This is a genomic window from Pseudonocardia nigra, assembly GCF_019396355.1.
Taxonomy (GTDB): domain Bacteria; phylum Actinomycetota; class Actinomycetes; order Mycobacteriales; family Pseudonocardiaceae; genus Pseudonocardia; species Pseudonocardia nigra.
The window spans coordinates 1-44,412 of the sequence record NZ_JAHKRK010000045.1; the positions used below are offsets into that span (position 1 = coordinate 1).

General features: G+C 73.2%; 42 protein-coding genes, 2 tRNA genes, 1 other RNA gene, 3 pseudogenes and 1 riboswitch. Of the genes and pseudogenes, 21 read left to right on the forward strand and 27 right to left on the reverse strand.

The window, feature by feature from the left end:
• Positions 1-189: 189 nt before the first annotated feature.
• Complete coding sequence (locus tag KME75_RS14060; RefSeq protein ID WP_219415082.1) at positions 190-444, forward strand: hypothetical protein; 255 nt, start codon at positions 190-192, stop codon at positions 442-444.
• 400 nt (positions 445-844) lie between these two features.
• Here the strand turns inward: KME75_RS14060 and KME75_RS14065 are convergent, their stop codons facing one another.
• The 13 genes from KME75_RS14065 to KME75_RS14125 all read right to left on the reverse strand — a co-directional run bounded on the left by KME75_RS14065 (position 845) and on the right by KME75_RS14125 (position 14,351).
• A complete protein-coding gene (locus KME75_RS14065) occupies positions 845-1,618 on the reverse strand; it encodes an SDR family oxidoreductase (RefSeq protein ID WP_219415083.1) in 774 nt (257 codons plus the stop codon).
• Positions 1,618-2,508: a dihydrodipicolinate synthase family protein gene (locus KME75_RS14070; protein WP_219415084.1), complete on the reverse strand. Its 891-nt coding sequence runs from the start codon at positions 2,506-2,508 to the stop codon at positions 1,618-1,620. Before KME75_RS14070 ends, KME75_RS14065 begins: the two co-directional genes overlap by 1 nt.
• Entirely contained in the window at positions 2,508-4,589 is a 2,082-nt protein-coding gene (locus tag KME75_RS14075) for a TRAP transporter permease (protein ID WP_219415085.1), read from the reverse strand. The genes KME75_RS14070 and KME75_RS14075 overlap by 1 nt, the downstream gene beginning before the upstream one ends.
• On the reverse strand, positions 4,586-5,113 hold the full coding sequence (locus tag KME75_RS14080) for a DUF1850 domain-containing protein (RefSeq protein WP_219415086.1): 528 nt from the start codon (positions 5,111-5,113) through the stop codon (positions 4,586-4,588). Before KME75_RS14080 ends, KME75_RS14075 begins: the two co-directional genes overlap by 4 nt.
• Before the next feature lie 13 nt (positions 5,114-5,126).
• A complete protein-coding gene (locus KME75_RS14085; RefSeq protein WP_219415087.1) occupies positions 5,127-6,140 on the reverse strand; it encodes a TAXI family TRAP transporter solute-binding subunit in 1,014 nt (337 codons plus the stop codon).
• 180 nt (positions 6,141-6,320) lie between these two features.
• Complete coding sequence (locus KME75_RS14090; protein WP_219415088.1) at positions 6,321-7,304, reverse strand: Bug family tripartite tricarboxylate transporter substrate binding protein; 984 nt, start codon at positions 7,302-7,304, stop codon at positions 6,321-6,323.
• A gap of 25 nt (positions 7,305-7,329) precedes the next feature.
• Positions 7,330-8,295, reverse strand: coding sequence for a tripartite tricarboxylate transporter substrate binding protein (locus KME75_RS14095; protein WP_219415089.1), 966 nt, complete (start codon positions 8,293-8,295; stop codon positions 7,330-7,332).
• 15 nt (positions 8,296-8,310) lie between these two features.
• The gene (locus tag KME75_RS14100; RefSeq protein WP_219415090.1) at positions 8,311-8,979 is read right to left on the reverse strand and encodes a 3-oxoacid CoA-transferase subunit B; all 669 of its coding nucleotides are present in this window, start codon (positions 8,977-8,979) and stop codon (positions 8,311-8,313) included.
• The gene (locus tag KME75_RS14105) at positions 8,976-9,641 is read right to left on the reverse strand and encodes a 3-oxoacid CoA-transferase subunit A (RefSeq protein ID WP_219415091.1); all 666 of its coding nucleotides are present in this window, start codon (positions 9,639-9,641) and stop codon (positions 8,976-8,978) included. The genes KME75_RS14100 and KME75_RS14105 overlap by 4 nt, the downstream gene beginning before the upstream one ends.
• Positions 9,638-11,338, reverse strand: coding sequence for a thiamine pyrophosphate-binding protein (locus tag KME75_RS14110; RefSeq protein ID WP_219415092.1), 1,701 nt, complete (start codon positions 11,336-11,338; stop codon positions 9,638-9,640). The genes KME75_RS14105 and KME75_RS14110 overlap by 4 nt, the downstream gene beginning before the upstream one ends.
• The gene (locus tag KME75_RS14115; protein ID WP_219415093.1) at positions 11,322-12,290 is read right to left on the reverse strand and encodes a tripartite tricarboxylate transporter substrate binding protein; all 969 of its coding nucleotides are present in this window, start codon (positions 12,288-12,290) and stop codon (positions 11,322-11,324) included. The genes KME75_RS14110 and KME75_RS14115 overlap by 17 nt, the downstream gene beginning before the upstream one ends.
• Complete coding sequence (locus KME75_RS14120; protein ID WP_219415094.1) at positions 12,287-13,864, reverse strand: tripartite tricarboxylate transporter permease; 1,578 nt, start codon at positions 13,862-13,864, stop codon at positions 12,287-12,289. Before KME75_RS14120 ends, KME75_RS14115 begins: the two co-directional genes overlap by 4 nt.
• Position 13,865: 1 nt before the next feature.
• Positions 13,866-14,351 carry a tripartite tricarboxylate transporter TctB family protein gene (locus tag KME75_RS14125; RefSeq protein ID WP_219415095.1) on the reverse strand — a complete coding sequence of 162 codons (486 nt, stop codon included), beginning with the start codon at positions 14,349-14,351 and terminating at the stop codon, positions 13,866-13,868.
• Between the two features lie 129 nt (positions 14,352-14,480).
• On the opposite strand from KME75_RS14125, the gene KME75_RS14130 reads away from it, so the two are divergent.
• Together KME75_RS14130 and KME75_RS14135 are read left to right on the forward strand one after the other, a co-directional pair.
• Positions 14,481-15,371, forward strand: a complete 891-nt coding sequence (locus KME75_RS14130) for a LysR substrate-binding domain-containing protein (RefSeq protein ID WP_219415096.1) — start codon at positions 14,481-14,483, stop codon at positions 15,369-15,371.
• Between the two features lie 276 nt (positions 15,372-15,647).
• Complete coding sequence (locus tag KME75_RS14135; RefSeq protein WP_219415097.1) at positions 15,648-17,027, forward strand: alkaline phosphatase PhoX; 1,380 nt, start codon at positions 15,648-15,650, stop codon at positions 17,025-17,027.
• Positions 17,028-17,095: 68 nt separating this feature from the next.
• Here KME75_RS14135 and KME75_RS14140 read toward each other — a convergent pair whose 3' ends face one another.
• Positions 17,096-17,854 carry an SDR family NAD(P)-dependent oxidoreductase gene (locus KME75_RS14140; RefSeq protein ID WP_219415098.1) on the reverse strand — a complete coding sequence of 253 codons (759 nt, stop codon included), beginning with the start codon at positions 17,852-17,854 and terminating at the stop codon, positions 17,096-17,098.
• A gap of 83 nt (positions 17,855-17,937) precedes the next feature.
• Positions 17,938-18,885 (reverse strand): ArsR/SmtB family transcription factor, encoded by a 948-nt coding sequence (locus tag KME75_RS45855; protein ID WP_219415099.1) that lies wholly within the window; start codon positions 18,883-18,885, stop codon positions 17,938-17,940.
• Between the two features lie 460 nt (positions 18,886-19,345).
• Between KME75_RS45855 and KME75_RS14150 the strand changes: the two genes are divergently transcribed.
• From KME75_RS14150 to KME75_RS14170, 5 genes are read left to right on the forward strand one after another with little or no spacing between them, the layout of a single operon-like run.
• On the forward strand, positions 19,346-20,305 hold the full coding sequence (locus tag KME75_RS14150) for a MurR/RpiR family transcriptional regulator (protein WP_246632071.1): 960 nt from the start codon (positions 19,346-19,348) through the stop codon (positions 20,303-20,305).
• Positions 20,305-21,105, forward strand: coding sequence for a sugar isomerase domain-containing protein (locus KME75_RS14155; protein WP_219415100.1), 801 nt, complete (start codon positions 20,305-20,307; stop codon positions 21,103-21,105). The genes KME75_RS14150 and KME75_RS14155 overlap by 1 nt, the downstream gene beginning before the upstream one ends.
• Positions 21,106-21,146: 41 nt before the next feature.
• Entirely contained in the window at positions 21,147-22,574 is a 1,428-nt protein-coding gene (gene ngcE, locus KME75_RS14160; protein ID WP_219415101.1) for an N-acetylglucosamine/diacetylchitobiose ABC transporter substrate-binding protein, read from the forward strand.
• A 10-nt stretch (positions 22,575-22,584) separates the two neighbouring features.
• Entirely contained in the window at positions 22,585-23,496 is a 912-nt protein-coding gene (locus KME75_RS14165; RefSeq protein WP_219415102.1) for a carbohydrate ABC transporter permease, read from the forward strand.
• Positions 23,497-23,507: 11 nt separating this feature from the next.
• Positions 23,508-24,425: a carbohydrate ABC transporter permease gene (locus KME75_RS14170; protein WP_219415103.1), complete on the forward strand. Its 918-nt coding sequence runs from the start codon at positions 23,508-23,510 to the stop codon at positions 24,423-24,425.
• A gap of 190 nt (positions 24,426-24,615) precedes the next feature.
• On the opposite strand, the pseudogene KME75_RS14175 reads toward KME75_RS14170, so the two are convergent.
• Together KME75_RS14175 and KME75_RS14180 are read right to left on the reverse strand one after the other, a co-directional pair.
• Positions 24,616-24,975 (reverse strand): annotated as a pseudogene (locus tag KME75_RS14175) (MSMEG_6728 family protein); the annotation flags it as partial.
• 4 nt (positions 24,976-24,979) lie between these two features.
• Positions 24,980-25,579: a hypothetical protein gene (locus KME75_RS14180; protein WP_219415104.1), complete on the reverse strand. Its 600-nt coding sequence runs from the start codon at positions 25,577-25,579 to the stop codon at positions 24,980-24,982.
• Positions 25,580-25,831: 252 nt separating this feature from the next.
• On the opposite strand from KME75_RS14180, the gene KME75_RS14185 reads away from it, so the two are divergent.
• Positions 25,832-26,242 carry a VOC family protein gene (locus KME75_RS14185; RefSeq protein WP_308282765.1) on the forward strand — a complete coding sequence of 137 codons (411 nt, stop codon included), beginning with the start codon at positions 25,832-25,834 and terminating at the stop codon, positions 26,240-26,242.
• 369 nt (positions 26,243-26,611) lie between these two features.
• Complete coding sequence (locus tag KME75_RS14190; RefSeq protein ID WP_308282766.1) at positions 26,612-27,622, forward strand: LCP family protein; 1,011 nt, start codon at positions 26,612-26,614, stop codon at positions 27,620-27,622.
• 53 nt (positions 27,623-27,675) lie between these two features.
• Here the strand turns inward: KME75_RS14190 and ku are convergent, their stop codons facing one another.
• Entirely contained in the window at positions 27,676-28,608 is a 933-nt protein-coding gene (gene ku / locus KME75_RS14195) for a non-homologous end joining protein Ku (protein ID WP_219415106.1), read from the reverse strand.
• Between the two features lie 76 nt (positions 28,609-28,684).
• On the opposite strand from ku, the gene ligD reads away from it, so the two are divergent.
• Both ligD and KME75_RS14205 read left to right on the forward strand, forming a co-directional pair.
• Complete coding sequence (gene ligD / locus KME75_RS14200; protein WP_219415121.1) at positions 28,685-29,596, forward strand: non-homologous end-joining DNA ligase; 912 nt, start codon at positions 28,685-28,687, stop codon at positions 29,594-29,596.
• Positions 29,597-29,726: 130 nt separating this feature from the next.
• Positions 29,727-30,326, forward strand: coding sequence for a putative glycolipid-binding domain-containing protein (locus KME75_RS14205; protein ID WP_246632079.1), 600 nt, complete (start codon positions 29,727-29,729; stop codon positions 30,324-30,326).
• Between the two features lie 90 nt (positions 30,327-30,416).
• Here the strand turns inward: KME75_RS14205 and KME75_RS14210 are convergent, their stop codons facing one another.
• Genes KME75_RS14210 through KME75_RS14220 form a run of 3 tightly spaced genes read right to left on the reverse strand, consistent with a single transcriptional unit; the run spans position 30,417 to position 33,964 of the window.
• Positions 30,417-31,361 (reverse strand): prephenate dehydrogenase, encoded by a 945-nt coding sequence (locus tag KME75_RS14210; RefSeq protein WP_219415108.1) that lies wholly within the window; start codon positions 31,359-31,361, stop codon positions 30,417-30,419.
• A gap of 54 nt (positions 31,362-31,415) precedes the next feature.
• Positions 31,416-32,744: an amidase gene (locus KME75_RS14215; RefSeq protein WP_219415109.1), complete on the reverse strand. Its 1,329-nt coding sequence runs from the start codon at positions 32,742-32,744 to the stop codon at positions 31,416-31,418.
• Positions 32,741-33,964 (reverse strand): M20 metallopeptidase family protein, encoded by a 1,224-nt coding sequence (locus tag KME75_RS14220; RefSeq protein WP_219415110.1) that lies wholly within the window; start codon positions 33,962-33,964, stop codon positions 32,741-32,743. The genes KME75_RS14215 and KME75_RS14220 overlap by 4 nt, the downstream gene beginning before the upstream one ends.
• 91 nt (positions 33,965-34,055) lie before the next feature.
• On the opposite strand from KME75_RS14220, the gene KME75_RS14225 reads away from it, so the two are divergent.
• The 3 genes and pseudogenes from KME75_RS14225 to KME75_RS14235 form a co-directional block, all read left to right on the forward strand.
• Positions 34,056-34,574 (forward strand): tRNA adenosine deaminase-associated protein, encoded by a 519-nt coding sequence (locus KME75_RS14225; protein WP_219415111.1) that lies wholly within the window; start codon positions 34,056-34,058, stop codon positions 34,572-34,574.
• Positions 34,571-35,038 carry a nucleoside deaminase gene (locus KME75_RS14230; protein ID WP_308282767.1) on the forward strand — a complete coding sequence of 156 codons (468 nt, stop codon included), beginning with the start codon at positions 34,571-34,573 and terminating at the stop codon, positions 35,036-35,038. The genes KME75_RS14225 and KME75_RS14230 overlap by 4 nt, the downstream gene beginning before the upstream one ends.
• A 183-nt stretch (positions 35,039-35,221) precedes the next feature.
• A pseudogene (locus tag KME75_RS14235) lies at positions 35,222-35,605 on the forward strand (AAA family ATPase); the annotation flags it as partial.
• A gap of 9 nt (positions 35,606-35,614) precedes the next feature.
• Here KME75_RS14235 and KME75_RS14240 read toward each other — a convergent pair.
• Complete coding sequence (locus KME75_RS14240; RefSeq protein WP_219415113.1) at positions 35,615-35,857, reverse strand: PIN domain-containing protein; 243 nt, start codon at positions 35,855-35,857, stop codon at positions 35,615-35,617.
• 304 nt (positions 35,858-36,161) lie between these two features.
• Between KME75_RS14240 and KME75_RS14245 the strand changes: the two genes are divergently transcribed.
• Together KME75_RS14245 and KME75_RS14250 are read left to right on the forward strand one after the other, a co-directional pair.
• Positions 36,162-36,249, forward strand: a tRNA-Ser gene (locus tag KME75_RS14245).
• A gap of 195 nt (positions 36,250-36,444) precedes the next feature.
• Positions 36,445-37,731 (forward strand): cytochrome P450, encoded by a 1,287-nt coding sequence (locus KME75_RS14250; RefSeq protein WP_219415114.1) that lies wholly within the window; start codon positions 36,445-36,447, stop codon positions 37,729-37,731.
• 18 nt (positions 37,732-37,749) lie between these two features.
• Here KME75_RS14250 and KME75_RS14255 read toward each other — a convergent pair whose 3' ends face one another.
• The 3 genes from KME75_RS14255 to KME75_RS14265 all read right to left on the reverse strand — a co-directional run bounded on the left by KME75_RS14255 (position 37,750) and on the right by KME75_RS14265 (position 39,301).
• Complete coding sequence (locus KME75_RS14255) at positions 37,750-38,253, reverse strand: hypothetical protein (RefSeq protein ID WP_219415115.1); 504 nt, start codon at positions 38,251-38,253, stop codon at positions 37,750-37,752.
• Positions 38,254-38,560: 307 nt separating this feature from the next.
• Positions 38,561-38,842 (reverse strand): GlsB/YeaQ/YmgE family stress response membrane protein, encoded by a 282-nt coding sequence (locus KME75_RS14260; RefSeq protein ID WP_308282768.1) that lies wholly within the window; start codon positions 38,840-38,842, stop codon positions 38,561-38,563.
• A 144-nt stretch (positions 38,843-38,986) separates the two neighbouring features.
• On the reverse strand, positions 38,987-39,301 hold the full coding sequence (locus tag KME75_RS14265) for a DMT family transporter (RefSeq protein WP_219415116.1): 315 nt from the start codon (positions 39,299-39,301) through the stop codon (positions 38,987-38,989).
• A gap of 20 nt (positions 39,302-39,321) precedes the next feature.
• Positions 39,322-39,389: riboswitch (guanidine-III (ykkC-III) riboswitch) on the reverse strand.
• 129 nt (positions 39,390-39,518) lie between these two features.
• On the opposite strand from KME75_RS14265, the pseudogene KME75_RS46730 reads away from it, so the two are divergent.
• Positions 39,519-41,061 (forward strand): annotated as a pseudogene (locus tag KME75_RS46730) (MFS transporter).
• An 8-nt stretch (positions 41,062-41,069) separates the two neighbouring features.
• Here the strand turns inward: KME75_RS46730 and KME75_RS14275 are convergent.
• Positions 41,070-41,324, reverse strand: a complete 255-nt coding sequence (locus KME75_RS14275) for a hypothetical protein (protein ID WP_219415117.1) — start codon at positions 41,322-41,324, stop codon at positions 41,070-41,072.
• Positions 41,325-41,418: 94 nt separating this feature from the next.
• Between KME75_RS14275 and KME75_RS14280 the strand changes: the two genes are divergently transcribed.
• The gene (locus KME75_RS14280) at positions 41,419-42,024 is read left to right on the forward strand and encodes a GDSL-type esterase/lipase family protein (RefSeq protein WP_219415118.1); all 606 of its coding nucleotides are present in this window, start codon (positions 41,419-41,421) and stop codon (positions 42,022-42,024) included.
• A gap of 57 nt (positions 42,025-42,081) precedes the next feature.
• On the opposite strand, the gene KME75_RS14285 is transcribed toward KME75_RS14280, so the two are convergent.
• Positions 42,082-42,166 (reverse strand) — tRNA-Ser (locus KME75_RS14285).
• A 54-nt stretch (positions 42,167-42,220) separates the two neighbouring features.
• On the opposite strand from KME75_RS14285, the gene ffs reads away from it, so the two are divergent.
• An RNA gene (gene ffs, locus KME75_RS14290) (signal recognition particle sRNA small type) lies at positions 42,221-42,315 on the forward strand.
• Positions 42,316-42,440: 125 nt separating this feature from the next.
• On the forward strand, positions 42,441-44,412 hold a 1,972-nt coding region (locus KME75_RS14295), incomplete at its 3' end, for a DNA polymerase III subunit gamma and tau (protein WP_219415119.1).

Genomic DNA, 44,412 nt, shown 5'->3' on the forward strand with positions numbered 1-44,412 from the left:
CGTCGCGGTGTCCGGTCGGGCAGCAACGGCTCCAGCCGTGCCCACTCCGCGTCGGTCAAGTCGTGGCGATCAAGCACAGAAGAGATCTACCGCAGCCGACCCGCATGATCCACGGGACACGCTCTAGTCCGATCGGTCGGGCTCGTGCGTTCCTCCGGGACCCGTACGGGGTAGCCCAATGACGTGTGGATGTGCGTCGTGGTTCCGCTGGCCGTCATGCTGATCGCGATCGGCCTGCAGCGGCTCGAGGCGGGGCTGCTGCCCGACCGGAACCGATCCACGCATCACGAGCGGAGCATCCGGCGCCGTGTGCGGACGCGACGGGCCGTGCAGCCCCGTGCGGGGCTCGCGCTCCTGTCCCGTGCCGCAAAGTCGTCTGGCAGTCCGTACAACCGCATCCACCGCTTCCCGGCCCGGCGCCGCCTCGTGCACGGCCGCGGCTGACCCGCGTCCCGTCACCCGCCGGGGTGGTCCTGAGGTCCCCGCGTGTCGCCCGATCGGCGTTCCCGCCGTTGTGGCGTCCCCGGCCGGGTACCCGCGGCCACAGTGGACCGGAAGGGGATCGCCGTGCCAGCGGACATCGGGTCTGTGCAGGTCACCGCCCACGTGACGCCGGCCGGCTCCTGAGCCCGGGAGCGGGCGGTCTGGCTCGGCTCCGCCGCCCGCTCCCGACCCCATTCCCGACCCGACTCGCGCGCACGGATCGCCCGACTCGCGCGCACGGATCGCCCGACTCGCGGGAGGGCCCGCGCGGTTCTCCGCGAGTCGGGGCCTGAGTGCGCGCGAGTCGGAGTCTGAGTGCGCGCGAGTCGGGGCCTGAGTGCGCGCGAGTCGGGATCGGAACTCAGTGCGCCCGGACCAGCCCGCCGTCGCACCGGATCTGCTCACCGGTGACGTACGAGGCCGCGGCGCTCGCCAGGAACGTGACGACGGCCGCGAACTCGGCGGGGGTGCCGTAGCGGCCGGTCGGGATCGTCGCCTCGGAGCGGGCCCTGGCCTCCGCGGGCGTGACCCCGGTGCGGCCGGCGACCGCCTCGTCCAGCACGCCCACCCGGTCGGTGTCGATGCGGCCCGGCAGCACCATGTTGACGGTCACGCCGTCCGCTGCGACCTCGCTCGCGAGCGTCTTGAGGTAGCCCGCGAGCGCGGCGCGCCCCGCGTTGGACGCCACGAGCTGCGCGATCGGCTGCTGCACCCCGCTCGACGCGATGGCGACGATCCGCCCGAAGCCGCGTTCGCGCATCCCGGGCAGCACAGCGGCGACGAGCCGCTGGTGCGGGTGCACGAGCTGCGCGACGGCGGCGGACATCTGGTCCGGCGTGAAGTCGACGGCGCTACCCGGCGGGGGCCCGCCGCCGTTGAGCACCAGCACGTCGACCGGGCCGAACTCCTCTTCGGCCCGGGCGACGAGGGTGGCGGCACCGTCGGGCTCGGTGATGTCGGCCTCGACGCCGATGGCCGAGGGCAGCCGCTCCGCCTCCGCGCGCACCTGCTCGCCGCGTCGGCCGGCGAGGACGACGTGCGCGCCCTCCGCCGCGAGTGCCTGGGCCACGGCGAGGCCGAGCCCCGACGTGGAACCGGGGACGAGCGCGACCCGTCCCTGCAGACCGAGATCCATCAGGCGTTCACCTCCGTGGGCACCGCTGCGAGGTGCGCGTCGACGAGGGGCAGAAGGGGCGTCGGCACCGCCGGGGCCGGCGGCCGGACGGCCGCGTCGGCGAGGACGCCGCGGCGGCGCAGGATCTCCTTGCGCAGGGCGAGCCCGATCCCGGGCTGCGCCTCGAAGTTCACCAGCGGCAGCCAGGGTGCGAAGACGTCCCGGGCGGTGCGGTAGCCGCCGCCGTCCCAGGCCCGCAGCGCCGCCAGCAGCGCTTCGGGGTGGGAGAAGCCGGTCATGGCGCCCGCGGCGCCCGCCGCGAGCTCGTCGAGCAGGCCGACGCCGCCGAGCCCACCGAACACGGGCACCTGCGTCCCGGCCGTGAGCGCCGCGATCGCCGCGGCCGTCGGCGGCGCCTCGGACTTCACCGCCACCACGAACGGGCAGCGCTCCAGTGTGGCGAGCACCTGCGCGGGCGAGATCCGGACCCCGGACGCCACCGGGTAGTCCTGCAGGACGATCCCGGTGCCGGTGGCGTCCTGCACGGCGGTGAGGTGCGCGGCGAGCACATCCGGGTCGGGGCTGTTGACCTGCACCATCAGGGCGGCGGGTGCAGCCGCGGACACGGCCGTGCCCGCCTGCTCGACGGCGACCGCGGTGGTGCGCGCGGAGAGTCCCACCACGATCGGCAGGTCCGGTGCCTCCGCCGCGACGGTGCGCACGACGAGCGCCTGCTCGGCCGAGTTCAGTGCGGCGCCCTCGCCGAACACCCCCAGCGCCACCAGGCCGGTGGCCGGGACACCGGCGAACATGCGCACCTGTCGGCGCAACGACTCCTCGTCGACCCGCAGGTCGGGGGCGGCGAAGGGCGTGGCGAGCACGCCCCACAGGCCCCGCGCGAGAGGTTTCATCAGGTGGTCGTCTCCTTCGGGGAGGGAGTTGTCGGGGCCGGTCCGGACCTGGTGCGCCGGCGCCGCCGCCCCACCAGGTGCGCCGCGACCCCCGCCAGGATCGCCACCGCGCCGACGCCGATGGCGACGGGCGCCATCACCAGCAGCGCGACGGCGGCGACCGCGAACAGGGCGCGCTCGGGCCACTGCGCGGGCCCGACGAGCCACGCCCCGGTGACGACGGCCAGCGCGGCGACCGCGGCGGCGGCGGTGATCGCAGCGGTGACGACCGTACCGGCGCCGCCCGCGAACAGCAGCCCGACGCCCTGTGGCGAGAGCACGACGATGAACGGGACGAGGAAGGCCGGCAGCGTATACTTCCAGGTGAGCCACATCGTCCGCACCGGCTTGCCGCCCGTGATCGCCGACGCGGCGAACGGCGACAGTGCGGTGGGCGGCGAGACCTCGCTCAGCACCGAGTAGTAGAAGACGAACATCGCCGCGGCGAAGGCGGGCACGCCCACGTCCTGCAGCGCCGGGCCGATGATCACCCACGAGATGATGAAGCTCGCCGTGACGGGCACGGCCAGCCCGAGCAGGATCACCGAGATCGCCGAGAACAACGCCGTCAGCGCGAGGTTCCCGCCCGCGATCATGACGATGATGTTGGCCAGCTTGAGACCGAGCCCGGTCAGCGTCATGACCCCGACGATGATCCCGGCCGCGGCCATCACCGGCACCACCGACAGCGCGCCGGTGGCCCCGGACCCGAGGGCCTCGAGGGTTCGCCGGGGGGTCATCCACGCTTGGCGTTCGAGGAAGCTCAGCACGAACGCGAGCGCGGTGGCGAGCACCACGGCGCGGAAGGGCGTGTAGCCCATCGCCATGAACACGACGATCGCGATGAGCGAGCTGAAGTGGTACCCGAACCGGAGCAGCAGCTTCCCGGCCGGTTGGACGTCGAGGTCGATCGCGTGCGTCTTGAAGCGGCGCGCGTCCATCTCGACCGCGAGGATGATTCCGAAGTAGTACAGCAGCGTCGGGATCGTCGCCCAGATCAGCACCTGCAGGTAGGAGACGCCGAGCAGCTCCGCGATGATGAACGCCGCGGCCCCGAGGGTGGGCGGTGACATGATCGCGCCGATACCGGCCGCGGCCAGGACGGCGCCCCCGTTCTCCTGCGGGTAGCCCGCGCGGCGCAGCAGCGGCCAGGTGACGCCACCGAGGGTGACGGTGGTGGCCACCCCAGAGCCCGACACGGTGCCGAGCAGGAACCCGGCCAGCGTCACGGTTCGCCCGGGGCCCGCAGCCGACTGGCCGAAGGCGGAGAACGACATGTCGATGAAGAAGCGGGTGGCCCCGGAGTACGTCAGGACGGCGCCATAGATCGTGAACAGGATGATGTAGGTGGCGGCCACGTCCATCGGCACACCGAAGAGGCCCTGGGTGCCCATCACGTTGTGCCCGACCAGCCGGGGCCACTGGTAGTCGGCCGTGGCGAACGGGCCGGGGAAGAAGGACCCGAAGCGCGCGTAGCCGAGGAAGCCCAGGACGACGAGCGGCACGAGCAGTCCGACGGTGCGCCGGGCCGCCTCGAGGGTGAGAACGATCGCGATCGTGCCCATCACGAGGTCGAGGTCGGTGGGCACCACCGCCCGCCGGAAGAAGGAATCCCAGTCCGACACGATGTAGGCGAACGGCACGAGCGCCACCGCCGCGAGCAGCCAGTCGACGAGGTGCGGGTGGTCCGGGCGGTCCTCCGCCTTCGCCCGCTGCGGCCGTGGCCAGCCGCGGTAGACCAGGAACGTCATCGACAGCCCGACCCCGAGGAACGACGGCAGGTAGACCTGCACGGGCATCGGGTTGAACACCCACCACAGGGCGTACAAGGACAGGCCGATGCCCATCGCCTGCACGACGCGCAGGGGAATCCCGGACAGGTGCCGCGCCGGCTTCTCGGACTCGTACTCGGCGAGGAGCGCCTCCTCGTCGATGGGCTCGTCGATGGGCTTGTCGATGGGCTTGTCGCCGGCCTCGTCGACGGTGCTGGTGGTGTCGTCCTCGGCCGAGGCGCGCCCGGGGTCGTCGTGCCGCTTCCTCATGAGGACTCCTCGACGTCGAGGACAACGGTGGGATCGGAGGGGGCGAGCGGAGGCAGCGCGACCGGCGGGTGGCCGGGGACGTGCAGGGTGCGCTCGCCGAGGGCGGTGGCGGCGATCGACAGCTCGGCGAAGGCCGGGTTGCGGTCCGGTGCCGCCACCCAGTTGCGACGGTCGCCGTCCGGGGCGGCGGTGACCGGCCCCGGTACGGCGTAGTACTCCTCGAGCACCGCGAGCTGGTCGGCGGCGAGCTCGACGAGTACGAAACGCCCGTCGGCGGCCACGCGGTAGCGCTCCTCCGCCGGCGTGCGGTAGATCGAGTTGCGGTAGCTCACGGCGAAGGTCCCTGCGGTGAGCGGCACCTGCGCGAGCAGTGCCCCCTCGGCGTCGCGCACGGTCACCGCGCGGCCGGCGCCGCCCGCGTCGGCCGCTCCGGCGCAGCCGACGAGCCCGATGCCCGACACCGCGCCCGCCACGACGCCGACGGCACAGGCGACGGCGGCGAGGCGGGCGCGGAGCGGGACCACGATGTTCCCCGGATCAGCCTGCTGCCTGCTCGAAGTAGGCCTGCGCGCCCGGGCAGACGGGCACGAAGCCGACGTCGCCCGCCGTGGCCGGGTCGAGGGCCTCGGCCGCCGGGTGGACGGTGGTCAGCTGCTGCTTGTTCTCGAAGATCGTCCGGGTGATGTCCTGCTGGAGTTGCTCCGGCATGTCGGACCGCACGACGAGGACGTTCGGCACCACGACCTCCGGGACGGGCTGGGTCTGCCCCTGGTAGGTATCTGCCGGGATCTCCTCCGACAGGTAGTACGGGCCGTACTGCTCCGACAGCGGTTTGGCGTACTCGCCGGTGGGGATCAGCACCATGTCGCCGGTGCTCGCCAGGTCGACCAGGGCACCGGTCGGCAAGCCACCCGACCAGAAGCCGGCGTCGATCGTGCTGTCGCGCAGCGCCTGCACCGTCTCCCCGACGCCCAGCTGGGCCCGCTGGATGTCGGTGTCGGGGTTGATCCCGGCGGCCTCGAGGATCCGGACGGCGATCACCTCGGTGCCCGACCCGGGCGAGCCGACGGACACGCGCTTGCCCCGCAGGTCCTCAATGGTCCGGATACCGGTAGCGCCCGTGGTGACCGGCTGCGTGAAGTTGTTGTAGAGCTTGCCGAGGGTGCAGACGTCGACCGGGTTGCCCTCGAACTGACCCGCCCCCTCCACGGCGTCGGCCACCGTGTCGCCGAGCGCCAACGCGAGGTCGGCGGCACCGTTCTGCACCAGCAGGAGGTTGTCGACGGAGGCGTTGGTCTCCTGGACCGTGGCCGTGATGCCCTCGACGCTCTGGCTGAGCACGTTGGCGATGCCGCCGCCGTAGGGGTAGTAGACGCCGCCGGTGCCGCCCGTGGCGATGGACAGCGTGCCGTCCGCACCGGGTGGCTGATCGCCTCCGCCTCCGCCCCCGCCGCCGCAGCCGGCGAGCAGCAGTGTGCCGGCGGCCACGAGCGCGCCGAGTGCCCGGCGGTGTGCTCCGGACGGGCGCCGGCTCCTGGACGTGTGGGCCATGACCCTCCTCCTCGTGGTGCCCCGTCGGGCGCCGTCGCGACGTTGCGTGAGTGACCGAGAGTGGGGCACTTCGTGGCAGGTAAACATGTCACATCGCCGGAGCGGCGCCACCCCCTGCGACGCGATCGTGATGCGAGCCGGCGCGTCGCTCAGCGCTGATGCTCGCTCCGCAAGCTCCGGTCAGCCGGCCCGCAGCTCCTGCGCCACCGGCCCGTACACCTCCACGATCTCGTCGAGGATCGCCCGGAACTCCTGCGCCCCGATGAACTCGTCCGGGACGTAGGCCTCGTCGAGCTGCTGCCGGACGGAGTCGTCGGCCAGCGCGTCCCGCATCGTGGCCTCCAGCTCGGCGATGATCTCCGGCGGCGTCCCGACCGGCGCACCCAGCCCGAAGATCGACGTGCTGTAGGTGAGCTCGGGGAAGCCAAGCTCGACGAGCGTGGGCGTGTCCGGCAGGTAGTCGACGCGCTCGGCGGTGCTGATCGCCAGCGGCCGGAACGCGCCGGCGTCGATCTGCTCGCGGACATCCTGCGATACGTTGATCATCACGGCGTCCACGGTGCCGCCGAGGATCGCCTGGATCAGCTCGGCGTTGCCGTTGAACGGCACCACCGTGACCTGGACGCCGTACAGGTTCGCGAGGCGGCGCAGCTCGATGGCCTGGGAGGTGGTGGCCCCCGGGGTGCCGACGGTCAGCTCGCCGGGCCGCTGCCGCGCCGCGTCGAAGAACGCGGCGCCGTCGGCGAACGGGGAGCCCGCGCCGACGGCCAGCATCGACGGGATCTGGGTGATCACGCCGATCGTCTGGAAGTCCTCCGGCCCGTAGGCGACGTCCTGGATCAGCGGGGTGACCACCGTCGACGGGGCCGCGATCAGCTTGAGCGTGTACCCGTCGGGCTCGCTGCTGATGAGCTCGTTCATCGCCACCGAACCGGCCGCGCCGGGCAGGTTCTCCACGAGCACCGGCTGGCCGAGGCGCTGCTCCATGGACGCGCCCATCGTGCGGGCGGCGAGGTCGGTCGGCCCGCCCGCGGTGTAGGGGACGAGCACCCGGATCTCCTCCGTGGGGAACTCCTCGGGAGCCGCGTCCGACCCGCTCCCGCCACCGCACGCGGCGGCGAGCATTGACAGGGCGGCGATCGCCACCCACTTCCCGTGTCGCATCGTCTGCTCCTTACGCCGGGCGCCGTCAGGCGCCGAGGATCGGCTCGTACACGGCCTGCGTGTTGTCGAGGATGGCCCGCAGCTCGTCCGCGCCGCGGAACTCCGGGCCGATGTAGCGCTCGCCGACCGTCTCGACGACCGTCGGGTCCGAGTGGGCCTTGCGCAGCGCGTCCTCCAGCCGGGTCACCACCGGGTCCGGCATGCCCGCGGGGCCGGCCAGCCCGAACGTGGAACCGGACAGGGTGAGGCCGGGGAAGCCCGCCTCCACCAGCGTCGGGGTGTCGGGGAGCCACTCGAGGCGCTCCTCGGTGGACACCGCCAGCGGCCGGAAGCTGCCCGCCTCGATGTTCTCCACGACGTCCTGCGAGGCGTTGATGAGGACCGCGTCGACGTTGCCACCGAGCAGCGCGGTGGTCATCTCGGCGTTGCCGTTGAACGGGACCACGGTGAACTCGACGCCGAACTCGTCGCGCATCCGCTGCAGCTCGATGGCCTGCGGGGTGGACGCCCCCGGGACGCCCAGGGTGACCGTGCCCGGCTGCTGCCGGGCGGCGTCGGTGAGGGCGCCGATGTCCTGGTACTGCGAGTTGGCGCCGACCGCGAACAGGGACGGCACCTCGGACATCACGCCGATCGTCGTGATGTCCGCCGCGGTGTAGCCGACGTCGTTGGCCAGCGGCGTCAGCACCGTGGTGCCCGCGGTGACCAGCGCCAGCGTGTACCCGTCCGGTTCGGAACCGATGAGCTCCTGGGTGGCGACGGCCCCGGAGCCGCCGGGCAGGTTCTCCACGACCACGGGCTGCCCGAGGTCCTGCTCGAGGAACTCCCCGTAGGCGCGCGCGGTCAGGTCGGTGGGGCCGCCCGCGGCGTAGGGCACGATCAGCCGGATCGACTCGCTGGGGAACGGCGCGTTCTCCTGCGCCCCACCGCCGCATGCGGCCAGCAGGGTGAGCGCCGCGAGACCGACGGCGGCGAGCATGCGTCGTTGCATGGGGTCCTCCCGGGATCAGGTGGGGGAGAGCAGAGCGAGGTCGGGGGCGAACTGCAGCTCGGCGGCCGTGACGTCCCGCAGGTGGTCCGGGGTGACGCCGGCGGCCAGCTCGCGCACGAGGAAGCCCTCCGGTGTCACGTCGAGCACGGCCAGGTCGGTGTAGACGCGGTCGACCACGCCTGCCGCCGTGAGCGGGTAGGTGCATTCCGCGAGGAGTTTCGGGCGGCCGTCGCGGGTGGTGTGGGTGGTCATCACGAGCACCCGGCGGGCCCCGACGGCGAGGTCCATCGCGCCGCCGACGGCCGGCGGCATCGTCGCCACGTCGGTGGCCCAGTTGGCGAGGTCACCGTTCGCGCCGACCTGGAACGCGCCGAGCACGGTGATGTCGATGTGCCCGCCGCGCATCATCACGAACGCCTCGGTGTGGTGGAAATAGGCGCCACCGGGCAGCAGCGTCACCTGCTGCTTGCCCGCGTTGATCAGCTCCGGGTCCCCGGTGCCGGGCGCGGGCGCCGGTCCCATCCCGAGGATCCCGTTCTCGCTGTGGTAGATGATCTCCCGGTCCGGCGGGACGACGTCGGCCACGAGCGTCGGCAGGCCGATGCCCACGTTCACGTACGAGCCGTCGGGGATGTCGAGCGCCACCCGGCGCGCCATCTCCGCGGGAGACAGACCAGTTGTCATGCCGACACCTCCACCACGCGGTCGACGAAGATCCCGGGCGTCACCACGGCCTCCGGGTCGAGGTCGCCGAGCTCCACGAACGTGCGCACCTGCGCCACGGTGAGCTCGGCCGCCGTGGCCATCACGGGCCCGAAGTTGCGGGCCGCGGAGTGGTAGACGAGGTTGCCCCACCGGTCGGCCCGGTCGGCCTTGATCAGGGCGAGGTCGGCGTGCAGCGGCTTCTCGAACACGTGCCGGCGCCCGTCGATCACCCGGACCTCCTTGCCGCCGGCGAGGGGCGAGTCGGCGCCCGCAGGGGTGAAGAAGCCGCCGAGGCCCGCCCCGGCGGCGCGCATGCGCTCGCTGAGCGTGCCCTGCGGCACCAGCTCCAGCTCGATCTCGCCCGCCCGCCAGAACTTCTCGAACCACACCGAGCCCGCGGATCGCGGGTACGAGCAGACGATCTTCCGGACCCGACCCTCGCGGATCAGTGCCGCGATGTCGGACTCGCCGCTCCCCGCGTTGTTGGTGACGATCGTGAGGTCCCGGACGCCGAGCTCGAGCACGCCGTGCACCAGCGCCACCGGCACGCCGGAGTTGCCGAACCCGCCGACGAGCACGGTGGCGCCGTCGCGGACCCCGGCCACCGCGTCGGCGACCGCCGGGACGCGCTTGTCGATCACACGCCCTCCCGGGCCCGGTACCAGCGGGGCGACGTCGACGGCGGTGGGGTCAGGCCGGCCCGCACCGCGATCAGGTTCGGGCCGTCGTCGTCGAGGCTCTTGACGAGTGCTGCCTCGAACGCCTCGCCGAACCCGTCGACGCTGTGCGCGGTCACCCCGAACGCGCCGGCCAGCGTGGCGAAGTCGGGGGTCGCGAGGTCGACGCCGCGCGTCGGCACCCCGGCGTGCACCTGGTCGAAGCGCAGCATCCCGTAGCCGCCGTCGTCGACGAGCACCACGGTGAGCGGCAGTCGCTCCTGGGCCGCGGTCGCCAGCTCGCCGCACGCGAAGAGGAAGCCGCCGTCGCCGACGATCGCGACGGCCCTGCCCTGCCCGACGGCCCGGCCCTGCCCGACGGCCCTGCCCTGCCCGACGGCCCGGCCCTGCCCGGCGACGGCCGCCCCGAGCGCGGCGGGGAAGGCGTAGCCGAGCGTGCCCCAGCCCATCGGGTACGCGAGCCGCCGCGGGCCCGGCACGCGGTGGAACCCGGCCACCCAGTAACCGGCGATGCACATGTCGGTGAGCACCACGGCGTCGTCGGGGACCACGCGACCGAGGACGTCCAGCAGCTGCGCGGCCTGCGGCTCCTCCTCCTGCACGAGCGCCGCGACGTGCCCGCCCAGCACCGCGATCCGCGCGGTGAGGTCGGCGAGGCCGTCGCGCTCCGGCACGGCGTCGGCGAGCCGGGCGGTGACCGCCTGCGCGTCCCCGACGAGCACGTGGTCGCAGGCGTAGTTCTTCGCCGCGTCCGCCGCGTCCACGTTGATCGCCAGCAGCGCCGGCGGCTGCGGCATCCGCCAGTTCTGGGTGGTCATGCCGTCCAGGTCGCTGCCGACTGAGATCACCAGGTCGGCCTCGTCCCACAGCGCCCCGATCGCCGGGACGTGCGCCGGGCCGGGCACCAGGCACGGGTGGTCGGGTGGGAGCACCCCGCGGCCGAGGTACGTCGTCACGACCGGCGCGGCCAGCCGCTCGGCCAGCCTGCCCACCGCGTCGCCCGCGCCGGCCCGCAGCGCGCCGCCGCCCACCCAGAGCAGCGGGCGCTCCGCCCGTGCGATCAGCGCGAGCGCGGCGTCGAGGTCCGGCTCCCGGTCGTCGGCCTGCGGCGCCGCGGCGGGTGCACGTTCGGTGACGGCGGCGGAGAGCAGGTCGGTCGGCACCCCGAGGTACACCGGCCCGGTCGGGGCGGCCAGCGCCGCCCGGCCCGCCGCGATGGTGTCGGCGTACAGCTCGTCCGCGCTCGCCGTGGTGGTCGTCGACTTCGTGATGGGCGCGAACATCGCGCCCTGGTCGCGGGTCTCGTGCAGCACCCCGCGGTACACACCGGGCCTGCGCAACGTCGACGGGATGTCGGTGGCCACGACGAGCACCGGCGCCCCGGCGGTCATCGCCTCGCCGGTCGCGCCGAGCGTGTTGGCCGCGCCCGGCCCGGTGGTCACCACCGCCACCCCGAGGCGCCCGGTCGCCCGCGCGTACCCGTCGGCGGCGTACACCGCGGCCTGCTCGTGCCGGACCCCGACCAGCCGGATCCCGGCGTCGGCCGCCGCCTCCCACACCGCCAGGTTGTGCACGCCGGGCAGCCCGAACGCGATCTCGACGCCCAGCTCGCGCAGTGCGTCGACCAGTGCCGCTCCCCCGTTGTCAGCCACCTGCGACATCCCGGAACGTCTCCTCCGTCTGGGCGAACAGTTCTGCCAGGTCCGCGCTGCCGAGGAACTCCTCGGGTACGTAGCGCTCGTCGAGCGCCTTCACGACCTCCGGGTCGGACGACGCGGCGCGCATCGTCTCCTCGAGCCGGGCGATGACCGGCTCGGGCGTGCCGGCCGGGGCGATCACGCCGAACGTCGTGGTGCTCTGCGTCAGCTCCGGGTAGCCCTGCTCGACGAACGTCGGCGCGTCGATGTAGGGCAGCCGCTCCTGCGTGCCGACGGCGAGCACCCGCAGGTCGCCGTTCTCGATGGACGGGAGCATGTCCTGCGAGACGTTGACGAAGCCCGCCACGGTGTTGCCGCCGAGCAGCGCCGTGAGGACCTCCTGGTTGCCGTTGAACGGCACCACGGTCAACGGCACGTCGTAGAGCTGCGTGATGCGGCGGGTCTCGGCGGCGTGCGTGTTGGTGGCGCCGGGCGTGGCCACCGTGACCTTCTGCGGGTTGGCCCGCGCGTCGGCGAACAGGGCCTCGAGGTCCGCGTAGGGGGAAGCGGCCGGCACCACGAGCGCCGACGGCACCTGGGTGATCACCCCGACCGGGGCGAAGTCCTCCCGGGTGTAGCCGACGTCGTTGCTCAGGTAGTTGAGCACGGCCGTCGGCAGCGCCGTCATCGACAGGGTGTAGCCGTCGGCGTCGGCGGAGAGCATCTCCTGGTAGGCGGTCGTGCCGGAGGCTCCGGGGAGGTTCTCCACGACGACCGACTGGCCGAGGTCCGCTTCCATGTACCGACCCAGCGTCCGCGCGGCGATGTCCGTCGGGCCGCCCGCCACGTAGGGGACGATCAGCCGGATCTGGTCGGACGGGTACGTCTCCGGGTCACCGGACCCGGATCCCTGGCCGCACGCGGCGAGCAGCAGGCCCGCTGCGAGACCGGCGGCCAGCAGGCGCAGGCGCTTCATGAGTCTCCCAAGGTGTCGGAGTCGGTTTCGCGGCCGGCGCGGGCGAGGCCGTTGCCGTTCCCGTCGTCGTCGAGGGTGTCGTGGCGGTGCAGCACGCGGGCCCGGCGCCGCGCGGTGAGGATGCTGACCACGATGATCAGCGCCATCACCGCGAAGATGCCGCCGGAGATCGGCCGGGTGACGAAGATGCCCAGGCTGCCGCCGGAGATGAGCATCGACTGGCGGAAGGCGCGCTCCAGGATCGGCCCGAGTACGAACGCCAGCACCAGCGGGCCCGGCTCGAACCCGGTCTTCTTCATCAGCCAGCCCAGCACGCCGAAGGCCAGCACGACCCACATGTCCGTGGCGTCGTTGTTGATCGAGAAGACGCCCGCCATCGTCACGAGCAGGGCGAACGCGCCGAGGATGCCCGCCCGCACCCGCAAGATCTGCACGAACACCCCGACCAGCGGGATGTTCAGCGCGAGCAGCATCAGGTTGCCGATGAACATCGACGCGATCACGCCCCAGAAGATCTCCGGGTTCTGGCTGATCAGCTGCGGACCGGGGGTGATGCCCTGCACGAGCAGCGCCCCGAAGATCAGTGCGAGGACGACGTTGGCGGGGATGCCGAGGGTGAGCAGCGGGATGAACGCCGACGTCGACGAGGCGTTGTTGGCGGTCTCCGGACCGGCGACACCCTCGATGGCGCCCTTGCCGAACCGGCTCGGGTCCTTGGCCCGGCGCTTCTCCAACGCGTAGGAGGCCAGCGACGACACCACACCGCCGCCACCCGGCAGCACGCCGATCACGAACCCGAGCACGCTGCCGCGGCCGATGGCGCCCGCGGAGTCGTGCAGGTCCTTGCGGCTCGGCCAGATGTGCGTGATCTTCTTCGTGACGGCCTGGACCTTCTCGGTGCGCTCCAGGCTGTGCAGGATCTCCCCGACCCCGAACAGGCCCATCGCGACGGCGACGAAGTCCAGCCCGTCGAACAGCGCCACCTGGCCGAAGGTGAACCGGGTGGTCCCGGTGATCGGGTCCTGCCCGACGGTGGCGAGCAGCAGGCCCAGCGCCGCCATCGAGAGACTCTTCAGCACCGATCCGGTGCCGAGGTAGGTGACGAGGAGGATGCCCAGCGTCGTCAGCGCGACGTACTCCGGCGGGCCGAACGACACGGCGAGCGCGGCGAGCGGCGGGGCGAGCAGGGTGAGCCCGACGACGGCGAGGATCCCGCCGATGAACGAGCCGATCGCCGCGATCCCCAGCGCGGGCCCGGCTCTGCCCTGTTTGGCCATCTGGTAGCCGTCGAAGGTCGTGACGACCGACGCCGCCTCTCCCGGCAGCCGCAGCAGCACCGAGGTGATCGTGCCGCCGTACATCGACCCGTAGTAGATGCCGGCCAGCAGGATCACCGCTGTGGCCGGCTCGATCGTGTAGGTCAGCGGCAGCAGCAGGGCGATGGTCGCGGTGGGGCCGAGCCCCGGGAGCACGCCGATGACCGTGCCGATGAGTACGCCGATGAAGACGTAGAGGATGTTGATCGGGTCGAGCGCAACCGCGAAGCCCTGGGCGATGCCGTCCATCAGTCCCATGTCAGGCCCCCACCAGTCCGGCGATGACGTCGTCCGGGAACGGGACGCCGAGTGCCTGGTCGAACAGCAGGTACATCCCGATCGACCCGGCCAACGCCAGCCCGAGCGACCACCGCCACGACTCGCGCCCGAAGATCCGCAGCCACAGCAGCAGCATCAGGAACGCCGGGAGCAGGAAGCCGACGACCTCGAAGACGGCAATGAACACGCCGAGCCCGGCGATCCCGGCGACGATCCGGGCGGTGCCGCCCGTCCAGCGCTCGTAGTCCTCGGGGTCGTCGAGCAGCAGCAGCGCCAGCGCCGACCCGGTCAGCACCACGGAGACGATGAACGGCCAGAGCCCCGGCCCGGGCGCGGTCAGCTCGCCGAGCGAGAGCCCGATCGCGCCGACCACCGCGGCCACGCCGACGGCCAGCACGACCAGCGGGCCGAGCCGGAACAGCTGGCCACGCGGTCCGCGCCGCGACCCTGCGGTCGAACGGTCCATCGGCACCTCATCCTCGAGGGGGAACGAACAGTGTGGGCGGTGACACTAGGCACTGCGAACTGAACGGGTCCAATACAAGATGGTGCCAGAACCCAGACCAGATCCGAATCAATAGCGCCGGAGGGTCCCGTGGAGCTGCGCCACCTGCGCGCCTTCGCCGCCGTGGCCGAGGAGCTGCACTTCGGACGGGCCGCCGCGCGCCTGCACATGGCCCAGCCCCCGTTGAGCCAGCAGATCAAGACCCTGGAGCGCGACCTGGGCGTGCTGCTGCTCGAGCGCACCACGCGCCAGGTCCGGCTGACCAACGCGGGCGCGGTGTTCCTCGAGCACGCCCGCCGGGTGCTCGCCGAGGCCGACCGGGCGCGCGAGTCGGTGCTGCTCACCGAGCAGGGCGAGCGTGGCGAAATCCGGGTGGGCCTCACCGGTGTGACGACGTGGCGGCTGCTGCCGAGGCTGACCCGCGCCTACCGGGAGCGCTACCCGCTGGTGCGGCTCGAGCTGAACCCCACCGTGTTCACCGGCGCTCAGCTGAACGCGCTGCTCGACGGGGGCATCGACGTCGGCATCCTGCGCGCGCCCGTGCCGCCGCTGCTGGCCAGCCGGACGTTGCTCGACGAGGAACTGGTCGCCGTACTACCCGACGACCACCCGCTCGCCACCCGGCCGTCCGTCCCGCTGGGCGAGCTGGCGGGGGAGAACTTCGTGAGCTACCCGCCCCGGCAGGGCTCGTCGCTGCGGGACAGGGCGTTCAGCGCGTGCTCGGCGGTCGGCTTCTGGCCCCGGGTGGTGCAGGAGGCCGCGGACACCTACACCGTCGTCGCGCTCGTCGGCGCCGCGGTCGGCGTGGCACTGCTCCCGGCGTCGGCGGAGCGGCTGCAGTTCGAGGGCGTCGTCTTCCGGCCCGTCACGGGCGCGGACGTCCGGGTGCCGGTCGCGCTCGCCTGGCGGGAGGGGGACCCGTCCCCGGTGCTCGCAGGCTTCCTCGCGATCGCGGAGGAGGTCCTGCCGTCGCCCAGGTGATCAGGAACTGCCACCGGGTCGGGAGCCGGGCGCTGCGCGGCCTCCTGTCGACGCGGCGATCACGGGGAGAAGGCGCCGGACTCCGGCGGATGAACGACCGATTGCCCGTGATCGCCGGGCCGCGGGGCCATCGCACGCGCTCGAACGGGGCGCCACAAGGGCACAGGCGGATCAGACAAATCGCCCTTCGATCACGAAGCGTACACGCGGGTTCACTCACATGTGTATTCCCTGTGCTGAACCTGTGGCCACCTACTGTTCACCGGGAGGCCACCGATGACCGCTCGCCTGAACCGCCGATCCCTGTTGTCCCGAGCCGCCGCACTCGGTGCGAGCACCGCCGTGCTCGGCACCGTCGACTCCCTGTTCGCCGGCCACGCGGCCGCCGCCGAGATCGCCCGCGACGGCGGCTACGGGCCGCTCCTGCCCGACCCCGACGGGCTGCTCGACCTGCGGCGCGGCTTCCGCTACACGGTGATCAGCCGGGAGGGTGAGCCGCTGCTGTCCGGCGAGGGACCGGTTCCCGGCAGGCACGACGGGATGGCCGCGTTCCCCGGCGGGCCGAACACGTTCCTGGTGCGCAACCACGAGAACCGGATGGACACGCCGCACCCGGTGCCCGCCATTCCCGAGCTGACCTACGACCCGGCGGCCAAGGGCGGCTGCACGGCGATGCGGCTCACCCGCAGCCACCAGCTGGTGGCCGAGGAGGTGGCGATCGCGGGCACCGCCGTCAACTGCGCCGGTGGCCCCACCCCGTGGAACACGTGGCTGACCTGCGAGGAGGCCGAGGAGAAGGCGGGCGAGGGCGGCTACACCCGTGACCACGGCTTCGTCTTCGAGGTCGACCCCTACGACATGGCTCGCAACCGCGACCCGCACCCGCTCACCGCGATGGGACGCTTCCAGCACGAGGCGGTCGCCATCGACCCCCGCACCGGGATCGTCTACGAGACCGAGGACGCCTTCGAGCGGCCGTTCGGCCTGTACTACCGGTTCCTGCCGAACAAGCCGAAGGGCGGGCACGGCAGCCTGCGCGCCGGCGGCGCCCTCGAGGCGATGCGGGTTCCCGGCGTCCCGGACCTGTCGGTGGTGCAGGAGCCGGGCGCGTGCTTCGAGGGCATCGAGTGGGTGCCGGTACCCGACCCGCTGGCCGCGGAGACCCCGATCCGCCTGCAGGACTTCGGCAAGGGCGGGATCACGCACGCGCAGAAGCTCGAGGGCCACTACTGGGGCAACGGCTCGGTGTACTTCGTCTCCAGCTTCGCGCAGGTGGAGGAGGGCTCCGCGGCCGAGCACAACGGGCAGGTCTGGCGGTACGACCCGGAGCGGAATGCGCTGACCCTCGAAGTCATCTTCGGTCCGAAGATCGACCCGGACCTGCCGGGCGAATCGCCGGACAACATCGCGCTGTACCCGCACGGCGGACTGCTGGTGTGCGAGGACGGTGAGGGCGCCCAGCACGTGTTCGGCGTCGACCGGCGCGGCGAGGTCTACGCGTTGGCGCGCAACCGGCAGAACATCGGGACGGAGGCCGAGCCAGCGTACGGCGAGTTCGCCGGGGTCACGTTCAGCGGCGACGGACGCACGTTGTTCGTGAACGTCTACAACCCCGGCACGACGTTCGCGATCACCGGGCCCTGGCGCAAGCACTAACGCCGGGCGGACGAGCGGGCGGTTCCACGTGGAACCGCCCGCTCGTCGGGGTCACTGCTGCAGGCGGATCACTGCTTGGGGCGCAGGCGCAGGCCCTGCATGCCGCCGTCCACCGCAAGAGCCGTGCCGGTGGTGGAGGCCGCCGCCGGGCTCGCGAGATAGGCGATCGCCGCGGCGACCTCCTGCGCGGACACCAGCCGCCCCATCGGCTGGCGGGCCTCGAGGGCGGTGCGCTCGGCCGCCGGGTCGGCCGCGGCGTCGAGCAGCCTGCCGACCCACGGGGTGTCGGCGGTGCCGGGGTTCACGCAGTTGACGCGAATGCCCTCGGCGACGTGGTCGGCGGCCATGGCCAGCGTCAGCGACTGCACGGCACCCTTGCTCGCGCTGTAGAGCGCGCGCTGCGGCAGGCCGGCAGTGGCTGCGATCGAGCACGTGTTGACGATCGCGGCGGCCTGCGACCGGCGCAGGTGCGGCAGCGCGGCGCGGCTGAGCCGGACGATGCCGAGCACGTTGACGTCGAACACCCGGTGCCATTCGTCGTCGGCGTTGGACTCGACGGTGCCCTGTGCGCCGATCCCCGCGTTGTTCACGAGGATGTCCAGCCCGCCGAGCCGCTCCACCGCCTCGGCGACCGCCGCGTCCACCGACTGCTGGTCGGCGACGTCCGCGGTGATGCCGATCAGCGGCTCCGCGATGCCGGACGGGTTCAGGTCGAGACAGGCCACCGTGGCCCCGCGCTCGGCGAGCAGCTGCGCGGCGGCCAGCCCGATCCCGGATCCGCCGCCGGTGACGATCGCCTTCAGCCCGGACAGCTCACCGGCGCTCACGACGCCCTCCCCGGGAACCCGTGCTCAGCGCCACTTGTCAGATCAATCTTCAGCACGACAGGGACCGTACAGCGCGGCCCCTGCTACCTCTGGCCGCCGTACAGCTGCAGCAACCCGTCGCCGCGGCTGGTGCGCCGGACGAGGACCCGTCGCCCCTCCCGCCTACGCGTCACAAGCCCGGCCGCCACCAGTGCGTCGACCTGGTGGGTGGCGGCACTCGGGGCGATCCGCATGGCCCGGGCGAGGCCGGACATGGCCCACTCGCCGTCCAGGTGCCGCAGCAGCCGGGAGCGTGCGGGTGTCAGCAGCGCGTCGAGGCCGTCGGGGTCGGCTGCGGGTGGTGCGGCCCCGGCCACCGGGTACGCCAGCCACACCAGGTCGGGGTGGTCCAGGTTGCTGATCGAGACATCCAGCCTGCTCATCACGGGCGCCAGCACGACGACCCGGTCGGTGGCGTCCAGCTCGGTGCCCTCCGGGTCCGGGAAGACCAGGGTCCCGTCCTCGGTGTGGCCCCGCGGATGGGCCTGCGCGAGCACCACGTCCAGGGCCCGGCGGGTCGCGGCGGCTCCGACCCGCTCGGCCTTCTGGCTGCGGAAGGGCTCCTCCCGCCGCCAGACCGGCTCCACCGCGGCCCACAGTCCGTCGAGCGCGTCGGCGAGATCGCGACTCCAGCGGGTCGGGTCGTCGACGATCCGCTGCCATTGCGGCGGAGGCGCTCCGTTGTAGGTGCGGTCCAGGTCGTCGTGGAGCTCGGCGGCCGACAGCCCGCGGAGGCGGTCGAGCTCGTGCCGGACATCGGTGTCGGTGCCCATGTCGGCGGGGCTCAGGCAGTCCGGTCCGACGGAGCTGCCGGGGGCGACGATGCGCGAGACGGCGCGCAGGCTGCGGCCGCTGAACCGCTGGGCGACCCGCGCGGCGGCGCTGTCGATCCCGCGCAGCCGGTCCCGCGCCCCGGCGCAGGCGAGCGCACTCGAATAGGGATCGAACGTCACGCGCACGGCCGCGCGCGGGTCGATCCGCACCCTGCTCACCGGCACATCCATCGCGCCCCCCGCCGCCCGGGACGAGCATGCGGCGCTCACGGTCCGGGCCGGCCGATCCTACGGACTCCACGCGGTTCTGCACGCGCCCCTTACAGCGGCCGATCGCTTCGGTGATCGTTGAAATGGGCGGACACGCCGGTCCGGCCGGAAGCAGGATCGTTCCCGCGGGGGGCGCCGGGGCCGGCTCGTCGGTCGCCGGGGGGACGGCCGGCGAGCCATGCCCACGCCGTTCATGCACCCCGTTTCGGCGGAGGCGCCCCGTCGACGGGGGGCATGGGCCGCGACGGGGTGCATGGGCCGCGACGGGGGGCATGGGCCGCGAAGGGGAGCGTGGCGCGCGCGTGCCACCCGAGTGGGCCGTCCCAGGAACGTCTTACCGGGCTCTTGACAGTTCTCTCGCGTCGGTGGAAATTTTCACCACCTCGCATCGACGCGAAAGGTTCTGCTGATGGCGGTGGCGGCCGGCTCGGACACGCCCGTCGAGGCGGGCTCGGGGCAGCTCCTCGTGCGCCTGCGCAGCCTGCTGCCCGGCCTCACCGGCGCGGTGCGACAGGTCGCCGACGCGATCCTGGAGGACCCCGGGTGGGCCTCCCGCGCCACGATCACCGAGCTCGGTGAGCGCAGCGGCACCTCGCCCGCCACGGTCACCCGGTTCTGTCGCACGCTCGGCGTCGCCGGGTACACCGAGCTGCGGGTCGGCATCGCCACCGACATCGGCCGCGCCGACCAGGCCGGCTGGGAGCTCGGCATCGGCGCCGACGTGCTGCCGACCGACCCGCTCGACCGCGTGCTGCGCACGTTGCTGGCGGTGGACCTGCAGGCCATGCACGAGACCGCGGCCGCGCTGGACCTCACCGCCATGGACGCGGTGGTCGACGCCGTGGTGGCCGCGCGGCGCGTCGACTTCTACGCCACCGGCGGCAGCGCGGCCGTGCTCGAGGACCAGCAGCTGCGGCTGTACCGGATCGGGATCGCCACCTGGACCTGGTCGGACGTGCACAACGGGCTCACCAGCGCTGCGCTCCTCGGGCCCGGCGACGTGGCGGTAGCCCTGTCGCACAGCGGGCGCACCACCGAGACCGTCGAGACGCTCGCCAGGGCCCGGGCCCGCGGCGCGACGACGGTGGCCATCACGAACTTCCCCACCTCGCCGATCGCCGAGGTGGCCGACCACCTGCTGGGCACGGCGGTGCGCGAGACGTCGTTCCGCGCCGGGGCCATGTCGGCGCGGCACTCCCAGTTCCTGGTGCTCGACCTGCTGTACCTGGCCGTCGCCCAGCGCACCCACGAGCGGGCCACCGATGCGTTCGGCCGTACCGCCGACGCGGTGGCGGCCCACCGGATCCCGCACGAGCCGAGGTCGCGGGGCGCCGTGGCGCGCCCAGCCGACTCCCCGCGGGGTGCCTGATGGCCGAGACCAGCACCGGTACCGACATCGGTACCAGCACCGAAACCGACACCGAGGTGTCCGCCGCCGCCTTCACGGCCGCGGCGGAAGCGGCCGTCCGCCGGGTGGGGTCCGGGCAGGCGGCCGCCGTCGCCAGGGCGGTGAACCTGGTCGTCGAAGGGCTGCGCGCGGGAGGGGTCGTGCAGGCCTTCGGCACCGGGCACTCGCAGGCGCTGGCGATGGAGCTGGCCGGACGCGCCGGCGGCCTCGTCCCCACGAACATGATCGCCCTGCGCGACCTGGTCCTGCTGGGCGGGGACCCGCCGGACGTGCTGTTCACCGAGCACCTCGAGCGCGATCCCGCGGTGGCCCGCAGGCTCTACGACCTCGCGGGCGTGCAGCAGAGCGACGTGTTCGTGCTCGCCTCGAACTCCGGGGGCAACGGCTCGGTGGTCGAGATGGCGCGGATCGTGAAGGAGCGCGGGCACCGGCTCATCGCGATCACGTCGATGGCGCACACCTCGCGGGTGACCTCGCGCCACCCGTCCGGCCTGCGGCTGTTCGAGCTCGCCGACGTCGTGCTCGACAACGGCGCCCCCTACGGCGACGCCGTGCTCCGCGCGGGGGACGTCGCGGTGTGTGCCGTCTCGTCGATCACCGCGGCGCTGCTCGCGCAGATGATCGTGGCGGAGGTCGTGCGCACGATGCTCGCCGCGGGTGAGACCCCGCCGGTCTACGTCTCGTCGAACGTGCCGGAGGGCGACGCCCACAACATGGCCCTGGAATCCCGTTACGCCTGTCGCATCCGCCGACCCGCCTGAAGGTCGCGGCCGGAAAGGCCGCTGATGTCAAGGAGGACATCATGAACCCGCCCCGTCGCAGTTCCGACCTCGATCGCCGGCAGTTCCTCCAGCGGCTGGCCGCGGCCGGGCTGCTCGCCGTGCCCGGCGCAGGCGTGCTCTCGGCGTGTGCCACGGCCGGGGGAGGCGCCACCGGCGCCGTCGAGGGGGAGCGGAGTGCGCAGAACCCGCTCGGGGTCGCCGTGGACGCCCCCCTGGACGTGGTGATCTTCAAGGGTGGGTACGGGGACGAGTACGCGCTGTTCCACCAGTCGCTCTACGAGCGCCAGTACCCGGGCGCGCAGATCTCGCACACGGCGACCACACAGATCGCGCAGGAGATGCAGCCGCGGTTCGTCGCGGGCAACCCGCCGGACGTGCTGGACGACTCGGGCGCGCAGAAGATCGAGTACGCCACGCTCGTCAACGAGGACCAGCTGGCCGACCTCGCCCCGCTGCTCGACGCCCCGTCGGTCGACGACCCGAACGTCCCCGTGCGCGACACGCTGCTGCCCGGCGTGATCGAGTCGGGCACCTTCGGCGACCGGTGCCTCATGCTGAACTACGTCTACGAGACGTTCGCGGTCTGGTACTCGAAGCCGTTGTTCGAGCAGAACGGCTGGCAGGTGCCGACCACGTGGGACGAGATGATGGCGGTCTGCGAGCAGATCAAGGCCGCGGGCATCTCCCCGTTCGCCTACGGCGGTACCAATGCGGGCGACTACCTGATCGATCTCAACCTCGGCGCGGCGATCAAGCAGGGCGGCCTCGACGTCGTCCGCAACATCGACAACCTGGAGCCCGGCGCCTGGAAGCAGGACACCGTGGTCGCGGCCACGCAGGGCATCGAGGAGATGGTCCGCAAGGGCTACTTCATGCCGGGCTCCGAGGCGCTCAAGCACACCGAGGCGCAGACGGCCTGGGTGCAGGGGCAGGCGGCGTTCTACGTCTCGGGCTCGTGGCTGGAGAACGAGATGAAGGGCATCGCCCCGGAGGGTTTCACGATGACCGCGGCGCCGGTGCCGCTGCTCGACAGCGGCGGGGCGATGCCCGCCACCGCCCTGCGGACCCAGCCCGCCGAGGCGTTCGTGGTGCCGGCCAGGGCCAAGAACGTCAACGGCGGCCTCGAGTACGTGCGGCTGATGCTCTCGAAGGAGGGCGCTGCCGAGTTCGCCGAGCTGACCGCGTCGGTGCCCGCCACGCGCGGCGCCACCGCGAGCGCGCAGAAGACGCCCGCTCTGGAGTCGGTGTCCGCGGCGCTGGACGCGGCGGGTGACGACGTCTTCAGCTGGAAGTTCCGGATCTGGTATGCGCCGTTCAGCCAGGTCCTGAAGACCGAGACGACCAACCTGCTGGCGGGCCGGATCAACGCCGACACCTACCTGTCCACCCTGCAGGCGGAGTCGGACCGGATCGCCGCCGACGACAGCATCCCCAAGTACCAGCGCTGAGGACCGGGCCATGCGCTACGGCAAGTACCGCTTCATCGCGAGCTTCCTCGTCGTGCCGCTCGCGCTCTACGTCGTGTTCGTCGTGTCGCCGTACCTGCAGGCCTTCTACATCTCGATGACCGACTGGAGCGGCTTCTCCGGCAGCCAGAACTTCATCGGGTTGGGCAACTACGTCGAGCTCGCGACCGACGCGCGGTTCTGGCGGGCGATGAGCCACAACGCGCTGATGCTCGTGGTGGTGCCGCTGGTGACGATCGCGCTCGCGCTGTTCCTCGCCACCATGACCACGCTCGCGGGCCGTCACGGCGTGATCGGACACGGCGGCGTGCGCGGGTCGCGGTTCTACCAGGTGGTGTACTTCTTCCCGCACGTCGTGCCCGTGGTCATCGCGGGTGTGCTGTTCGCGTTCTTCTACAACCCCCAGGCCGGCCTGCTCAACAGCGTGCTGCGGCTGGTCGGGTTCGAGTGGCTCACCCGGCCGTGGCTCGGCGACACCACGTTCGCCCTGCCCGCCGTGATGGCGGTGCTGATCTGGGGGGCGGTGGGCTTCTACTACGTGCTGTTCAGCGCGGCGATGAAGTCGGTGCCCTCCGACGTGTTCGAGGCGGCGACGCTCGACGGCGCCGGACGCATGCGCACGTTCTGGAGCATCACGCTGCCGATGATCTGGGACAGCGTCCAGGTCTCCTACATCTACCTGGGGATCATGGTGCTGGACGCTTTCGCGCTGCTGCAGGTGATGCTTCCCGAGGGCGGGCCGGACGGGTCCACGGAGGTCGTCGCCCAGTACCTGTACCGGGCGGCGTTCACCGAGGGCCGGTTCGGCTACGCCTCGGCGATCGGCGTGGCGCTGTGCTTCGTGACCCTGCTGCTGGCCGTCGCCGTCCTGCGGCTGAGCCGCCGCGAGCAGGTCGAGTACTAGGAGGCCTTGCGATGACGCTCGACACGCCGGCGCCCGCGGCCCCGGCAAGCCCGCCCGCGTCGCCGCCCCGGTCCCACGGTCGTCCGTCCGGGGGCGGTTCGGCGGGGGAGCGGACGCTCAACGTGTTCTCCCACGGCATCCTCGTGGTGTGGGCGGTCCTCGTGGCCGTGCCGCTGGTCTGGGCGGTGCTCACGGCGTTCAAGTCCGACCGCGAGATCTTCACGAGCCCGTGGAGCCTGCCGACCGAATGGCACTTCGACAACTTCGTGCGGGCCTGGACGACCGCCAACATCGGGCAGTACTTCCTCAACAGCGCCATCGTCGTCTGTTCGTCGGTGGTGCTGGTGATGCTGCTCGGGGCGATGGCGGCCTACGTGCTCGCCCGGTACGAGTTCCCCGGCCGCAACGTCATCTACTACGCGTTCGTCACCGGGATGACGTTCCCGATCTTCCTGGCGCTCGTGCCGCTGTTCTTCGTGGTGCAGAACGTGGGGATGCTCGGCACCTACCACGGGCTGATCCTCGTCTACACCGCGCACGCGCTGCCGTTCACGGTGTTCTTCCTGACCGGGTTCTTCCGGACGCTGCCGGCCGCGCTGGCCGAGGCCGCGCTGCTGGACGGCTGCTCGCACGCGGGCGCGTTCTTCCGCGTGATGCTGCCGCTCGCCCGGCCCGGGCTGATCAGCGTGGGGATCTTCAACTTCCTCGGGCTGTGGAACCAGTACCTGCTGCCGCTGGTGCTGATGCCCGACAGCGAGCGCTACGTGCTCTCGCAGGGCCTCGCGGTGCTGGCGGCCAACCAGGGCTACCGGTCGGACTGGAGCGCGCTGTTCGCGGGCCTGGTGATCGCGCTGCTGCCGGTGCTCGCGGTGTACATCGCGTTCCAGCGGCGGATCCAGGAGGGGCTGAGCGTGGGGGCGCTGAAGTAGGGGCACCCACTGACAGGAAAGCCACGTTGCTGTCGTTCAGCGTCCGGAACGTGGCTTTCCTGACGTTCGCCGGCCACCCCGCGGTCGCATCGGCGGGTCCGTCACACCGGCCAGAAGTACTCCATGCCGGGTCGGCGTCGGGGAACAGTGGGCCGTAGAACTCCGGGTCCTTGCGCACGAGGGCCGAGCGGTGGCTGCGGTGCACGCGGTCGTTGCCGATCCACTCGGGGAGCAGGCCCCGGTCGGCGAGCTGGGCCTGCGGCCGCGGCGACGTCAACCCGGCTGCGGCGAGGTCGGTGCCGATCGTGGCCGCGCACGTGTCGGCCCGGCCCCGCCCGACCCACTCCGCACAGATGTCGAGCCCGTAGGCCGCGACCGCCTCGGGGTGCCCCGCCCACATCCGCACGGCGGGGTGGCGCTTCCACCCGTACGTCAGCCGGGTCAGCGCGCGCAGCACCTGCAGCGCCTCCACGCGCTGCTTCCCGAGGCGCCGGTCGTCGAGCACGGCGGCGCTGGCCGCGAAGTCGGGGTAGGGGAGGAAGGTCTGCACCGGCTCACCCCGCCTGCACGAGCGTGACCACGCGCGTCAGCGACGGGGTTCGCGGCGTCGACCCGAACCCGAACCGCACGGGCGGGGACACCGGCGCGAGCGGGCCCTGGTCGGCGCCGTCCCACCGCACGGCGGCCTCCGTGAGCCGGTGCAGGTCCAGCGCCCCGTAGTACTCCCGCCGCCCGCCGGCCGCACTGCCGCGGGTGCGCACTCCCGGCAGCACCGCGCGCGCGACGACGTCGACGGCGCCGATCCACCGCGGGTGGGTGGCGAGCGCGCGCGGCACCGCCCGCAGCAGGAGCCCCAGCGCGGTGCGCCCGCCCACCGTGAACGCGACGACCAGCGGGCCCGCCGTCACCCGCCAGTGGGCGCCGGCCACTTCTGCGTCGACGGGCGCCGTGCGGACGTCGTCGAACGTGTAGGTCGCCGCGACGAACTCCGCGACGGCGTCCGACGGTGCGAGCAGCACGCGGTGTCCGTCCGGCCGCTCCACCATCACGTCCGTGAACGCGCCCAGCGGCGATCGCGGCCAGTGCCCCACGACGACCCGGAGCCCCGCCCTCGTGCCCAGGCCGGCGATCCAGCCGTCGAAGCGATCGGTCATCAACCCTCCTCGCGTCGGAGCCGGACTACCCCGCAGCGGCGAAGGGATGTCCCTCCGGCCCGACGGCCTCGAGCACCCGGTCGTGCCCGCCGCGCCCGTCCTGGGGTGCGGATGATCGGGCGCGGCGGGAGGATGTGCTCATGCCACAGCCACAGGGGGCCGAGCTCGAGGCCGTGCGGGCCCGTCGCGCCGAGCTGAAGGAAGAAGTACCTGCGTGCGCCGGGGGAGCGCCGGGCGACCACGGTGCGGGGCGTGCACCACCTCGCGCTGATCTGCCGCGACGTCGAGGAGACCATCCGCTTCTATCAGGACGTCCTCGGGTTCCCGCTGGTGGAGCTGGTGGAGAACCGCGACTACGCCGGGTCGAGCCACTTCTTCTTCGACATCGGCAACCGCAACCTGCTGGGCTTCTTCGACTTCCCCGGCCACGACCACCCGGACTTCTCGGAGACGGTCGGCGCGGTGCAGCACCTCGCGCTGTCCACCTCGGCCGAGGAGTTCGCCGCGGCGCGGGCGCGGCTCGACGATGCCGGCATCGACTACCTCGGCCCGGACCGCGGCATCGACAACAGCCTCTACATCCGCGACCCGAACGGGGTGGGCATCGAGTTCTACTGCGAGGAGCTCGGCCGCTTCGAGGGCGAGCCGCTGCTCTCCTCGTGACCGCCGCCGGGCGCCGGGTGGCGACGGCCACGGAACCCGCCCAGCGTCTCGCGCGTCCTCTCGGTGTGGGACGACCGCGCGTGCGTATCGTCGCCGCGGCCCGGGCGGAACCGCGGATCGCCTGCGGCGACGGGAATGGTGGACAGGATGAACGGTGACTACCCGGGGCGGGGCGGTCCGCCGCCGCCCGGACGGCCACCCGGCCCCCCGCCGCGCCGCGGTGGTGGGCCCCAGTGGGTGCAGCCCCAGCGGCCGCGTTCCCAGCCGCCGAGTCAGCAGCAGCCGGGCCGGCAGCCGCCCGGCGCATTTCCTCCGCGCTCGCCGCAGGGCCAGCCGCCGCGCAGGCCGCGCCCGCTGCAGCCCACGGCTGTGCTGCCGGCCGGACAGGTACGACCGCAGGCCCCACCGGCCGCCCCACCGCGCCGCCCGGCCCGGCCCCGCCCGCTCCGGCGACCCAGGTGGGGGCGGCGGATCGGTGGCGCGCTCGCCGTCCTGCTGCTGCTCGTCGTCGGGTTCGGCGTCTACATCGACACCACGCTCACCAGGGTGTCCGCGCTCCCGGCCGACAGCGCCGCGGTGTCGGAGGGCACGAACTGGCTCATCGTGGGCTCCGACAGCCGGGCCAACCTCACCCCGGAGCAGCGCGCCGAGTACGCCACCGGCGATCCCGAGTCCGAGCTCACCGACACGATCATGCTGCTGCACACCGGCAGCGGCCCGACCACGCTGGTGAGCATCCCGCGGGACTCGATGGTCAGCATCCCCGGGCACGGCCGGCACAAGATCAACTCAGCGTACGCGCGCGGTGGCGGGGCCGACGGCGGCGGGCCGGAGCTGCTGGTGCGGACGGTCGAGGGCGCCACCGGGCTGCACATCGACCACTACGTCGAGATCGGGTTCCTCGGGATCGTCTCCGTGGTCGACGCCGTGGGCGGCGTCGACATGTGCATCCCCGAGGCGATCGAGGACCCGAAGGCCGCGCTGGACATCGAGGCGGGCTGCCAGACCCTCGACGAGGCCACCGCGCTGGGCTACGTCCGCACCCGCGCCACCGCGACGTCGGACTTCGGCCGGGTGGAGCGCCAGCGCGCGTTCATCTCCGCATTGCTGGACAAGGTCACCAGCCCGGGCACGGTGCTCAACCCGTTCCGGATCGTGCCGCTGGCCACCGACCTGTCCGAGTCGATCGCCGTGGACGAGGGCACCCACGTGTGGCACCTGGCGAGCCTCGGCCTAGCGATGCGCGGGCTCGCCGAGGGCGTCTCCACCACCGTTCCCGTCCGCGACGGCGTGGTGAACTGGGACCGGGAGCGGGCCAGTGCGCTGTTCGAGGCACTGGCGAACGACGAGCGGCCGCCGGAGAACGCCCTGGGGCCCTGACGGGCTCGTCAGTGGAGGACGTCGCCGGAGCGACGTTCTCCACTCACAGGTGCTCAGGCCGGCTTCCGGGTGCGCTTGCGCGGCGCGGGCGCGGCCTCCTCGTCGTCCGCGGCCTTCTTCTTCGCCGACGACTTGCGCGCGGGCGCCTTCTTCGGGGCCGGCTCCTTCGCGGGTGGGCTCGCCGCCTGCTTCCCGCCCGCCGCGCCCGCCCGGGCCGCCTCCACGCTGGCCTGCAGGGCGCTGAGCAGGTCGGTCATGCTGTCCGGCCCCTCGTCGGCCGTGGCGGCCGCCGGTGCCGGCCGCGTGTCACCGGTGGTGCGCTTGCGATCGATGAGCTCCACCACGGCGTCGCGGTACTCGTCCTGGAACTGCGTGGGGTCGAAGTCGGCGCCGAGGCTCTCCACCAGCGACGCCGCCATCGTCAGCTCCTGGGGCCGCAGCTCGACGTCGGCATCCAGGATGTCGAACTCGGGCTCGCGCACCTCGTCGGGCCAGAGCATGGTCTGCAGCACGATGGCCTTGTCCCGCACGCGCAGCAGCGCCAGCGTCTCGCGCTGCCGCAGCGCGACACGCACCACTGCCATCCGGTCGGTCTGCACGAGCGCCTCACGCAGCAGTGCGTACGGCTTGGCCGCCTTCACCTCGGGTTCGAGGTAGTAGCTCTTGTCGAACAGGAGGGGATCGATCTGGTCGGCGGGCACGAACTCGATGACGTCGATCTCGTGACCCGACACGGACGGCAGCGAGTCGAGGTCCTCCTCGCTGAGGGTGATGAGCTCGCCGTCCTCGGTCTCGTATCCCTTGACGATGTCGGCGTAGGCCACCTCCTCCCCGTCGATCGAGCAGGTGCGCTTGTACTTGATCCGTCCACCGTCGGCCGCGTGCACCTGGTGGAACCGGATGTCGTGGTTCGTGGTGGCCGAATAGAGCTTGATCGGCACGCTGACCAGACCGAACGACACGGCGCCGCTCCACATCGCGCGCATGCGAGCCCCTGTTCCTCCGCGGGTTACCACTCTGGGTGATTGGTGTTCCTGGTGTCAGCATGGCGGCGTGCAGCCCATGCTCGCCACCCCTGGAGCCCTTCCGGATGGACCGGAATGGCTGTTCGAGGTGAAATGGGACGGAATGCGGCTGCTCGCCGAGGCCGTGGCCGGTGGGGTCCGGCTGACCAGCCGCAGCGGACGCGACGTCACGTCCCATTTCCCCGAGCTCGCCGAGCTCACCCGCCTCGCCCCCGACGTCCTACTCGACGGCGAGGTGGTGCTGCTGGAGGGCGGCATCCCGAGCTTCGCGGCGCTCGCCGACCGCATGCACGGCCCGGTCCCCCCGCGGATCGCGCACGCGCGGCCGGTCACGTTCATGGTGTTCGACGTCCTGCGGCTCTACGGCGTGCCGCTGCTGGAACGCCCGCTCGAGGAGCGCCGCGGCACCCTGGAACGGCTCGACCTCACCGCTGTGCCCGCCCTGTCGCTGTCGCCGACCTACACCGATGGCCAGGCCCTTCTCGACGCCACCGTGCAGCGGGGCATGGAGGGTGTGGTCGCCAAACGCCGCGACTCGCCCTACCGGCCCGGATGCCGCAGCCCCGCCTGGGTGAAGGTCACCCATCGCCGCACCCAGATCTGCCTCGTCGGCGGGTGGCGGGCGGAACGCAGCAGTGCAGGACGGATCGGGGCGCTCCTGCTGGGAGTGCCGGACGGCGGCGGCCTGCGCTACGCGGGGAAGGTGGGGTCCGGGCTCGCGGGTGAGATCGCCCAGCGGGTGCTGCGGGACCGGCTCGTCACTGCGGAGGCCTCGCCGTTCACCGAACGGGTGCCGCGGTCGGACGGCGTGGGAGCACACTGGTGCGAGCCCTCGACCGTCGTCGAGGTGGCCCACATGGGCTGGACCGACGGCGGACGGTTGCGGCAGCCGGTGTTCCGGGGGGTCCGCGACGACCTGGATCCCGACCAGGTCGGGTCCGAGTCGTGATCTCCGGGCCCTTGGCGGGCCGCCCGGTCCGGGGCAGGATGTTGCAGGCGCAATGCTGGACGAGGGGGGCCCCGGTGGATCGCAACGAGACCGACCTCCCGGGTCGTCTACGGTGGTACCGGTGACGACGATGCTCACGTGGCAGGCCGACGACGGCCGAGGGCTCGAGGGCACGCGGCTCCTCCTCGGAACCGGCGGGTTCCGCGCACTGGGCCGGATGGTGCGGGTCGGCGCCGGCGGAGAGTTCACCGCCTCCTACCGCCTCATCGTGGGTGAGGACGGCAGGCTCGCGCGGCTCTCGGTCACCAGCGCCACCGCGGAGAAGGAGCGTCATCTCACGCTCAACCGCACCGACGACGGCGTGTGGCTGGTCGACACGGGCGCGGCCTCCGGCGGCACCCGCGGCGACTTCGCCGGGGCGCTCGACGTCGACCTCGCCTACAGCCCGATGTTCAACTCGCTCCCGATCCGCCGCCTCGGCCTGCACCGGAAGCCGGGCGAGCACGTGGTGCCGATGGTGTTCGTGTCGCTGCCGGACCTCGAGATGCAGGTGGTCGAGCAGGTCTACCGCACCGTGTCGGTGCTCGACGACGAGTCGGGGCACGCGCTGGTCGAGTTCCGGTGGGGCGACTTCTCCGCCGAGCTCGTGGTCGACGCCGACGGTGTGGTGTCGAGCTACCCGGGCCTCGCGCGCCGGCTGTCGCCGGGCGTCACGCCCGCAGCGGGCTGACGCCCGCCGCGCGCCACGTTCGCCGTATCGCTGGATGCCAGCATGGTGGCCTTACTGCCGTCCAGTGGCAGTATTGTCACCTTGCTGGCATCACCCCCAGCCCACCACCGCGTCGCCGCGGCGGCCGATGTCGCGCAGTTCGGCGAGGGCCCCGGGGCCCTCGATCCGCACCCGCACGCCCTGCGGATCGCGGGCGGCCGCCCACCGCTGACGCCCGGCGTGCCCGGCGCGGACGGTCGCGGCGAGCCCTCCGGTGGAGGCGAGCGCACCCCGCATCGCCCCGAGCCTGCCCAGCGCGTCGTCCACGGCCGCGAGCAGGGCGTCCCGGTTGCCTTCGCACATCGCGAGCACGAGCTCCGGTCTCGTCCCCGCGACCCGGGTGCCGTCGGCGAAGGACGACGCGGCGAGCGCGAGCGGCAGGTCGTCCTCGCCCGCCGCCCCCACCGCGGCCAGCACGGCCGCGAACAGGTGCGGAAGGTGCGACACCTTCGCCACGGCGAGGTCGTGCTCGTCGGCGGCCGCCGGCACGACCCGGGATCCGCACGCCCAGGCCAGCTCCGCGACGTCGGCCCACACGTCGAGGTCGAGGCCGTCGTCGGCGGCCACCACCCACGCCGCGTCGACGAACAGCGTCCCGTTGCCCGCCGCCCAGCCGGACTCGGCGGTGCCCGCCATCGGGTGCCCGCCGACGAACCGGGCCCGCGGTGCGTAGCGGGCGACGGCGTCGGCCACCGCCACCTTGACGCTCACGGCGTCGGTGAGCCGGCAGGTCGGGGCGACCGCGTCGACCCGGCGCAGCACCTCCGGCAGCACCGGCAGCGGCACGGCGAGCACGACCAGCGCATCGGTGTCGGCGGCCCGGCGCAGGGCCGCGTCGGTGTCGGTGCCCACGTCGAACCCGTCGGCGCGGGCCTGCTCGGCCGTCCCGTCGGACGCCGTGGCGCCCCACACCGTGCGCCCGGCCTTGTCCGCGGCGCGCAGGAGCGAACCGCCGATCAACCCTGCGCCTATCACGCAGACCGCCCGTTCCGTCACGGAGGGACGGTACCGCCCGTGAGTGGATACGAGTGCTCCAGCACTCGTATCCACTCACGGCCTGGTCAGCGCCCCCGCCACCCGCAGCATCCCGCGCTCCTCGAGCCCGACGCCCACCACCTGCACGCCGGCGGGCAGCTCGCCGTCGGGCACCTCTCCGGGGACCGACACGGCGGGCCAGCCGGTGAGGTTGAACGGCAGCGTGAGCGCGAGCAGTGCGGGCCGCACGGGCACGGCCGCGCCATCGACCTCGACCGTGGCCGCGCCGATCGGGGTGGCCCGCAGGCGGGTCGTGGGCAGGACGAGGACGTCGACGTCGCCCACTGCCGCCCGCATCGCGGCGACGAGCCTGCCCCGGGCGCGCAGCGCGTCGACGTACTCGCGCGCGGGCTGCGTGACAAACGGCTGCAGGCGATCCCGCGTCGCGTCCTGGTAGTCGTGGGGGCGCTCACTGAGCCAGGCCGCGTGCGTGGCGTACGCCTCCGCCCCGACGATCGCGGGGTAGGTGGCGGCGAGCTCGTCGATCATCGGGGTGCGCACCTCGACGACGGACGCGCCCGCGGCGCGCAGCCGCTCGACGGCGGCGTCCACCGCCGCGGCGAGCACGGGGTCGGCCGGGCGCCAGTAGTCGTCCACCGGGACCCCGACCCGGACGCCCGCGACGCCGGGTGCCTGGATGCCCCCGCCGGTGCCGTCCGGGCGGCTGAGCACGTCCCACGCCACCGAGGCGCCGTGCACGTCCGCGGTGAGCACGCCGACGTGGTCGCAGGTCTCCGACAGCGGGAAGACGCCGTCGGTGGACAGCCTGCCGAACGCCGGCTTCAGCCCGACCACCCCGCACAGCGCGGCGGGCGTGCGGACGCTCGCGCCGGTGTCGGTGCCCAGCGTGAGCGGGAGGTGCCCGGCGGCGACCGCGGCGGCGGATCCCGACGAGGAGCCACCGGTGATGCGCGTCGGGTCGTGCGGGTTGCGCGCGGGCCCGGTGGCGGCCACGTCGCCGGTGGGGCCGTAGGCGAACTCGTGGGTGTGCAGCTTGGCGACGACGATCGCGCCCGCCTCCCGCAGCCGCGCGACGACCCGGGCGTCCTCCGCGGCCGGCGCGGCGTCGGCCAGGATCGCCGAGCCGGCCCGGGTGGGCAGCCCGGCCACGTCGAACAGGTCCTTCACGCCGACCGCCACCCCGTGCAGCGGGCCGCGCCACTCGCCGCGCGCGAGCTCCTCGCCCAGCGCGGCGGCCTCGGCGAGGGCCCGCTCGGCGTCGAGGGTGATCACGGCGTTGCAGGTGTCACCGGCGAGCCGGTCCAGCACCTCGGTGACGTGTTCGGTGGGGGAGAGCTCGCGGGAACGCAGCGCCATCCCGAGCTCGCGCAGGGGCGGGATCACACGTACCTCCCGGGGTGCAGGGCGTCGAGGGCCAGTCCCGAGTAGACGGCGACGCCCGCGGCCATCGCGTCCTCGTCGAACACCACGCGGTTGGAGTGGTTGGGCGGCGCCGTGGCCAGGTCGACGTCCAGCGGGCACCCGCCGAGGAACGCCAGCGCCCCGGGCACCTCGGCCAGCACGTAGGAGAAGTCCTCGGCCCCCATGATCGGGGTCTCCATCGTCGCCACCCGGTCGCCGCCGAGCGTCGAGGCCGCGACCGCCTCGACCCGCCCGGCGGCCCCGCGGTCGTTGACCGTGACGGGGTAGCCCCGCTCGATCTCGACCTCGGCGGTGCAGCCGTGCGCCATGGCCGTGTACCGGCAGACCCGCTGGATCTCCTCGTGCACTGCATCGCGCGACGTCTCCGACAGCGTGCGCAGGGTGCCCTCGAGGAAGGCCGTCTCCGGGATGACGTTGTCGGTGGTGCCCGCGACGATGTGCGCGATCGTCAGCACGACGGGCTGATGGGTGTCGATGCGGCGGGTGATCGCCGTCTGCAGCGCGCCCACCATGGCGGCGGCTGCGGGCACCGGGTCGAGCGCGTCGTGCGGGGCCGAGGCGTGGCCGCCGCGCCCGGTCACCGTCACGCGGATCGTGTCGGCGGCCGCCATCAACGGGCCGGGCCGCACGTGGACCTCCCCGGCGGGCAGCGTCCCGCTGATGTGCAGGGCGTAGGCGCGCTCCGGGCGCCCGGCGGGGCCGGTGCGGTCGAGCAGCCCCTCGTCGATCATGTAGCGGGCGCCGTGGAAGCCCTCCTCGCCCGGCTGGAACATGAACAGCACCCGCCCGGCCAGCTGCTCGCGCAGCCCCGACAGCACGCGCGCCGCCGAGGCGAGCATCGCCACATGGGTGTCGTGCCCGCACGCGTGCATGGTGCCGTCCACCTCGGACGCGAACTCCAGGCCGGTGTCCTCGGTGAGCGGGAGAGCGTCCATGTCGCCGCGCAGCAGCACCGTCGGGCCCGGCCGTTCGCCCTCCAGCACGGCGACCACGGAACTGACGGATCGGCCGAGGTGCACCTGCAGCGGCAGGTCGGCAAGCGCGGCCACCACGGCGTCGCGGGTACGGGGGAGATCCAGACCGAGCTCGGGATGACGGTGCAGCGCGCGGCGCAACGCCACGGTGCGGGGCTGGACGCTGCGCGCCATGGCGTGCAGGTCGGTGATCAGGGCGTCCGGCATGGCGCGATCCTGACACCTACGGAGGTGACTCGTGCCTCCACTTTCCGATTGTGGGTTGGAGCACAGTACTCCGTGGGATTACCGTAGTCTCATGGCCGTGCAGAGCGTCCAGGCGCCCGCGAACGTGCGGGAAGAGGCCCTGCCCGGGTTCGCCGTAGCGGCGATCCGGGAGGAAGGGCGGTGGCGCTGCACCCGCATGGCACCCGAAGCGCTCGTCGACCTCGACGCCGCCATCACCGAGTTGAGGCGGTTGCGGTGCGCGGGCGCGGTGCTCGGTCTGCTCGATGTCGACGACGAGTTCTTCGTGCTGCTGCGGCCCAACCCCGGTGGGATCGCGATGATGGTGTCCGACGCCGTGGCCGCGCTGGACTACGACGTGGCCGCCGACGTCCTCGACCTCCTGCGCGTCGAGCTCCCGCCCGACGACGACGCCCTCGACGAGCCGTGGCCGGAGGGCGACCTGTCGATCCTCGCCGACCTGGGCCTGCCCGCCGACGAGCTCGAGGTGCTCGCCGGAGAGGTCGAGCTCTACCCCGACGAGCAGCTGGCCGCGATCGGGCGCCGCTGCGGGTTCGCCGACGCCCTCGCCGAGGTCGTCGACGCCCGGTGACGTTCGTTCCCCACGCCTCGGACGAGGCGCTGGTCCGTCGCGCGCTCGAGGTGGCGGCGGTCGCCCCGCACACCGGTGACGTCCCGATCGGCGCCGTGGTCGTCGACGCCGACGGGCGGGAGCTGGCCGTGGCGTGCAACGCCAGGGAGGCCACGGCCGACCCCACCGCCCACGCCGAGGTGCTGGCGCTGCGGGCCGCCGCCGCGAAGCGGGGGGAGTGGCGGCTGGAGGGCTGCACCCTCGCCGTCACCGTGGAGCCGTGCACGATGTGCGCGGGTGCGATCGGGCTGGCGCGCGTCACGCGGGTCGTGTTCGGGGCCTGGGAGCCGCGCACCGGCGCAGTCGGATCCCTGTGGGACGTGCTGCGCGACCGGCGGCTCAACCACCGCCCCGAGGTCGTCGGGGGCGTGTTGGCCGACGAGTGCGCCGCGCTGATGGAGTCGTTCTTCACGACGCACCGCTGAGGGTCACTAGCCTCGGATCGGTGATCGTCTGGGTGAACGGGCCGTTCGGCAGCGGGAAGACCACGTTGGTCGACGCGCTGCGGAAGCGCTGGCCGGAGCCGCTGGTGTTCGACGCCGAGCTCGTCGGCTTCGTCCTGCGCGAGATCGTCGAGGTGCCCCCCGGCAAACTTCCAGGACCTCCGGCTCTGGCGGCGCCAGGTGGCGAGCATGGCAGTCGGGCTGCTGGAGGAGTACCGGCGCCCGGTGCTCGTGCCGATGACGCTGGTGCAGCCGGAGCACGGCACCGAGATCTTTGCCGCTCTCGACCGGGCAGGCGTGCCCGTCCACCACTTCTACCTGCAGGTGCCGCGCGCCGTGCTGGAACGCCGGATCGACGGGCGCAGCCTCACCCCGGACGACCCCGACCGCGACGCGGGGATCCGGGAGTGGTGCAAGGCGCAGATCGAGCCGTGCCTGAGCGGCGTGCCGCGGCTGCCGGAGGGCACGATCCTGCTCGACGGGGAGCGGCCGGTCCAGGAGCTCGCCGGCGAGGTGCTCGCGCGGGTCGGGGTGAGCGCCGCGCGGTGAGCCGGCCGGTCACACCGAGAGGGTGCGCAGGCCCACGCCTTCCGCCGCCGCGATCTGCTGGCGGTCGTAGGACAGCATGACGTCGGCGCTCATCCGGAGCGCGGCTGCGACGTGCAGCGCGTCGAGGCCGCGGAGCATCCGGCCGGAGAGCAGCCCGGCGTCGCGGTACATCGAGCGGTCGGGCTCGATCAGCATGAAGCGTTCCATCACCGCGGTCACCGCGGCCTGCGGGAGATCTTCGCGCACGGCCATGCGCCGCAGTCCGGCAGCTGGTCGAGGTACTCGCCGAGCCGGCTGGACTCAGCCTCGGTGACGAGGCGGTGACGAGGAGCTTCGCGGCGGCGACCGTTTCGACGTAGACGATCACCGCTCGCCGCGGATGTCGTCGAGGACGTCCTGGACGGGGTCCTCTCGGAGTACCGCGCTGCTGTTGTTCCGCAGCTCGCGATGCGCGATGGTTCTGGCCACGCCGACCACCTCCGCAGCAAACGTAGCGCGCCTCGGCGGCGCCGAACCGCCTGCAGATGCGCGACGGGCACCTTGTAAGCTCGTCGGCGGTAGCGTGTCCGAGCGGCCGAAGGAGCGCGCCTCGAAAGCGCGTGAGGTGCAAGCCTCCGTGGGTTCAAATCCCACCGCTACCGCCAGCGCGAACGCCGGGCTCCCGCACGGGGCCCGGCGTTCGTCGTTCCACGGCACACAGCGGGTCGGCACCGCACACGACGCCGGCGCCCTGTGCCGTCACCACGCGGTGTGTGCGGTCCGCAGCAGAGCGCGGTGCCGCAGGCAGTGGGCCGAACGGTGCTGCCGGCACCCTTCGGGGAGTGCATAGAGTGGCGCCCATGGGGGGGCCCAGAAAACTCGTGGTCAGCTGGTTCGCCCGGCTGTACCTCCGATGGAAGCAGAAGCGCAGCGGATCGTCGGACGCACTGCTGTCGCTGTTGCCCGAGAAGGCGCTCGTGCCGCTGCAGCGGGAGGGCCTCGACCCGGTGCCGGAGCTGGGCCGCCTGCGTGAGCGGGAACCGGTCAGCGAGCTCCCGCTGCCGTTCGGGGTCCGGGGCTGGCTGGTCACCGGGTACGACGAGACCAAGGCGGTGCTCGGCGCCACGCACGCGTTCAGCAGCGACTTCACCAACCTCGTCGGGGCGGCGGGCATCACCGCCGACCAGAACCCGGGGGGCCTCGGCTTCACCGACCCGCCCGCCCACACGCGGCTGCGCAAGCTGCTGACCCCGGAGTTCACCGGCCACCGGCTGCGCAGGCTCGGCCCGCGGATCGAGGCCATCGTGGCAGAGCAGCTCGACGAGATGGCCGCGCTCGCGCGGGCCGGCGAACCGGTCGACCTGGTGCAGACGTTCGCGCTGCCGATCCCGTCGCTCACGATCTGCGAGCTGCTCGGCGTCCCCTATGCCGACCGCGCCGACTTCCAGCGGCTGAGCACCACCCGTTTCGACTTCCTCGGCGGCGTCGGCGGCTCCCTCGGCGCGATCTCGGAGTCCATGACCTACCTGTCGGACCTGGTCAAGAAGCAGCGCGCCGAGCCGGGCGACGGCCTGCTCGGCATGCTGGTGAAGGAACACGGCGACGACGTCAGCGACCACGAGCTCACCGGCCTGGCCGACGGCCTGCTCACCGGTGGCCTCGAGACCACGGCGAGCATGCTCGCGCTGGGCGCGATCATCCTGCTCCAGCAGCCCGAGCACCGCGACGCGCTGCGCACCGACGACGCCGCCGTCGACCCGTTCGTCGAGGAGTTGCTGCGCTACCTCACCGTCGTGCAGGTCGCGTTCCCGCGGTTCGCCCGCGAGGAGGTCACCGTCGGCGGCATGCGGATCGCGCCGGGCGACCTCGTCCTGTGCTCGCTGAGCGGGGCGAACCGCAGCGGCGCGGCCGACGCCGAGCTGGACCGGTTCGACCCCACCCGGCCGGCGCGCCCGCACCTGGCCTTCGGGCACGGCATCCACCGGTGCGTGGGCGCCGAGCTCGCCCGCATGGAGCTGCGGGCCGCGTACCCGGCGCTGGTCCGCCGGTTCCCGGACATCCGGCTCGCGACGGCGGTCGACGAGCTGGCGTACCGCAAGCTGTCGTTCGTCTTCGGGATCGACGCGCTGCCGGTGGAGGTCGGCTGACGGGGCCGGTGCGGCCGGTCAGGACGGTTCGCTGACCTCGACCACGAACTCGACGGTCCGGTCGTCGATCGTGCCGGTGACGGTCCAGCAACCCGCTTCCGGGAACGTCACCGACGCGGGCCAGAACACCAGCTCCCCGGTGCCGAACGCCCGGCTGAGCTCCTCGACACGGCCGGTGGCCTCGCCGGGGGCATCGCGGCGGGTCGCCGTGACCACCGGCGGGCCGAGGGTCGCCGTCGGCGCGCCGTCGGCGAAGGTCACCCACGGGAAGCGCAGGACCAGCGCCTCGCCGTCCACCTTCGCCGGGTAGTCCGGAAGGCCGACCCACAGGTCACCGTTGCCGAACCACGAGCGGGTGAGCGACAGCGCGGGCGGACGGCCCGCGGGCGGGCTCGCCTCGGTCTCGACGCAGCGGGCCTCGATCGGCACGGCAGCCAGCTGCGCCGGATGTTCCTCGGCGATCGAGCACCCGGCGAGCAGGCAGAACGCTGCAGCGCCGATCAGCGCGCGAAACGGTGGCATCGTCGTCCCCCGTCATCGGAATGATCGGGAAGACTAGGGGGTACTCCGCTGGGTTGGCTACCCGCCGTCAACACAAACGTGGCAAACGGGGGATGTCGTCACGAGCAGCGACGATCCCCTTCCGTGCGGTTGCATCGCACATGGTGCATGCGTGGGTGATGAGGGGTCCTTCATCTCTGTCTCACGGAGGTCGCCGGTTCCGTTCCTAGCGCCCCGAGCGGCGGGATCTCCCGCCGTCCGACGGACGCAGCACCGGGGCGCGCCGGCCCCACGCGGTGGTTGGGGCCGGCGCCCGCCGGTGTCCTCGTCAGCGACGCAGGGAGCGCCTGCCGGCCACGCCGGCCACGATGAACACGCCGATCGCGGCGAGCACGACCTGGACGAGCAGCTCGCCCCAGTCGATGCCCGGCGTCGCCGTGGCGATGCCCATGAGGTTGGCCAGCCAGGTTCCGATCAGGGCGGCCACGATGCCGACGGCGATCGTGAGCGCGATCGAGATGTTCTGGCGGCCGGGGACCAGCAGCCGACCCAGCGCACCGATGATGGCACCCACCACGATCGCGACGATGATGCTCCAGATGACGCCCACGGTTCCTCCCGCGATACGGGGGCCGCTCACGACGGCCCGCTGAAGCGGGTGTTCCCCGTAGCGACGAGCGGGATGCATGGTCGGGCGGGCCGGCGGCGACGTTGACCCGGAAGCCGGATACCGGTGCACCCGGCCGCAGGAACGTCAGTGCAGGAACTTCAGGCCGACGACCCCGCCGACGATCGCGACGAGGCAGAGCAGGCGGGCCGTCGTGACCGGCTCACCGAGCACGGCCATCCCGTACAGGGCCGTGCCGACGGCGCCGATCCCGACCCAGACCGCGTACCCGGTGCCGACGGGGATGGTCCGCAGCGCGTACGCCAGGCCGGCCATGCTGAGGACGAGCGCGACGCCGAACACGAGGGACGGGACGAGCCGGGTGAAGCCCTCCGACCGGCTCAGGGCCGCGGCCCACACGGTCTCCAGCAGACCCGAGACGACCAACACGATCCACGCCATGATGACGAGCACCTCCAGAGGTGGCGTCGTCTTGTCGTGCCGGGTACGACGCGCTCGTCCGGGGGTGCCGCGGGGCTGCGGGCCCACACCGGACGGTACCCGCTCGGGGCTCGCACGGCCGGGATCGTGAGCGTTCTGACCCGTCCGACCGGTGATCCTGCCCGCACGTCGGTGGCGAGCTTGACCTCAAGTGAGGTTCAGTTCACAGCGTGCCGCCGTGACCACGGAACCGAGCATCCGGGCAGGCCGCCGCGAATGGCTGGGCCTCGCCGTCCTCGTCCTCCCGACGGTGCTGATCTCGATCGACGTCGGGGTCCTCCACCTCGCGATCCCGAAGCTGAGCGCGGACCTGCGGCCGACGAGCTCGCAGCTGCTGTGGATCACCGACAGCTACGGGTTCCTCATCGCCGGGTTCCTCATGACGATGGGCGCGCTCGGGGACCGGGTGGGCCGCAGGCGCCTGCTGCTCGTCGGCGCGGCCGGGTTCGGCGTCGCCTCGGCGCTGGCCGCGCTCGCGCCGACGGCCGAGCTGCTGATCGCGGCCCGCGCACTGCTCGGGGCGACCGCCGCGACGCTCATGCCGTCGACGCTCTCGCTGATCCGCACGATGTTCCTCGACCCGGCGCAGCGCACCGCGGCCATCAGCATCTGGATGACCGGGTTCACCGGGGGCATGGTGATCGGGCCGCTCGTCGGCGGCGTACTCCTCGAACAGTTCTGGTGGGGATCGGTGTTCCTGCTGCGCGTGCCGGTCATGGCGCTGCTGCTCCTCGCCGGGCCCGCCCTGCTGCCCGAGTACCGCGACCCACAGGCCAGGGGCGTGGACGCGCCGAGCGTGCTGCTGTCGATCGCGGCCGTCATCGCGGCGATCTACGGGCTGAAGGAGATCGCCGCCTACGGATGGGACGTCCTGCCGGTGCTCGCGCTGGTCGCCGGCGTCGCGCTCGGGGTGGTGTTCGTCCGGCGGCAGCGCCGGGTGGCCAACCCGCTGCTCGACCTGCAGCTGTTCTCCGGCGGGCCTTCAGCGTCTCGCTGGGCACGCTGATGCTGGTGATCCTGGTCGGCCCCGGCCTCGGCCTGATCACGTCGCAGTACCTGCAGCGGGTGCTCGGCATGAGCCCGTTGGCGCCGGGCCTGTGGACGCTGCCGCAGACGGCCGCGGTGATCGTCGGCTTCCTGGTCTCGCCCGCACTGGCCCCCGCTACCGCACCGGCACCGTCGCGGCAGTCGGGCTGCTCGTCGGCGCGGCCGGGGTGGCGCTGCTGACCCAGGCCGGGTCGGAGGGCCTGGCCGTGGTCGTCGCCGGTCTGACGTTGTTCTTCCTCGGCGGTGCGCCGCTGCTCGTGCTCGGCACGGACCTGGTGGTGGCCTCGGCGCCGCCGCAACGCGCGGGCGCCGCGTCCGCGCTCTCCGAGACGGCGCAGGAGTTCGGGGGCGCGCTCGGGCTCGCACTGCTCGGCAGCGTGGCCGCGGCGATCTACCGGAACGAGATCGTCGTGCCCGACGGTGTGCCCGTCGAGGCCGCGGAGGCGGCGCGCGACACGCTCGGCGGCGCTGCCGCGACCGCGGGTGAGCTGCCGCCCGAGCTCGCCGGACCGCTGTGGGACGGGGCGCGAGCCGCGTTCACGTCAAGGATGCAGACCGCGGCGGTGATGGCCGCGGCGGTGCTGCTCGTCGTGGCCGGCCTGGCCGGTGTGCTGCTCCGGCGCACCGGCCCGGCCACGCCGGTCGCCGATGCGCCGGCCGCAGGCGTCCACTGAGCGGGGGACTATTGCTCCTCGCGACGCCGCTGGGCCTCGGGATCGGCGTCGCGACGTGCGGCCGCGGTCCAGCGCAGGTCGTCGCCGAGGCCGAACCCCATCCGGAAGTTGCCGCGCAGGTCGCGCCGGGTCTCCCGGAGCGCGAACCAGGTGCCGGTGCCGCGGAGGCGCCGCCCGCGGCGCCGGGCGCGAACGTCCTGCACCGCCGCGCCGACGAGGGCGAGCACCACGACGACGGCGATCGTCAGGAAGATCGCCGTCATCGCCCGCTCCCGCCTCGTCGGTGTCCCCACTGTGCCAGCGGATGTGATGCATGTCCCGCCGCCCGTGCCTGCCTGGGGCTGTGAGACTCCTCGAGTGGTCCGGGACCTGAGGGTGTTCTTCGTCGGGGACTCGTTCGTCGCGGGGGTCGGGGATCCGGAGGACCGCGGCTGGGTGGGCAGGCTGGCCGCGCGGACGCACCGGGAGGACCTGCCGCTCACGGGCTACAACCTCGGCGTCCGCAGGGACACCAGCGATGACGTGTGCCGTCGCTGGGCGACCGAGGTCGCCGCCCGGCGTGCCGAGGGCTGTGAGGAACGCCTCGTCCTGTCCTTCGGGGTCAACGACACCACGGTGGAGGGCGGAGTGCCGCGGGTGGACCCCGCGCGGAGCGTCGCGAACCTGCTCGCGGTCGCCGAGGGCGCCGCGGCGACCGGGCTCCCGCTGCTCGTGGTCGGTCCGCCACCGGTCGACGACCCCGCGCAGATCGAGCGGATCGCCGGGCTCGACGAGAGGTTCGCCGCGACCTGCGCCGCGGCCGGCGTGCCGTACGTGCGTGTCGTCGCGGCGCTGCTGGCCGAGCCGCGCTGGATGCGCGAGGTGCGGGTCGGGGACGGGGCGCACCCCGCGGCCACCGGCTACACCCTGCTCTCCGACCTCGTGCTGCCGGCGTGGCGCCGGTGGATCGGGACCGGCCCGTAACGGCCGAACGCCGGGCCACCCATAGGGCGGACCCGGCGTTCTCGCTGCTCACAGCGGCGGAGGATGCGGGATTCGAACCCGCGAGGGCGTGAACCCAACACGCTTTCCAAGCGTGCGCCATAGGCCACTAGGCGAATCCTCCGTGTCGAAGCATAGCCGGGTCGACGCGGCCGCCTGCGCCCGGTCTACACTCGTCCCCGGACCCCGCGCGGCGTCCATCCTGTGAACTCCCCCAGGGCCGGAAGGCAGCAAGGGTCAACGGGCTCTGGCGGGTGCGCGGGGTCCCCTTCGCTCGTCGGGAGCGCTCGCCCCGACTCGCTCATCGTGTCTCCGGGGGCGATGCCCCCAGGCCCCACCCGTCGTCTCGGTTGTTCCCCGGCGTTCCGCTGTCGGTGCCGGTCGGTAGCCTCGCGCCCGTGGCGCTGGCTCTGTACCGGAAGTACCGCCCGGCGAAGTTCGCCGAGGTGGTCGGGCAGGAACACGTCACGGAGCCGCTGAGCACGGCGCTGTCGGCCGGCCGCGTCAACCACGCGTACCTGTTCTCCGGCCCCCGCGGCTGCGGCAAGACGTCCTCGGCGCGGATCCTGGCGCGGTCGCTGAACTGCGAGCTCGGCCCCACCCCCGACCCGTGCGGGGTCTGCCCGTCGTGCGTCTCGCTGGCCCCGGGTGGGCCGGGCAACATCGACGTCACCGAGCTCGACGCGGCGTCCCACGGCGGCGTCGACGACACGCGGGAGCTGCGCGACCGCGCGTTCTTCGCGCCCGCCGAGTCGCGCTACCGCGTGTTCATCGTCGACGAGGCGCACATGATCACCACGCAGGGCTTCAACGCCCTGCTGAAGATCGTGGAGGAGCCGCCGGAGCACCTCGTGTTCGTCTTCGCCACCACGGAGCCGGACAAGGTGCTGCCCACCATCCGCTCCCGCACCCATCACTACCCCTTCCGGCTCATCCCTCCCGGCACGCTGCGGAAGCTGCTGGAGAGCATCTGCGCCGACGAGGGCGCCGTGGTCGCCCCGGCGGTCTACCCACTGGTGCTGCGCGCGGGCGGCGGCTCGGCGCGCGACACGCTGTCCGTGCTCGACCAGCTGCTCGCGGGCGCCGGCCCGGAGGGCATCACCTACGAGCGGGCCGTCGCGCTGCTCGGGGTCACCGACGTGGCGCTGATCGACGACGTCGTCGACGCACTGGCCGCCTCCGACGGCGCCGCGGTCTTCGAGTCCGTCGACCGCATGGTGGAGGCCGGGCACGACCCCCGCCGCTTCGCCTCCGACCTCCTGCAGCGCCTGCGCGACCTCACCCTGCTGCAGGCCGTTCCCGAGGCAGCCGAGCGCGGGCTGGTGGAAGCCGCGGAGGACGAGCTCGCGCGGATGACCGAGCAGGCGGGCAAGATCGGCCCCGCCGCCCTCGCCCGCTACGGCGAGATCGTGCACACCGGGCTCACCGAGATGCGCGGCGCCACCGCGCCCCGGCTGCTCCTCGAACTGTTGTGCGCGCGGATGCTGCTGCCCGCGGCCACCGTCGCCGAGCCGGGCATGCTGGAGCGCCTCGAACGGCTGGAACGGCGCAACGCGATCGCGCCCGCGCCCCTTCCCGCCGGTGAGACGGCTGCCGAGGCGCCCGACGCGGCCGAGCCGGCCGCCGGACGACGCACGTTCCGCCGCCCGAGCGAACGCACCGAGCCGGCCCCCGCCGCCCAGGCGGTCCCGGCGGCCCCGTCGGCACCACCGCCCTCCGCCGCACCGTCCGATCAGGCGCCCCCCGCCGCCCCGCCGGAGCAGCCGGCGGCGCCCCAGGTCGCTTCGGCCGCTCCGACCGCTCCCGACGGGCCCGCTCCCGAGCGCGGGCGGTCGCCGCAGGAGCGTCCGGCACCCGAGCGTCCGGCACCCGAGCGTCCGGCACCCGGACATCCGGCACCCGAGCGCGCAGCGCAGGAACGGCCCGCCCCCGAACGCCCGGCCGCCTCGGAGCCGGCCCCGGAGCGCCGCGCCCCCGAGCCCGCCGCGGCGCCCACGCCGCCCGCACCGCCCGAGCGCGCAGCCCCGCCGCCGTCCCGCCCCGAGCCCGAGCGGCCTGCCGCACTCGACGCGGCCGCGGTGCGCCGGGCATGGCCGGAGATCCTCGCCGCCGCCAAGGAGCGCAAGAAGCGCACCGCCGCCCTGCTGGTGAGCGCCACCGTGCGCGCGGTCGAGAACGACACCTTGGTGCTCAGCATCGGCACGGCCCCGCTGGCGCGGTTGCTGTCCGAGCAGAGCAACACCGACGTGATCGCCGAGTCGCTGCACGCCGTGCTCGGCGTCCGGTGGCGGGTGCGCTGCGAGCACGGCGACGGTGGCCCGCCGCCGGCCGCGCCGTCCCGCGGGGGCACCCCGCCCGCTGCGCCGCCGC

What these genes read in the sequence shown, in the direction of transcription:
- KME75_RS14110 (WP_219415092.1), bottom strand. Translation starts at nt 11,338, where the DNA reads ATGTCGCAGGTGGCTGACAACGGGGGAGCGGCACTGGTCGACGCACTG.
- KME75_RS14085 (WP_219415087.1), bottom strand. Translation starts at nt 6,140, where the DNA reads ATGGCCCACACGTCCAGGAGCCGGCGCCCGTCCGGAGCACACCGCCGG.
- KME75_RS14240 (WP_219415113.1), bottom strand. Translation starts at nt 35,857, where the DNA reads ATGGCCGTGCGCGAAGATCTCCCGCAGGCCGCGGTGACCGCGGTGATG.
- KME75_RS14180 (WP_219415104.1), bottom strand. Translation starts at nt 25,579, where the DNA reads ATGACCGATCGCTTCGACGGCTGGATCGCCGGCCTGGGCACGAGGGCG.
- ku (WP_219415106.1), bottom strand. Translation starts at nt 28,608, where the DNA reads ATGCGCGCGATGTGGAGCGGCGCCGTGTCGTTCGGTCTGGTCAGCGTG.
- KME75_RS14115 (WP_219415093.1), bottom strand. Translation starts at nt 12,290, where the DNA reads ATGAAGCGCCTGCGCCTGCTGGCCGCCGGTCTCGCAGCGGGCCTGCTG.
- KME75_RS14265 (WP_219415116.1), bottom strand. Translation starts at nt 39,301, where the DNA reads ATGGCGTGGATCGTGTTGGTCGTCTCGGGTCTGCTGGAGACCGTGTGG.
- ngcE (WP_219415101.1), top strand. Translation starts at nt 21,147, where the DNA reads ATGAACCCGCCCCGTCGCAGTTCCGACCTCGATCGCCGGCAGTTCCTC.
- KME75_RS14120 (WP_219415094.1), bottom strand. Translation starts at nt 13,864, where the DNA reads ATGGGACTGATGGACGGCATCGCCCAGGGCTTCGCGGTTGCGCTCGAC.
- KME75_RS14205 (WP_246632079.1), top strand. Translation starts at nt 29,727, where the DNA reads ATGCTCACGTGGCAGGCCGACGACGGCCGAGGGCTCGAGGGCACGCGG.
- KME75_RS14150 (WP_246632071.1), top strand. Translation starts at nt 19,346, where the DNA reads ATGGCGGTGGCGGCCGGCTCGGACACGCCCGTCGAGGCGGGCTCGGGG.
- KME75_RS14060 (WP_219415082.1), top strand. Translation starts at nt 190, where the DNA reads ATGTGCGTCGTGGTTCCGCTGGCCGTCATGCTGATCGCGATCGGCCTG.
- KME75_RS14155 (WP_219415100.1), top strand. Translation starts at nt 20,305, where the DNA reads ATGGCCGAGACCAGCACCGGTACCGACATCGGTACCAGCACCGAAACC.
- KME75_RS14135 (WP_219415097.1), top strand. Translation starts at nt 15,648, where the DNA reads ATGACCGCTCGCCTGAACCGCCGATCCCTGTTGTCCCGAGCCGCCGCA.
- KME75_RS14070 (WP_219415084.1), bottom strand. Translation starts at nt 2,508, where the DNA reads ATGAAACCTCTCGCGCGGGGCCTGTGGGGCGTGCTCGCCACGCCCTTC.
- KME75_RS14090 (WP_219415088.1), bottom strand. Translation starts at nt 7,304, where the DNA reads ATGCGACACGGGAAGTGGGTGGCGATCGCCGCCCTGTCAATGCTCGCC.
- KME75_RS14165 (WP_219415102.1), top strand. Translation starts at nt 22,585, where the DNA reads ATGCGCTACGGCAAGTACCGCTTCATCGCGAGCTTCCTCGTCGTGCCG.
- KME75_RS14075 (WP_219415085.1), bottom strand. Translation starts at nt 4,589, where the DNA reads ATGAGGAAGCGGCACGACGACCCCGGGCGCGCCTCGGCCGAGGACGAC.
- KME75_RS14170 (WP_219415103.1), top strand. Translation starts at nt 23,508, where the DNA reads ATGACGCTCGACACGCCGGCGCCCGCGGCCCCGGCAAGCCCGCCCGCG.
- ligD (WP_219415121.1), top strand. Translation starts at nt 28,685, where the DNA reads ATGCTCGCCACCCCTGGAGCCCTTCCGGATGGACCGGAATGGCTGTTC.
- KME75_RS14065 (WP_219415083.1), bottom strand. Translation starts at nt 1,618, where the DNA reads ATGGATCTCGGTCTGCAGGGACGGGTCGCGCTCGTCCCCGGTTCCACG.
- KME75_RS14125 (WP_219415095.1), bottom strand. Translation starts at nt 14,351, where the DNA reads ATGGACCGTTCGACCGCAGGGTCGCGGCGCGGACCGCGTGGCCAGCTG.
- KME75_RS14095 (WP_219415089.1), bottom strand. Translation starts at nt 8,295, where the DNA reads ATGCAACGACGCATGCTCGCCGCCGTCGGTCTCGCGGCGCTCACCCTG.
- KME75_RS14255 (WP_219415115.1), bottom strand. Translation starts at nt 38,253, where the DNA reads ATGCCACCGTTTCGCGCGCTGATCGGCGCTGCAGCGTTCTGCCTGCTC.
- KME75_RS14225 (WP_219415111.1), top strand. Translation starts at nt 34,056, where the DNA reads ATGGCCGTGCAGAGCGTCCAGGCGCCCGCGAACGTGCGGGAAGAGGCC.
- KME75_RS14275 (WP_219415117.1), bottom strand. Translation starts at nt 41,324, where the DNA reads ATGACGGCGATCTTCCTGACGATCGCCGTCGTCGTGGTGCTCGCCCTC.
- KME75_RS14250 (WP_219415114.1), top strand. Translation starts at nt 36,445, where the DNA reads ATGGGGGGGCCCAGAAAACTCGTGGTCAGCTGGTTCGCCCGGCTGTAC.
- KME75_RS14220 (WP_219415110.1), bottom strand. Translation starts at nt 33,964, where the DNA reads ATGCCGGACGCCCTGATCACCGACCTGCACGCCATGGCGCGCAGCGTC.
- KME75_RS14100 (WP_219415090.1), bottom strand. Translation starts at nt 8,979, where the DNA reads ATGACAACTGGTCTGTCTCCCGCGGAGATGGCGCGCCGGGTGGCGCTC.